Consider the following 56,074-nt stretch of genomic DNA (forward strand, 5'->3'; position numbering starts at 1 on the left):
GGGCCATCATATCGTTCTGGGCGGAAGCGACAAACTGCTGTTGCATGATGTCGATCACATCCATCGACGCCATGATGTTGGCGACGTCATTATGACGCTATTGATATGAAGCGATCCGGGAGGCCGCCAGCTGAAATGCGCTTTCGTCGTCCCGATTCAGTGGCAACGTCATTATGTTGAAATGTCCCTGCACCGCATCGTGCTCGGACTTGCCGGCGGTACTGCTCTGAGCCCAAAGCTTGGACCGCCGGGAGCTGGAGTTTTCCGGCTCCGATCACGATGACGGACTGGTTGCGCCACCTTGCACGCCCGTCGGATCGATATGCCCCAATCCACCAGCATCCCGTCGATCAGTTTTCGCTGGCGGACAGGCCTCAGAGCTTACGGCGGATAACATCCTGCAGCATCTCGCGGTCCAGCGTCAGATTTGCGACAATCTTCTTGAGCCTGGAGTTCTCGTCCTCCAGAGCTTTCAGACGGCGCATCTCATCGGGCAACAGGCCCGCATACTTCTTGCGCCAATTGAAATAGGCCGCCTGGCTGATACCCGCCTTCCGGCAGATCTCTGCCACTGGCACGCCATCATCGCCCTGCTTCAAAATAAACGCCTTCTGGGCGTCCGAAAACTTCGATGCCTTCATGCTTCCGCTCTTGTTCCCAGCCGGGAAATTACCACAGAAAACTCCAGTTAAGAGCGGTCCAGTTTTTTGGGGATCAGAACAGCTATCATGATGCACGGCTTCGTATCGTGGCCGCTGGGACGTGGGGCTTGATCGATATCCGCGCTTTCAGGTGCCGATAAAGCCGCTTCAAACAGTTCGGGGCGCAGGCCATCGCCACGCTGAGCGGCAATAGCATGCAAACCACGCAACAACGTCATCATGGATTTTCCTCCCTCGCATTTTCCCGATTCGATTGTCAAACCGCATTGATGTGCCTGAGTGCGGAGGAATGACCCCAGATGTGACCTGGGGCGGCTCCCCCTTCTGGTCGTAGAGAGGGTCTGTTTCCGGGAACAGACCTTGCGCCTGCAGCGCCTCTGTTATCCGCTCCGGCCTGAGCGCGCGTTCCAGCTCCTCCAGTTGGCCGGATGCCCATTCGATCATTCTCTGGAATTCCGGGGAGGTCGTGTCGCTATCCTGCCGGAGACAAGCGCTTATCCAGGTCTTCAATTCGAGCGCCTGCCTCTGCCTGTCGAGGAGCTGCCGAAGCACTGCTCGGCGCGCGACTTCGCGCTGGCGCCGAACATCGGCCATCTGCTGACGGCGGCCGAGCTCTTGTGGGTTGTAGATATCAGGGGCGTCCATGCGCAACTCCATCTGGATTTGAACGCCGACGATACGGTGACTATTCGGGAGGCCGCGCTCCGAATATTGCCTTCAAATCGAAAATAGCAGCAGGCACCCAAGGAGATCCGACGACCGATATTCGATTTGAAAGCAAGGTTCGGAGATCGGCGCGCCGCGGCCGCTTCTATGTTCATCCCGCAATGAGCCTGGAAGGTAAAAACGATGCGTGAGATTATTCGCTTTGCGTGGGGGATCAGCTCCCTTGGCGACTTTGTCGTCGCTATGTCCGAGAAGGGTCTTGTCGCCCTCGAATTCAGTTCAATGCACGCGGCGATGGAAGACGCATTGCGCATCCGTTTTCCGGAAGCTGAACTTGAGCGTAGCGAGGACGGGCTGGCTGCCGTGATGGAGGTTGTGGCCGGCGTCATCGACGATCCGGCCTCCGACTGCGGCCTGCCGCTTGATCTCCGCGGCACATCTTATGAGGTGCAGGTCTGGATGATGCTGCGGGAAATTCGGGCGGGGCAGACGACCAGCTATGGGGCTTTGGCCGCCAAACTGGGGTCACGCGATCCGCGAGAAGTGACCGCGGCGATCGCCAACAATCCGATCGCAGTGATCGTGCCGTGCCATCGCGTCATCAAGAAGGATGGCTCGATCTCCGGCTATCGCTGGGGTGTGCGCCGCAAGCGGGCGCTTTTGGCGCGTGAACAGCATGGGGTGGAACGCTAGATGTCGGATATGGACATGTTTTTGAAGGGTGCGCTGCGTGAGGAGCAGGCCGCGATCTCGCCGCTGGCGGGGCCGGGGAGTGATCTTCCCGAACCACTGGAGGTCATCCAGTTGTCGCTTGCATCCGTCGTCGCTGCCCGCGAGCGGTTTCCCGGCTATCGCCTGACGCGGCTGGTGGCCGCGCGGCTCGAACTGGACGAAGCCGATATCGGTCGCCTTTCTGGTATCCTCGATGCCGATCTTTTTCGGCCGACCCCCGGCGTGACGAGGCCCTTCGATTTCCATTTGCGGGACGTGATCGCGCGATACGATCTGGGCGCGCTTTTCCGTGACGACGGGCATGCACCCTATCATCATTCGATCAGGCCGACCGGCTACGACTTCCACCGCGACGAGGTGATTCCTGTCGGAATGGAGCAGTGGCGCGCCGATTATCGTCACATGCCGGACGAGCGGCAGATGATGGCCGCGTCCATCGTCTGGCTCTACAGGGCGGGGAAAGACAATGTCTGGCTGCGGCGGGTTCCATGCACATGGCATGCTGCCGACGTCATCGCCTGCTTAATCGCCGCTGGCGCTTTTGAGGACTGGACGCGCCTCTATGCACTCTATCCGGGCTGGTAGGTGCTGTGCCGTGAGGTCCGGACACAACCACCGGCAGGAAGCAGGCGAACGTCAGTGCAGCGCCTGTAGCCGATGGTCGACACGGACATCGCGGAGAAAGTCCAGCCAGGTGGCGATATCGTCATCGGTGGGCGTGAATCTGAAGGCCTTCTGCACCAGGACCAGAACGCCGTTGGGTATGGAAAGCTTGAACCAGGTATTTTCCGGCTGGCCCGCTTCCCTGTTGAGCGCGCAGATCTGCGACCAGATCAGCGTCGGCTGTAGACCCTCATGCCCTTGCTCGATGATTTGCACCGAGCCGCGAGAACACATCTCCATCCACCCCTCTTTCATGCCGGCATAGAAGCTGTCGAGCGTATAACCGTTGACGTTGCGCATCACTTGAACTGTCAGCATTTCGGTCCATGTATCGAGCGTCTCCTCTTCGGGGAGCATCTCGATCGTCACGCCGACGTCATTCTTGATGCGGAAGGCTACCTTGTAGCCGTATGGGGTCTTTGAAAGCATGACTCCACGTTGCGATCCGGCCTTTCGCCGGCACTCCGTTTCTTGCCTTCGAATTCGAAAAACTGAAAAACGAAGGCAGAAAATCGTTTCCGATTCAAAGGCATGAAACGGAGTTTGGCGCTCGGCAAGCTCCAATATCCCTCTCGCCAGGTCATCGAGCGGTTTCGATGGTCCCAGATTTGAAGAGAGGACTTTTCCATGAGCAAGGAAGAAGACAACAAGGCCGTCGTCGTGCGCTGGTTCACCGAATTCTGGGGCAAGGACGTCAACCTTGCCGTCATCGACGAGATCGCGCATCCCGACATGCTCCTCCACTATTCGCTGCATGAGCCGCGCCGCGGCCGTGCCGACATCAAGGCGTTCATGATCGACTTCCGCGCCGCGTTCCCCGACCTTAACTTCTGGGGCACCGCAGACCTGATCGCCGAGGGCGACTATGTGGTCGGCCAGTGGGAAGGCGGCGGCACGCAGACCGGCGCTGCCTGGAACGATGTCCTTCCGGGCTATGAGGGTCTTCCCGCCGCAACCGGCCGCAAGATGCACTTCACCGGCAAGACCGTGCTGAAGGTGGTCGAGGGCCTGATCGTCGAGGAGAACGGCCTGGACGACGGCCTGACGGCGATGATGCAGCTCGGGCTGATCAAGAAAGCCTGATCGAACCGGTATCCGCCCGCCCAAGGGCCGGTGCCTTTCGAAGGGAGGATTGAGGCTCGCGCCCCGGCGCGGGCCTCGATTGTTTTGGCGGCCTCTGAGTTCCCGGGAATTGTTGATTTCAGAACAGGATACGGAGCGCTCAAGGAAACGGACAGCGGTAAAACCAATGCATTGATCTTCATTGTTACGACGAGGAAGCACCGCCATGATACGCATCGGTTATGCGCCCGGAGCCTACGATCTTTTCCATATCGGCCATCTGAATCTGTTGCGTCGCGCCAGAGAGCAGTGTGATTACCTGATCGCCGGGGTGGTGTCGGACGAGATTCTGGCGAAACATAAGGGCGTCGTACCTGTTATTCCGCTCGAGGAGCGATTGGAGATCGTCGGAAACATCAGTTTTGTCGATGCTGCCCACCCGGCCATGACGAACGACAAGCTCGAAATCTGGCGGGATCTGCGCTTCAACGTGCTCTTCAAGGGGGACGATTGGCGTGGGACCGAGAAAGGTGACGAACTCGAACGCGAATTCGGAGCAGTCGGGGTAGATGTGATCTTCTTCCCCTATACGCACGCAACGTCGAGCAGCGCGCTCCGAAAAGCCATTCATACCAGGAGCGGGCTGGCAAACCATATCGCTACCGCCGAGAGTTTTTCGGGTGGCGTTCGCGCAATGCCATTTCCGCTGCAGTCGGAAGGGATGTTCCATGCCAGCGTCCGGTAACGCCCTTCTAGCAATTCTCGTGATCGTTCTGGCGATTTCGCTTTGCACCTGGAGCGGTCGCGGGACGTCCAACGGCGGCCCCAGGAAGCCACCAAGGCTCGGGTAACGCGGTCGCGGGTGATAGCGACGTGGTCTTCGGGCCATTTTCCTTTCCTTCTCCGAGGTTGTGCCCTCGGCACGGATGCAATGCGTTGCCGGCATCGGCCGGGCGCTTGATATTCGCTCGATATCGGGTGGTTGACTGTTCGATTTGAGAGCAAGGATCGGAGTGCGGCCGGCTTTGGTTCTGGAGCAAGCTGGCACCAGATCAAATGCGAGTGAAAGACAATGGAACAGGACATCCAGCCAATGAAGATATCTCGCAAGTCGGCTCTGCCTGTTGCCGACGACCCGCGCTGGGCGCGCATCGTTGCCCGCGACAAGACCGCCGACGGTGCGCTCTGGTATTCTGTTTCGACGACGGGTGTCTATTGCCGCCCCTCGTGCCCGTCCCGCACGGCAAACCCGAAAAACGTGATGTTGCATGACACGATCGAGAGCGCGCGGGCGACAGGGTATCGCCCCTGCAAACGGTGCAACCCCGAGGGCCTTTCGCTCGAATGCGAAAACGCCGCGCTGGTCGCGAAAGCCTGCCGCCTCATCGAGGAGCGCGAGGAGGAGCCATCGCTGGAAGAGCTGGCGGCTGCGGTCGACCGCAGTCCGAGCTATTTCCACCGCGTCTTCAAGGCTTCAACGGGCTTGACGCCAAAGGCCTATGCCTCGGCGAGCCGTGCGAAGAAAATCCGCGAGGGTCTGGAGACGGGCGCCAGCGTCACCGAGGCGATCTATGACGCCGGCTACAATTCAAGCGGCCGCTTCTACGAGAAGTCCACGGGTATGCTCGGAATGACCCCGACGCAATACCGGACCGGTGGCGCGAACGAGGAAATCAAGTTCGCGGTCGGCCAGTCCTGTCTTGGTGCGATTCTCGTCGCTTCCAGCACCAGGGGCGTGGCCTCGATCCTGCTCGGCGATGATCCGGATGCGTTGGTCCGTAATCTTCAGGACCGCTTTCCGAAGGCGCGGCTGATTGGCATGGACCGCGAATACGAGGCGCTGATCGCCCGCGTCTGCGGCTTCGTCGAGAATCCGGGCATCGGGCTCGATCTTCCGCTCGATGTCCGTGGCACGGCCTTCCAGCGTCGTGTCTGGCAAGCGCTCCAGGAAATCCCGGTCGGCGCGCGTGTGTCCTATGCGGAGGTCGCGCGGCGCATCGGGTCGCCGACCGCGGTGCGCGCGGTTGCCGGAGCGTGCGCCGCCAATAACATCGCGGTCGCCATTCCCTGCCATCGCGTGGTGCGCAATGACGGGGCGTTGTCGGGCTATGCATGGGGCGTCGATCGCAAGCGCCAGCTTCTCGATCGGGAGGCATCGCAGAATGCATAAGGATCGGAATATCGACGCTTTCGCGCCGCTTTCGGACTGCGGAGCGGCAAATCGAAATCAGCTCACCATTGCCGGGGCGGTATCTGAATGAACTTTCATACCCGCTACGATGAATCCGTCGCTTTCCTCGCGAGCCACGATGATGACTGGGCGAGGCTGATCGACCTGATCGGCCCTTGTCGGCACGACCCCAAGGCCGCCCGCGAACCCTATGAGGCGCTCGTGCGGGCAATCGCCTATCAGCAACTGACGGCCAAGGCCGGCGATGCGATCATTGGCCGTCTGAAGGGCCTTTTCGAGGGGCGTGATTTCCCAACCCCGGAAGACCTCATCGCAATGGAGTTCGATACGCTTCGAACTTCTGGCTTCTCTGTCAGCAAGATCGCCACCATCAAGGCGATTGCGCAGGGGACGATGGACGGCCTGATCCCGACTCGCGCCGTCGCCGCCACCATGGATGACGAAACGCTGATCGAGCGCATGGTCACCATAAAAGGCGTCGGCCGTTGGACCGTCGAGATGCTGCTGATGTACTCGCTGGAACGGATGGATGTCTTGCCCGTCGACGACTTTGGTGTTCGGGAAGGCTATCGCGTCCTGAAATCGTTGCCCGGGCAGCCGAAACCGAAGGAATTGCGCGAGATCTCAAAAGCATGGTCGCCGCATCGTACGGTCGCTGCCTGGTACCTTTGGCGCATCCCGCGCGAGCGCGGAAATGTGCTTGCCTAAAAGGGCCGGGAAGAGTGTCATGCCGCTTCAAAATCGCGTAACCCCTTTCGGCGACATCGTTGCCATCTCCCAGCGGGGCCTGTTCACCGGCAATCGCGGCATCATCCACGATCCCACCACGAAGACGCTGCTGCGAAAGCGCTGGGCGACACACGCCTGGCTTATCTGTTCGTGCGACTTCAAAGGGCGCCGTCGGAGCGTCATGGCCCTGCGAAGCTGGACGGAATTGTTCTTCCTTGACGAGGCTGTGGCGCTGGCCGCCGGTCATCGTCCCTGTTTCCTGTGTCGACGCGAAGCCGCGGAACGATTTCGCGCGTGCTGGGTCGCCGCGAGGAACGAGCCTCGGAGCCTGGCCGCGCGGATGGATTCCGTGCTGCATGCGGAGCGGTGGGAACGCGGCCGTCAGCGCATGCATCCAAATCCGTATCTGCTGACGGAGCTGCCTGACGGCGTTGTCGTCGCCACGGAGGGGGAGGCATATACGCTGCGCACCGGCCTTGCATATCGCTGGACCGTCGGGGGCTACGACCGGCCAGTGGTTCTCCATGATGCCAGTTGGCTGCTGACACCGCCATCGACGCTCCTGGCACTCTTTGAGGGCTACGAGCCCGTCCTTCATCCCTCGATCAATGCGACACCGGATAGGCCCTGATATGCCCGATCTATTTGACATGCTTGCCCCGACCGAACTCTCCGTCGAAAACATGGCCGAAGGCGCCATGCTGTTGCGCGGTGCAGCGCTTGCCTATGAGAAAGACCTGCTCGTGGCGCTCGGCGATATCACCGGCCAGTCTCCCTTCCGGCACATGGTCACGCCCGGCGGCTTCACCATGTCGGTGGCGATGACCAATTGCGGCGCGGCCGGCTGGGTCACGGATCGCACCGGTTATCGCTACGATCGCAACGACCCGGAGACAGGCCGTCCCTGGCCGGCCATGCCGGACTGCTTCCTCGATCTGGCAGTGGAGACAGCGACGCGGGCAGGTTACCCGGATTTTCGCCCCGACGCCTGCCTGATCAACCGCTATGAGTCCGGTGCTCGTCTCTCGCTGCATCAGGACAAGAATGAACGGGACTTTGCCAATCCGATCGTGTCGGTCTCCCTCGGCTTGCCGGCGACCTTCCAGTTCGGTGGTCTGAAGCGGAACGATCCCGTGAAGAAATATGCATTGCGGCATGGTGACGTGGCGGTCTGGGGCGGCCCGTCGCGGCTCTTCTATCACGGCGTACCCGAATTGAAGGAGGGCCTTCATGAGACCGTCGGGCGGATGCGGATCAATCTAACGTTCCGGGGAGCGCTGTAAGTTTCGAATATTCCTTCGGTTTGACGACAATAACCGGAGTGCCGCTGAAACAATCTTGGTGCCAGATGTGCTATCAATCGGAAAGTCGACCTGCGGATTTCTGGTCGTTCAGGATCGGACAGCCGCAACGACAAGGACAAGGATATCCAGGCTTATGTTCTCGCGCGGCGGATTCGATGCGAAGGCGAGCCGGCGCAGGCTACCCGGAACGGAAGCGGCTGCCGACGCCCTCGTTGCGCTTGCCCGGGACAATCCGGATAAGGCGCTCGTCATGAGATATATCGGCCAGCTCGTGGCTGATGGCTACGCGGAATGGGCCGCGCTCGCCAATGGAGAGATCGAGGTCTGTTTCACAACCGGTGAAACCTACTTGCTCACGGAAACCACGATCATCAGGCTCGCTTGACCGATTGCCCGCCGAAAGCGCCGTGCGTCTCCCGCGTGCGGCGAGGAGATGTTTTCTCGCGATGGCGGCCGGCCATCGCAGTTTGAAAGTATGAATCGGAGTGTGAGCGCGGGTCGAAAGTGCTCGATAGGGCAAGGCGTCACTCAGCGCCGCTCTCTCGCCGCTTATCCCGGAAGAACACGATCATGAAAATGCAACTGGACCACGATCGGCCCGATGTCCCGTTCGCGGGTTACATCGAGCGTATCGCGCGCTATCCATGGGACCGCATCGCGGGCGATCTCGATGCCTACGGCGCTGCCGTTCTCCCCGGCCTGCTGTCCGACGACGAGTGTGTCGCCGCCGCGGAATTCTTCAGCAGCTCCTGGCTGGTCCGTGTCCCTGCTGTGGAAGACCAGCGCGCCTGGGGCAATGGTAATTATCGCTACATGCGCTATCCGCTTCCGGCGCTCGTCACCAGCCTGCGGACGGCCATCTATCCGCGCCTGGCGCCGATCGCCAACGCATGGAACGAGAAAATGGAGATCGGCGAACGTTACCCGATCACCCATGAGGCTTATCTCGAGACCTGCCATCGTGTCGGCCAGACCATTCCAACGTCGATGATGCTGGAGCACGCCGCCGGGCAGCAAACACTGCTGCACCAGGACATTTACGGCGAGCGGGCGTTTCCGCTTCAGGTCGCGATCATGCTCTCGCAACGCGGGGCGGACTATGCCGGTGGCGAGTTCGTAATCACCGAGCAGCGCCCGCGCATGCAAACCCGTCCCGAGGTCGTCACTCTCGGAAAGGGCGACGCCGTCGTGTTTGCCGTCTCGAACCGCCCTGTAACGGGCACGCGAGGCACGTATCGCGTCAACTTGCGCCATGGCTTCAGCCAGGTTCGCGAGGGCCGGCAACATGTGCTCAGCATCATCTTCCACGACGCGGCCCTGTAGGCGACGGAGACCTGACGATGACAATTCTTCAAGCCGAGAACCTTTCCCCCGCCGAGCGCGTGGATCGGGTCGATTGGGACCGCATGGCGAAAGATCTCGCCGGCGGCGGTTCGGCTGTCGCCCGGCAGTTGCTGACGCCTGAGGAATGCGAGGCGCTCACGGCCCTTTATCCGCAGAACGATCTCTTCCGCAGCCGCGTCGTCATGGCGCGCTACGCATTCGGCAAGGGCGAATACCAGTATTTCAGCTATCCCCTCCCGGATCTCGTCGGCGAGTTGCGCACCGCATTCTACCGTCGTCTGGCGCCGATCGCCAATGGCTGGAACCAGCGGATGCGCATCGATACCAGCTATCCGGCCGAGCATGCCGATTATCTCGACCTTTGCCATCGCGCCGGCCAGAAGCGGCCGACGCCGTTGCTGCTCGAATATGGTGCGGGCGACTACTGCTGCATGCATCAGGATCTCTATGGCGATCTCGCATTTCCCATGCAGGTTGTGATCCTGCTGGCCGAGCCGGAGCAGGATTTCACCGGTGGGGAATTCCTGCTCGTCGAACAGAACCCGCGAGGCCTTTCCAAGGCGGAGGTCGTTCCGCTTCGGCAGGGCGATGCGGTAGCCTTCGCCGTCAACCACCGGCCGGCGAAAAGCGCGCGGGGAACCGCGCGCGTGAACCTTCGTCACGGTGTCAGCCGCCTGCACTCCGGGCATCGCCATACGCTCGGCATCATTTTCCACGACGCGAAATAGGCGATGGCCGATCGATAGGCCGGGCGCACAAACGCCCGCCATCATTCATTCTCGCAACAAGACTTCGATTTGAAAACAAGGATCGGAGTTCGAGGGCGCGGTGAAGGTCGTAGTTTCGATCATGAGGTTCGAACAAGGAGATACGACGATGAACCGCATGATCAATATCGATATGCTGCGGTCCGATCCGCAGGAAAATGCAATTCCGGTGACCGCTGACGTTCTCTCTTATGCGATCGCCAACTGCGAAATGGGCAAGGTGCTGGTCGCACGCAGCCCGAAGGGCGTTTGTTCGATCCTGCTGGGCGATGATGCAGAGGTGCTGGTGGAGGATATTGCCGGCCGCTTCCCGCAGTCGACGCTCGTTCCGAACGAGCGCGCTGTGAAGGACGATGTCGCCAGGGTCCTGCGCTATCTCGCGAAACCCTCCGACGGTTTGCAGTTGACGCTCGACATGCGCGGCACGCCGTTCCAGCGCCGCGTCTGGGAGAAGTTGCGGACCATACCCACCGGCCGGACGGTGAGCTACACCGAGCTTGCCCGCTGGGTGAGCCCGCTTTCCCATCCGCGCGCCGTCGCTACCGCCTGCGCCGCCAACCCGATCGCGTTGGCCATCCCCTGCCACCGCGTCCGGCGAAGTGACGGCGGCCTTGCCGGCTATCGCTGGGGGCTCGAGCGCAAGCGCATCCTCATCGAGAAGGAAGCCCGGGCATGAACGGGACTGCGAACACCATGGTTCCGGCCTCCGCGGATGTACCCGCGGAGGCTCGGATTGCCGCCTATGACTGGCAGGCGCTGGCCGGCGAGCTCGACAGCTATGGCTGCGCCGTCCTGCCCAACCTTCTCTCGGCGGAGGAGTGCCGCGGCCTCGCTGCGCTCTATCCCGATACGAGCCATTTCCGCAGCCATATCATCATGGCGCGGCATGGCTTCGGGAAGGGCGAATATCGCTACTTCAAGTATCCGCTTCCAGATATCATCGGCGGTATCCGCACGGCCCTCTATCCGCCCCTTGCCGGTGTCGCCAATCGCTGGAACGAGCGGATGGGGCTGGACCAGCGGTTCCCCGGCGAACACGCCGCTTTCCTGAAGCAGTGCCACGATGCCGGCCAGGTCCGGCCGACGCCGCTCCTGCTGCAGTACGTCTCCGGTGACTTCAACTGCCTGCATCAGGATCTCTATGGCGATCTCGCCTTCCCGATCCAGGTGGCGATCCTGCTGTCCGAGCCGGGCCGCGATTTCACGGGCGGCGAGTTCGCACTGACCGAACAGCGGCCGCGCATGCAGAGCCGCGTCGAAGTCGTGCCGCTGCGCCAGGGTGATGCCGTTGCTTTCGCAGTTCACAATCGCCCGGTCCAGGGGACGAAGGGAAACTATCGCGTGAACCTGCGCCATGGCGTCAGCCGCGTCCGCTCCGGCATGCGCCACACCGTCGGGATCATTTTCCACGACGCGCGGTGATCACGCGATGCCGGCGCCGCACTTGGCGCGGCGCCGGTTCATCAAGGAAACACGCCCTGTCGCTCGGGGACGGGTTTTCCAGGTGAGCCGGACTGTGTAATCGACAAGCGTGTATCTGCCTGCCGCATGGGAATGCGCGCCGTCGAACTCCAGATTTTGGAAGAAGTTTCCTCTGGGTGCGAGATTCATGATCTATATGTCTCTCTCGTCAGGGCGATAACGAGGCATGAGTCAGAACCGGCGCGATGCGAGTTGCATCTAAGCGTTGAGGAAACCTTCAACAGGATTGTCTCTCTGGTTCATATCTGGGGCACCCTTCTCAAAGTGAAAGCCCGCGCAGGGGCACATGGGAATCGCCGCACCGCGAAAATGGCGGTGCGGCGCTGTCATTTGATTTTTCGAAATCCGTTCGCCGAGGCTCATTCCCGATTTGCGGATAGCAAACGGAGTGCTGCGGGGCACCGCTTCGAGGAAAGTCGCGTAAAGGCCGCGGAGAAGCCGCCGCCAGCAACGAAGGCGCGACGTATCATGCATAAGGCTCAATTCACCAATCCGGCAATCTCAGTGGTGTCGCCAGGCGCGACGATCCTGACCCGCGAATTGTTGGTCAGGGGTGGTGCAGCGTCTCTCGTCCACAGGGATGCGGCGGACGTTCGACTGTTGTCGGACGAGCAGCGCCGCACGTCGCTTGACACATTCATGAAGAGCCGGCCAGCGGGTGATCTCTGGATTTTCGCTTACGGATCGTTGATCTGGAATCCGGCGTTGCGAATCTCGGAACGCCGAGTGGCAGAGATTCATGGCTGGCATCGGTCGTTCTGCCTATCGATGTCGGTCGGACGTGGTACGCCGGGTCAACCCGGACTGGTGCTGGGTCTTGACCGTGGCGGTGTTTGCAAGGGCGTTGCCTATCGGATCGACGAGCGCGACGTCTCGTCCGAGCTTCCCATCCTGTGGAGCCGTGAAATGCTGGTTGGTGGCTACAACCCGATCTGGACTGACTTGATCGGGGATGGCGGTGAAAAGTTCGGTGCTGCGATCATCTTCACGATCGACCAAGGACACGACAACTATGCCGGAGGCATATCGCTGCAAGAGAAGGTCAGGCGCCTGGCCATTGCGGAGGGAAGCTGGGGATCTTCGGCAGACTACCTGTTTCGCACGATCGGCAGCCTTCGCGAGCACGGGATCCACGACGTCGAAATCGAACATCTTGGAGTTATGGTCGCCTCTGCTGCATTCGAAGCATTCGGTGAGGCTGCTTGACCCAACACCGCGCTTGACCTCTGACCCCATCCTGGGCGGGCGCGCGATGTCTCATGTCATGTATTTTATTCTAAATTAGTGAATATGATTTCAGGGGCGCTAGGCCGTCCGGATATGCTCCAGAGTCTATTGCCCAACCGATAGGACTGGAGGGTTCTTACCGGAATAGGCCGACGGCCCCTTCAAGAGCACTTGCCAATGCCGGCATCCGCGGAAGCGCTGTGCAGCAGGTTTACGGCCTTGCCGCGATCTCGTAGCTTTCGTCGATCCGGCTGCACAGTTCTTCGGCGGTCACCGAACCGTCGAGTCGTGCCGTCACCCAGTGTTTCTTGTTCATGTGGTATCCGGGGAAATAGCTGTCGCCATCGATGATGTTGCTCAGGTATTCCGGTTTCACCCTGAAGTCGATGATCTCGATCTCGTCGTCTCCGCCAAGCCCGATCTTGTTTGCTTTGACGACCAGGAGCGCGGCGTACCATTTTCCGTTGTCCTGTCGCCGGAAAACCGCGTTGTAGGGAAATTTCGCCCAAAGGAACTGCAACTCATCCCGGTAGGTATCGCGAACATGCTGGATAAGGCGCTTTGCGATCTCGCTCCTGAATATCTCATGGTCGAAACAGGCTTCGGCGATCCGGGAGAGGACACCTTCGTATTCCCGGATGAGTTCGAGGTCGTCTTCGCCTGTGCCTTCCGGGGCTTTGTGGAGCGAGTGAGGTTCCTTCGTATGTGCATCGATCAAGTGCACGGTCACCCCGCCCGCTGGCGTAATGGTGATCGTCATTTCATACCGGCCACCGGAGACGTGCGTGGAATAGGCGTATTTTCCGCGGCTCCTGACGAAGCCGAAGGGGATGAGGCGGCTGGTGTCGACCCTCTTGTTTCGGAAAATAGCTTCCATGCCGGTCATAGGATTCTCCAATCGGATACGCACGCGATTTGCGCATCATGCCACGCTGGCGCGATAATTCGTCCGATGTGCACAAACCCTTTGCCATCGAGCGCCACCTCGCGAATTGCTAAACGGTCCTCGGCCGGCAGGGGGTGCCGAGGGCGCATTCGAGCGCTTCGCGATCCCATTTGCCGAGATCGGCCGCCGCCTCATAGGTGCTCTGCAGGAACGCCATCAGTGTCGCTTCCGGGTCGGGGGCCATGCGCACGGCATCATAGGGCAGCAGGAACTCGCCGAAGTCCTGCGAGAAGAACGCCTCGCGTGGTTGGACGGATGCGGCGGAAAAGCCTTCCGGCCCTGGATAGGCATAGGAATAGAAGGCCGGGTAGTCGATCACCCCGCCGCCCGGCCAGAAGCCGGCGCTGCTCACCTCATGCGAATAGGCTTCGCGGGTCACTGTATCGGACAGGCGCGGAATGCCGCCTGGATGCAGCGGCGCGTGCCGGCCGGAAAAGCGCGTCATGGCGAGATCGAAGCCGCCCCAGAAGAAATGCACCGGGCTGACCTTGCCGAGGAAACCGGTGCGGAATCGCGAAAACACCGCCTGCGTCGACAAAAGGATGCGCCAGAAACGGTTGGCATACAGGGGATCGTAGGCGGTATGGACATTGTCCCGGTCGAAAACGATGCCGTCGGGTATCTCGCAGGGCAGCGTATCGATCGGCGTGCCGAGCCCGAGTTCGATCAATGCTTCCATCACCTCGCCGTAGAATTCCGCCACCGGCTTCGGCGCGAGCATCACCTGGCGCATATGGTCGTCGCTGGTTCTGATCCAAAGCACATGGTCGATGAAATCGAAATCGATCTGAAAGGCCCGCGCGCCGGCCGGCATGGGCGAGGTGGTCAGGCCGCGCGCCGTCACATAGAGCGCGACCTGCCAGGAATGGTTCAGCCAGGGCTCGCGCATGAGCCTGATCTTGCCGACGATCTGCGTCCACAGATGCAGCGTCTCATAGGTCGGCCTCCATGCCGCATAGGGCAGTTCGGGCCAGCGTTCCGTTTGCAGGGCAGAAGACATTCCTTTCTCCCGTTGCTTTCGAATTCGGAAGACCGGCTGGATGGCTGCCGGCCGATCACTGCCGACGTCTTTGGACTGTTGGCGGTATATAGGGGACCGTCTGCAATATGAAAGCGAAGCTGCCAGACGATCAAGCCGGTCTTGAAACCCTTAAGGGAAACACTGCCATGCTCTGCAAATTACAGATCCTGAACCTGGTGGACGCCTGTCATGTGCTTGGCCTTGCTTACTGAACGCGGGTACCCAGGCCGTCATCCGAGGCCAGTATGGCTTTCACGTAATCCGGCCTGAGCGGAATCCGGCGCGCGGGTTTGCCCGTCGCATCCAGGAAAGCCCCAGCGATGGCAGGTGCAGCCAGGGCGTTGGCGGTTTCGGAGCCCGTGCCGAACACGCCGAGTTCCGGCCGTGATACGATAACCACTTTAACCTCGGGTATTTCCGACATGGTCAAGATGGGATAGCCGCTCCAATCCTCCGAAGTGATGCCGCTTTCATCAAAGGTGACTTCCTCATGAAGGGCGATGCTTGTTCCCATTAAACCGCCCGCCTGCACTTGGCGTTTAAGCTGAAGCGGATTCACGACAACGCCGGGTTCGACAATGATTGTCAGTCGCTCGACCCGTACTTCACCCGTGTCCGGCCTAACCGCGATATGTGCTGCGCAGGCCCAATATCCCTGCTCGCGGACAATCATGGATACACCTTGGCCGCGCAGCAGTCCGTCACCGTCTGCCTTTTGTGAGGACGATGCCGCTCGGGTGACCCACCCGCTTTCCTCCCGCAATCTGGTCAACACCCCCTTGAAGCGGTCATCGCCTACGTGATCAAGCCGGAACTGGAGAGGATCGGCACCTGCCAGCGCGGCGGCTTCCGTCACGGCGACCTCGCGCGGGAAGTTTTGCTGGAACTGGATAGGTGTCCGCATACTATGGTCGCGCAGCCCGAGGTTGATCGGAGATTCCCGCTGTCCGATCTGGAAGGCGCCGTGGCCTGTTACCGCCACGTTTGGCACGGTGTCATAGGCCCAGGGGTCCGACATGATCATCTTGTTGTTGGAAATCGGGACCGGGTTTGTCGGGCTTGGCGGATCTATGACCGGCAGCCCAGCCAGAATCGCACTTATCAGGCGGTCATCCTGCATCGGCGGACCTTTGTGGTCGGCCCGATAGGACGCCATCCGACCATGGTCGTCCAACCCGATTGAAACGTCAGTATACATGGGTGAAGACTGGGTCGACCATTTCATGTCGTCATCTCGCATCCACTGCAAGCGCACAGGGCGACCAAGTTCCTGAGAAAGCAAGACGGCCCCGTCCTCCGAACCGGCGTTGCCGCCGTTGGATCGGCCGAAATGGCTGGGTCCCGGATAGGTGCGGATCACCACCGCCTCTTCGGGCCTGCTCAGCATCCTGGCAATGGAGTACCGCAAGAAACCCGGATTCTGGCTGTGTGTGTGAAGTGTCACCGAACCGTCTGGCCGAACGTCCGCCAGGGAAACTGTCGGCCCGATGGGAGCATGCTTGAGGAAAGGCGTGAAATAGGTACCTGAATGGGTCTTGGCGACGGCGATGGCAACATCGCCCTTGTTCTCTTTTCCCGCCGTTCCGGATACTTCGTCCCACTTCACCTCCTGGCGCAGATGATCAAGCAGTTGTCCGGAAGGCGGCAATCCCTTCCATTCGCTCCACTGGGTATCGTCGGCGATCTGTACGGCCGCTTGCACGGCCTCCCACTCGCTTTCCGAAACGACCGCGACGAAGTTGCCAATGACGACGACCTGCGCCTTGGGGAACTGGCTTCTGTCGACTTTACCCACGGCAACCAGCGTCGAGCCAAGCGTTGCAGGATGGACGGCGCGGGCGTGCAGCATTCCCGGTAGCTTGACATCTCCCACCCACACGGTCTCGCCCGCAATCTTGGGTCGGATCGAGGGGTTCTTATAGGGCTTCCCCACGACCCTATAGGCGCCGATGGGTTTGAGGGGCGGGTCGCCGAGGACCTCAACGCCGCCAAAATCGGTTTGATTTCCCTTCACGGGAATTGTGAGCCGAAGATCCTGGCCAGCCACCAGTTCTCCGTAGGTCGCCGACGTGCCTGCACCCGAGATCACCCCATCGGCGACCGAAATCTGGTTGCGCGGGACGCCGAACTTCTGGCTAGCCAGCTCAAACACGGCCTCACGGGTGTACGCCGCAGCCTTGCGCAGGTTCGACAGCCCCATGCTCATCAGGGCGAACGTTCCGCCGCCGTCGGGTGTGACATCAGTGTCGCCGGAGACCACCGTGGTGATCGCCTCGAATGCTATCCCCAGTTCGTCAGCCACAACCTGGGGATACGCGGTATAGATCGTGCTCTGTCCAAGATCGCTCTTTCCGGTACGGATCAGCACGGTGTTGTCCGCGTGTATCTCGATCCAGGAGGTGGACCGGGCGGGATCCAATGCCGCGGCCCTGCCGCCGGGCGCTGCCCATGCAGGAACGCTGAAGGAAACGACCAGCGCGCCGCCTGCTGCGAGAAAACCGCGCCGACTCAACGCTGCCTTGCCTATCGTCATTTCCCCGGGCCTAGTCATGGCGTGCTCCCTCGGACATGAGCTGAGCGGCACGATGCACCCCGTCCAGAATTGCAGCATAGCTGGCGCAGCGGCAGAGGTGGGGTGACGGGCCGGACTCCGTCAGGGCCGCCTTGATCTCCGCATCGGTTGGCTTCGGGTTTTGATCAAGCAACTCCGTGACTTTGATCATCATGCCGAACTGACAGATCCCGCACTGCGGCACCTGCTCTTCAATCCAGGCTTCTTGAACCGGGTGCAATGTCCGGGCCGCCTGGTCGGAGGAGAGGTTACGCTGCTTCGCCCAACGGGCCGCCAAACCTTCTACGGTCGTGACTTCCCTGTCTGCGACCGCATCGACAGGCGTTACGCATGAACGGATCTCCTCGCCATCCAACAGCACCGAGCACGCACCGCATTGCGCCAGCCCGCAGCCGAACTTGGGCGACATCACATTCAGTTCGTTACGCAGAACGTACAAAAGGGGCGTGTCGGGCGGTGATTGAACCGTCCGCATCTCACCATTGACCATGATACGGATCACCGCTTCCTCCACGTCGATATGAAATTTACATCGCTTCCCACCGTTCGACCGATCGCCGGTGCCGCCCGGATGACGAAGGAAGATCCATCCCGGTAAAACGGTGTCGCCTCGCGCTATGCGCGCACACCCGGGTTATTCCCGCCCTCGGCGCGAATTGCCGCAATGCGGGATGGTTTCCTTAGTCTGCTGGACTGCTAGCCCGGAACTCGCCGGCCTGTCGGCGTACCGTTCGAAATGCTTCCGATCAAAGTTACGGCTTCTATATTTATAAAAAAAGCCATACAAAATTGAATATTCTATTCAGGAGAATTGAAATGCGGTCACCCGGAATTCCAAGCCTGGACCAGCTTCTGGTCCTGTTGGCCGTGGTCGAGGCTGGAAGTTTGACTGGCGCGGCAAAGCATCTTCAGCGGGCTACCTCGGCTATCAGCTACGCTGTCGATACGCTGGAGAAGCAACTGGGTATTTCCCTATTTGACCGCGGAACGACGCGAAGGCCGAGACTTACGCGGGAAGGAGAGGCCGTCGTTGCCGAGGCCAAAGCCGTTATACACCGGGTCGATACCTTGCGCTCCCGTGTGCGGGGCCTCCTCGACGGCCTCGAATCCGAGGTATTGCTCGTGGTCGACTGCATGTATCCGAGCGATCAGTTGCTGGCGGTGCTGCACGACTTCCATGCGGCATTCCCAACCGTCCCTCTGCGGCTCTCGGTGCAAGCACCCGACGGTGTCGAACGGGTCGTCCGCAACGGCGATCCGTGGATTGGCGTTGGAGGCGTGCTCCATATCGACATGACCGGCCTGAAGCGGGTTCAGATCGGCGCAGTGCAGATTATTCCCGTCGCCGCTCCGGATCACCCCCTGGCGCTGGCTGACAACAAGTCGCCTTCCTCCGCTTCGGACCATGTTCAGCTTGTTCTTTCCGATCAGCCCACACCCGGACCACGTGACGTCGGCGTTGTCAGCCTGACGAATTGGCGCGTTGGTGACATGACATTGAAGCATAAGCTTCTCGTCGCCGGACTGGGCTGGGGCGGAATGCCGGAGCCGGCCGTTCGCGCCGATCTGCAGGCGGGAAGGTTGGTGCGACTGGACCTGCACGATTGGCGCGGCGGAGCCTACGAGATGCAGGTGGCGTACAAGACCGAAACGCCGCCTGGTCCTGCCGGCCGGTGGCTGATCGAGCGTCTGGTGCTTTCGTCGCCGGCGTACGACAGTCGATCTTAGCGCAATCCGGCCAAGGTCAGAGACACAGCACGACTGCGTCAATGCTCGATCCGTTCAGCCGCGGGGAGGGTGCGAGGATAATGCCCTGCGAGCGAAAGCGCGGCAATGCCTGCCCGAGCGAAAGCCTCTAGGTATGAATCATCGCTATGACGTGAATAGGCACCCACATTGGTTTCGATCCAGCGCCCTTCGTCTCCCGACCACATCACGATAGGGAAGTCATGCACCGGGTCTGCACCTGCCATCTGCCGAATGATCTCGCGAGTTGCGATGGGCGTTGCCGCCGGCGTCAAAGATACTGCGGTAGAAGAGATTTCCATGGTGGATTCCTCCTGATTAGCGCATGGAATGGCCGTACGGGTCGATCAATCCGCGTGGGTGAGGTCCTCACCCACGCCAGGACTGGATCGCGTGACGGTAAGAGAGATGATCGGTTCACTCTGTCTTGATCTTGACTGCCGCGCGCTCCGCCCAGCGGCCATGGAAAACGACGGAACTGCGAGTGGCCAAGGTGAGGGCGATGAGACCGCCAGCGAGACCAACGTTCTTCAAAAGTGCAATCGGGTCGCCCAAATGGGACACCAAGCCCGTTGCGATGCACCACAAGGCGAAAAGCGTGGCGACAATTCCGGTCCGGTACCCGGCCAGCAAGGCGGCCCCGCCGGCAATCTCGCCCGCGCCGATGAGATAGACCATCAAATGCGGGGCCGGCAGACCCAGTTGTGCGAAAAATCCTGCCGTCTGCGCGGCAAATATGAATTTCATGGCGCCGCTGACCAGAAACAGAAGTGACATCAGCGTACGCGACAAGAGTAACGGGATGTTTTGCATGATACGAATTCCTTCTTGCTTGAAGTGAGTTACCTTCCGCAGTTCCTTCGAACACTCTGAGGCGAGATGCAGGTCTTCCGACATGCGATCTTGCCCGAGTGGTGCGGAATTGCGGCAGTCTAAGCGGCGGCCAGGTGCGATAGCGCCATGTCCCTCAGGACGGCATTTTCCATGTTCGTCTCATCGAGGCGCGCGGCCACGATGTCGCCGATTGAAAGCACGCCCACGAGATTCCGGCCGTCGACGACGGGGACATGACGCATCCGCGACAGGGTCATCATCGTCATGACATTGTGGATCTTCTCGTCAGGCCGCACCTGGGGAAGATCCGTGATCATGATGTCCCGGCTGAAGAGCTGCATCGCTGCCGATCCATGCTTGTTCAGCGCGGCGACGATTTCGCGCTCGGAAATGATCCCGGCGACGCTCCCGTCGATCCGGACAATGACGACGGCGCCGATATTTTCAGCGCGCATCAGGTTGACGATTTCGCTGACCGGGGTCGTGGGAGGACGGCTGATGATCCGCCCGGCCTTGCGGCGAAGTATCTGGTCCAGGGACATTGCTGCTACTCCTTCGTTTTCTTGGGTTTCAAGTTCTGTTGAAGGATGTACGCCATTTCCTATTACTTGATTAGATGGGGAAGATGGATGTCACTTGCTCATAAATGGAAAGATCGGGTTTCGAAGATGTAGCTGGACGAGACCGGCCTCTTCATCGCGTTGACGCGATATGGAGGCTTTTTCGAAGCGGGCGACGGCACGGCATTTCTCCCGACATGGCCAGCAGGCGTATCGAACCGGCATCAGGCGTCCGGCCATGCAATGATCGACACGCCGTCCGACGCTGACCGGTGCGGGACACGATCTGCTCGACCGCTGCGCGAGTGCCGTGGAGACGATCTGGTAGGCCAATCGGGCATCCGCTTTCGCATCGACGGAGATCCCGCGCCGATCGCCTGACCGCGATCCGGTTTGCCGGCAATGCGAGCGCGCGACCGCTTTCCTATCTTGTTGCCAATACAATGTATCGATTGCAGCCGAATACCGGCCGGATCAATTTGCCCCATCGATCATCGAAGCGTCTCGGCGCTTGCGGAACACAGACGGCGGAGACACCGGCATGGAATTGACGTTTGCGACGGTCCTCGTCGCCTTTGCCGGCGTATTCCTGATCAGCTTCATGCGTGGCGCCTTTGGCGGCGGCTTTGCCATCGTCGGCATTCCGCTGCTGTCGACCGTGATGGACCCGGTCGTCGCCGGCGGCCTGCTGGCGCCCCTTTTCATCGCGATGGATCTCTATGCCTTGCGCTACTGGAAGCCTTCGACCTGGTCGAAACCGGATCTCGTGCTGCTCGTGCCCGCGCTGGTGATCGGCATCGGGGTCGGCTATCTGGTGTTCCGCGTCCTCGATCACCGGGCCATCGCGATCCTGATGGCCGCGATCACGCTCGCCTTCGTCTGTCTCTGGCTCCTTCGCGGGGCCGAAGTGACGCATCGCCCCCGTTCCACGCCAAAGGCGGTCGCGGCCGGCTTCACCTCCGGCATCACGACCATGGTGGCGCATTCTGGCGGCCCGCCGCTTGCGATGTATCTGCTGCCGCTCGGCCTCGGCAAGGAACTCTATGCAGGAACCACCAGCCTGTTCTTCACCGTCGGCAATGCGACCAAGCTGGTCCCGTGGCTGCTGCTGGCGCAGCCGGCGACCGAGACCTGGAAACTGATGGGGATTTGCCTGTTCGCGATCCCGTTCGGCGTGTGGTCGGGCTGGCGCCTCCATGGCGTGCTGGACCAGCGCCAGGTTTATCGCGCCTGTTACGGGTTGCTGGTCGTGACGGCGCTGAAACTGTTGTGGGACGGTATGTCCGGCTGCCTGGTGTGATACTGTCTAAGGTCTGCAACGGCATCCACGGGTAGCCGCCAGCCTGACCGGCGACGGTCGTGAGCCGGGCTCATGGGCCATGCAGGGCAAACGCCTGTTCGAACTTGCGCATGACGGAGGTGACGAAGGCCTTCACGGCGGGGGAGACCTGCCGGTGACTGGGATAGACGACACACAGGCTCTGATTGCCGCGGCTGTATTGCGGCAGGACGGGCACCAGCGCGCCGCGGGCGATATCGGCCACCGTGACCACGCTCGGCAGCAGCGCGATGCCGAGGCCGGCGAGGGCTGCCTGATGCAGCGCCCGCGTATTGCCGGCCGCGAAGGGGCCGGCGACTTCGACCTGTTCCTCGACGCCGTCCGAACCTTGCAGGCGCCATAGGGCGCGGCTCGACGGGTGCGGCATCGTCAGGCAGCGGTGCCGCGTCAATTCCGCCAGCGTCCGGGGTATGCCGTGCTTGCCGACATAGTCGGGGCTTGCGAACAGCGCGATGGGCGGAACCGGCATCCGGTGGGCGATGTAGCCCGTTTCGCTGTCGGCACCACCCCGGAAGGCCACATCGATGCGATCGGCGATCAGGTCGACCATCGCGTCGTCGAGCAGGAATTCCAGCCGGACCTGCGGATATTCCTCGAGGAAGGCCGCGGCGGCCGCGGGCGTGTAGAAGTCGAGAAAGTTCGCGGTCGAGGCCACACGGACAAGGCCGCTCGGTACCTTCCGCCCGGCGGTCAGGTCCTGGCTGGCCTGCTGCAGGCTGTCCACGGCTTCGGTACAACGATCGTAAAATCCCTGGCCGGCGTCGGTCAGCGTCAGCTTGCGGGTCGAACGCTGCATCAGGCGCGACCCGAGCTGGTCCTCGAGCCCCTGAATGCGCCGGCTGACGGTATTGGGCGGCATGCCGAGTCGCCGGCCGGCCTCCGAGAAGCTGCCGTAGCGCACGACCTGCACGAACAGCGCGATATCGTTGAAATCGAACATGGCAGGATATTACTTCAATTTCTGGCTAGATTAAATCCAATCATTCCGTCTAATCGATGGATCGGATCGGCGCTATCTCTTTCTGGCAACCAGCTGAAGGGATTGTGCCATGACCAGTATGTTTCTCCTTCTCGCCACCTTGTCGCTCGGTGCGTTCGCGCTCGTCCAGCCCCTTCCGAAGCGGGCCGGTCTGGCCGTGGCAATCAGATTGCCGGTCTCGAACGACAACAGTTGAGCAGCCCCGCACCGGTGGCCCGGCAACGGGTCGCCTGCATCCACGTCCAAAACAAATTGGAGTTCTCCATGAGCCCGCATTCAACGCCCCGCATCGGCATCATCATCGGCTCCACCCGGGAAGGGCGCTTCGGTGACAAGCCGGCCCGGTGGATCAGCGGCATCGCCGCCAAGCGCACCGACATGCAATTCGAACTGATCGACCTCAGGGACTATCCGCTGCCGTTCTTCGAGGAACAGATGTCTCCCGTCTATGCGCCGCCGCAACACCCGGTCGCGCAGCGCTGGGCCGCCAGGCTGGCGACCCTGGACGGCTTCATCGTGGTGACGCCGGAATACAACCATAGCGCCAGCGCCGTGCTGAAGAACGCACTCGACTATGCCTACAAGGAGTTCAACCGCAAACCGATCGCCTTCGTCGGTTATGGCGGTGTGGGCGCGGCGCGCTCGGTCGAGCACCTGCGGATGGTCGCGGTCGAGCTCCAGATGGCCCCGATCCGCTTCGCCGTCCATATCGGCATGATCGAGTTTCTCGGCGTCTGGCAACAGGGCAAGAGCTTCGACGACTTCCCGCATCTCGGCCAGGCGGCCACGGCCATGTTCGAGGATATGGCCTGGTGGACGCAGGCGCTGAAGGCAGCGCGGGAAACGCAGGACTGACGTGACCGCTGCGCTGCGCGACTGTTTCGCCGCGCAGCACAATCGACCTCCCTCATATCCGGAAAGGAAAACACGATGCCTCGCAATCAATCTACCGCCTATGCCGTCCCGGCTCCGGCCGCCCGGAAAATCTTCAGCCGGACCGGCGGCACGCCGCGCGGCCCCATCACCCGCCTGATGAGCCCGTCCGACCTCGGCCAGTATCTCAAGCCGTTCGTCTTCCTCGACATGGTCGACGCGCCGTCCTCGATCACGGCCAGCGACAATCTCCATCCGCATTCCGGTATCGCCACGGTGACGGTGTTGACGGAAGGCAATCTCCGCTTCGACATGGGCAAATGGGGCGCCGGACGGCTCGACCATGGCGGCGTCGAATGGATGCGCGCCGGCAGCGGTATCTGGCATGGCGGCGAATACCGTCCCGATACTGCACCCCACTTCAAGGGCTTCCAGCTCTGGGTGGCCTTGCCCGCCGCGCTCGAAGCCAGCGAACCGGAATGGCAGTTCATCGAATCGAAAGACATGCCCGCGGTCGGCTCGGCGCGCCTGATCGTCGGCAGCTACCAGGGCAAGATGAGCCCCGTGCGCGCCTTCGACGGCCTCAACTACCTGCTGGTGACGCTCGCGCCCGGCGAGGCCTGGACCTACGAGACGCCCGCAGGCCACGATGTCGGCTGGCTCAGCCTGTCGCATGGCAGCCTGCTGGGCGACGGCCGCTACGACGCCGGCGAGCTGCTCGCCTTCGACCGAAGCGATGCCGCGATCCCGCTGCTCGCCGGCCCGGAAGGCGCGACCTTCGTGCTCGGTTCGGCCGTGCCGCATCCGCACGACCTCGTCCTCGGCTATTATTCGATCCATACTTCCGAAGAGGCGCTGAAGGCCGGAGAGGCGCGCATCGCCGAAGTGCGCCACCTCTACATGTAAGCACCGATTGCCATAAAGGGAGACAATCATCATGCCAGCCCCCACGCCCCTCGATATCGTCAACGCCTTCTCCCTGCGCACCGTCACGGCCGCGGATACCGCGGAAATCGCCGAACTGGTCAGCGACGATGTCGACTGGTTCGTCGTCGGCGATCGGGCGGTCGTGCCCTGGGCCGGCCGCTGGACCGGCAAGGCGGGGGTCGCGCAATTCTACGCGACCTTGCGGGCCGAAACCGTTTCCGAGCGTTTTGACGTGACGACGGTGCTCGCCCAGGGAAACCGCGTCGCCGTGATCGGCGAACTGGCGACGCGCGTAAAACGCACCGGCAAGCGCATCGAATGCGAATTCGTATTCGATTTCGTCGTGGAGAACGGCCTCATCACCCGTTTCCGCCCCTTCGAAGACAGCCTCGCCGTCGCGCTGGCCTGCCTATGACACGATGTCGTGACGATGGAAAACAACCCATGACAGCCTTTCGTTTTCGCCATGTGTCGTGGGTTGCATCGTTCCTCACGACCTACCGGCCGCGGCCGCGTCTGCCCTATTCGGCCATGCACGCGGCGCGGCCGAGCATTCTCGATCTGTCGGGACTTCGGTACTTCGCAGACGACCCCGGGGACAGTTTCAGGAAGTTTCAGCCTCCGGTCGCCGTCAACGGCGAGATCGCCTATCTCGCGCTTTCGGGCGGAGGCGCGGATGGCGCCTTCGGTGCCGGGGCGCTTGCCGGCCTGTCCGATGCCGGTTCGCGTCCCACATTCTCGGTCATATCCGGTGTCAGCACCGGGGCGCTGATCGCCCCTTTCGCGTTTCTCGGGTCCCGCTACGATCCGACGCTTGCCGAACTCTATACAAGCGGCATCGCCGCCAGCCTGGTCGATGGGGCCGCCCCGCTCAGCATCCTCGCCACCTCGGGCCCGCTCGCCAACAACCGGTTGCGGGCACTGATCGACCGCTATGTGGACGAGGCGCTGCTCTCGGCCATCGCCGCCGAAAGCGCCGGCGGGCGCATCCTGCTCGTCATCACGACCAATCTCGATACCCAGAGGGCAAGCGTCTGGAATCTCGGCAAGATCGCGGAGATCGGCACGCCGGAGGCGCTCGCCCTGTTTCGGCAGGTTCTCACGGCCTCGGCCAGCGTGCCGATCATATATCCGCCGGTCCTCATCGAGGCAGAGGCGGACGGTCACCGTTTCGAGGAAATGCATGTCGACGGCAGCGTGACGTTTCCGATCCACACCCTGCCCGAGACCTTCCTCTTCAGGGGGCGGAACCTGCCCGGGCCGAAGCTCAACCTCTACGTTCTCATCAACAACAAGCTCCGCCACGATTTCCGCATCGTCCCGGTGGAAGCGCGCAAGATCGCGGCGCGCAGCGCCAGCACGCTGGTCAAGATGCAGACGCGCGCCATGATCTTCGAAACCTACAATTTCACGCGCCGGAACGGCTCGGGCTTCAACCTCGCCTATATGGACGACGACATCTCGACCGAGGGCGCGGACGATTTCGACACGGACTACATGCGGTCTCTCTTCGACCATGGCTATGCGCGGTCGGGGTCGGGAGACCTCTGGAATACGGAACTGCCGCCGGAAGCGGCGTTCTGATCTGGTGACCTCCTTCGTCGTCGAGGAAGGCGGCAGGGTGTTCGAGGGCATTCACGCTGTCAGGGAAGCATAGTGCTACGCATCGCAACGCGAACGAATTCGTTGACGATCGCGTCCAAGTCTCTGTGTCCTCAGGCCCCGCAACCAGCCTTGTCGAATAAAACCCGTTGCTTGCGCAGCGGGTTTTTGTTGCCCACGCCAGACCCCAGCCGAACACAGCCTCGATATCGGCGCTGTGCCTTCTATGGTTAGCATAACGTTACCTTGCATTTTCCAAATTGAATTAAGTTGCATTTCGAAATACATCGCGCGTTCACCGTGTATTTTAGCGGGATATACAATTCGGCCGGATAGATTTGCCCTCAACCTTGGAGGGTTATCCGATGGCAAGAAGACAGGCATCCCCGGCAGGACGGCATTATCTGACAGTGATGAGTGGCATCCTGTTGGGCGGGTTCCTGTTTGCGAATGGCATCACGAATGGTGAGGCGGATGCGGACCGGGCATTCCGGCAGGGGCCGGCCGTCATCGCGGCAGATGATCTCGGTCTTGACATGACGATGACCGGCACTGTGTCCTCGGGCCTTTTCGGCTCGGTGGCCTTTCCCTTCAAGCCCGGCGCCCTGGTGCGCTGGAAGGAGATCGAAGCCGCCGCGGCTGGCCTTTCGCCGGAGGATTGCGGCGAGCAGGCGACGTGCCGGACCCGCCTGAAGATGCTGCGCGAAACGATCGACGCCGCGGCCGATCAGCCGCTTCTGCGCAAGATCGAGGCGCTCAATGTCTCTGTCAACCGGCTTGTCCGCTATACCAAGGACGTCGATGCGCACGGCGAACTCGACTATTGGGCGACGCCGGCCGAAATCCTCGCTCTGGGCAAGGGTGACTGCGAGGACTATGCGATCCTCAAGCTTGCCGCCTTGCGCCAGGCGGGCATCGAGGCCGAAAGCATGACGCTGGTCGTCCTGCGGGAAACGCGGCGCAACTTCTACCACGCCGTCCTGACGGTCGCGATCGACGGCAAGAACTACGTGCTCGACAACATGCGCGACGTGGTTCTGACGGATCGGCAACTGCCGGACTATCAGGCGCTCTATTCGCTCGGAACCGAGCGTGCCTATGTCCATGGCTACAAGCGCGGCTCGGAATTCGCCATGCAGAAACGCCCTGCCTCGCTCGACGCGGTGCAGCCGGGCGAAGGTATTCCGGCGTTTTGACGATGAAAGGCTGCCGCCCGGTCAGGGCAGCACGTAGCAGAGCATGATGCTCTGCCCTGCGGCCGGCGCCAGCAGGGCGTTGAGTACACCGCGCAGACGACGCCCCCCGAGCCCGACGGTAAAGCCCGCTTCAAGCGGCCGATTGCCATTCGCCTTCAGATTGGCGGCGAGGACGGCAAGCTGCACGTCGAGCGCAAGGCGAAGATCGCGGTTGACCGGTTCCGTTTCCCCGTGGGAAAAACGGGCCTGTATATAGTTCAGGAAAGACTGGTTATAGGCGATGAGCCGCTTGTCCAGCCCGAGGGCGAATGCCGGGGCGGGCGACGCGCGCACCAGATTGCCGATGCCGGACGGATCGGTGACTTCCCGCTCGGCAGCGAGCATATCGAGCGCCGAGCGCAGGCAGTAGACCCGCAGGAACGCCGTCGTGTTGGCCTCTTCGGGCGCCTCCGCGAGGATGGCGCCGACCAGCGCGCCGATCTTCTTCTGCCTGAGCTCCGCGATTTCCCGCAGTACCCGCCAATAGATCGCCTCCAGGCGAATGCCGCGACGAATACCGCCGTCCTCCACGACGCGGAAGACAAGCTCGCTATCCCGTGTCTGCGGGCGGTCATCCACCTTGTCGGAAGGTTGCGCCATGATTACCGTTCCTGCATGGCCTCGGTACGCGCCTTGTTGATGGGCTTCAGCAGATATTGCAGGATGGTCTTGCGGCCCGTCATGATGTCCACGGAGGCGACCATGCCGGGAATGATCGCATGGGACTTGCCGTTGCGGACGATCTCGGATTTGTCCGTCTTCACCTGCGCCAGATAGTAGGTTTCGTTGGACTTCTCGTCGAACATGGAGTCGGCGGAAACGTTGGACACCTCGCCGTGCAGGCCGCCATAGATGGAGAAGTCGAAAGCGGTGATCTTCACCAGCGCCGGCTGGCCGGCCCGGATGAAGGCGATGTCGTTGGGCGATATGTGAGCTTCCACGAGCAGCGTGTCCGACGTGGGCACGACCTCGGCGACGATCGTGCCGGGCTGCACATACCCGCCGATGGTGGTGATCTCCAGCCGGTTGACCACGCCGTCCACCGGCGAGCGCAGGTCCGTACGCTGCACCCGGTCCGATGCGCCGCGTACCGTTTCTGTCACGACGGAAAGATCGGCAAGGGCCTTTGTCTTTTCCGCCAGCGCCTCCTGCTGGAAGGCGAGCATGATCTCGTCCACCTGGAGCGAGGCTTCCTTGATGGCGGCGCGGATGCGCTCGAGCGATTCCTTGAGCAGCTTGAGCTGGCCGGTCGAGTCGGTCAGTTCCTTCTGCACGCGCAGGAGATCGGTCTGGGGCGCCAGCTTGCGCTTGACCAGCGGCTCCAGAAGATCGGCTTCCTTGTCGGAGACCGCGATGTTCTTCTCGAGGCGGTCGATATTCACCAGCGCCTCGTCAAGCTCCTTGCGCCGCTGCAGATGGCGCTCCTGCAGGACCGAGAGCTTGTTCTGGAAGGCATCGCGCCTGGCCTTCAGGAGCTGGGCCTCGTTGGCGCAGATTTCCGGGCTCGATTTGGCGACCTCCGGCGGGCAGGTCATCGGCGAGAGCATGTCGCCGGCCTGCTCCATCTCGAGGCGGGCGATCTGCACGCGCAAGGCCCGGGCGCGCGCTTCGAGTTCGCCGAGCGTCGAGGTCGTGGCCGTATCGTCGAGCCGGACGATGAGATCGCCCTTCTTGACGATCTGGCCGAGCTTCACGGCGATTTCCTGCACCACGCTTGCTTCCGTCGCCTGGATGAGCTGCGTGCGGGAGACCGGAACGACCTTGCCCTGTCCGCGGGCGATCTCGTCCACTTCGGTGATCGCCGCCCAGACGACGAAGAATACGATCAGGAGGCCAACGGAGACGAGGCTCATCCGCGCCCAGAAAGGAGGGGAATCCGTCATGAAGGCCGTCCCGCTTTCTTCTGCAGCTCCTCGATGACCGCGCCCTTCGGCCCGTCGGCGATGACGCGGCCGGCCTCGAGGACGATCAGCCGGTCGACCAGCTCGAGCATGCTGTAGCGATGGGTGGAGATGACGATGGTCGTTTCCGGACCGAAGGCGGTGGACAGGTTGGTGATCAGCCGGCGCTCAGAGGCAAGGTCCATCGCGCCCGAAGGCTCGTCGAGGAAGATGATCTTCGGCTGGGCGAGCAGCAGGCGGGCGATGGCCACCGCTTGCCGCTGGCCGCCGGAGAGATTGCCGCCGCGCTCGCCGACCGGCATGTCGTAGCCGCGGGGATGGCGGGAGACGAACTCATCGACGCCCGTGCGGCGCGCGACCTCGATGATATCGGCGTCGCTCGCCTCCGGATTGGCCATCAGGAGGTTTTCCTTCACCGAGCCGGAGAACAGGTCCGCCGACTGCGAGGCGACCGCGACCGCCGTGCGCACCACCGCCGGGTGATACTGGCGGATGTCGATCCCGTCGATCATCAGGCTGCCGCCGGTCGGGGGATACAGCGCGCCGAGCAGGCGGCCGATGGTCGTCTTGCCCGAGCCGATGCGGCCGATTACGCCGACGCGCTCGCCCGGCCGGACAGTGAAGGTGAGGCCATTCAGCACCTTCTGGTCGGATCCCGGATAGGAGAATTCCACCTGGTTGAAGGCAAAGCCGCCCTTGGCGATATCGCGGTTCACGAAGCCGGTGGCGCCCGGCAGGTCCTCGGGCATCTCCATGATCGAATTGAGGATACGCAGCGACAGCAGCGCCTGGCGCAGGCGCGCGAGCGTCATGGCGATCTGCCCCATGGGCGCGACGGCCCGGCCGGACAGCATGACCGCCGCGATGATGGCGCCCGACGACATCTTGCCCTGCGAGAACTGGTAGGCCCCGGCGAGGATGATGACCACCGAGACGAGCTGCGAGACGAACTGTGTCCAGTTGGCCGCCGAGGAGGAGAGCTGCTTGATCTCCTCCGAGGTCAGCGCCGCCTTCTTGGAGAGCTCGTGCCATTTGCGCAGCAGGTTGCGCTCCGCCTTCAGCGACTTGACGGTCTCGATGGTCGAGATCGTCTCGACGAGCAGCGATTGCTTCATCGAGGATTCGTTCGTGGCGGCCGCGACCCGCCGGCCGATCCGGTGCTGCGCGATGAGGCCGATCGCCAGCGCCAGGAGGAAGGCGCCGGCCGGAACGATGACGATCCAGCCCGACACCAGATAGATGACGATCAGGAAGACGAAGACGAAGACCGTATCGATGAGCACGCTGATCGTGTTGGAGGTGAAGAATTCGCGGACGAATTCGTATTGCGTGATGCGGCTTGCATATTCGCCGGTCTGCATGGGCCGTGCCGACATGCTGGCGTTGAGCACCTTCTCGAAGAGCAGATAGGAAAGCTTGAGGTCGGCGCGGCGGCCGGCATAGTCGATCAGCGCGGACCGGGCGGTCTTCAGCACGAGGTCGAAGAGGATCGCGCCCGAGACGCCGAGCGCCAGCACCCAGAGCGTCGCCTTGGCGTCGTTCGGCAGGATGCGGTCGTAGACGTTCATCGTGAAGAGCGGCGAGGTGAGCGCCAGCAGATTGATGAACAGGGCGGCGACAGCGACCTGCGCATAGGAGCGCCAGAACGGAACGAGCGCGCTTACCAGCCAGTGCTGGCGCACGATTGTGCCGTCTCTGCCTTCGATGGCGGATTTCATCGTATCCGCGCTGACCGTGCTGAACGCCAGCACTGCCCGGATGCTTTCCCTGGCGGGCAGGTGGCCTTGCAACTGGCTGCGCATGGCCTCGACATAAGACGTATTGCCCGCCCCGTGGATTTCCAGCAGCGAGACTGCGGATCCGTCGTTGAAAAGGATGATGGCGGGCAGGTCGAAATTGCCGGCGGCGAGATCGCGCCAGCCGAAGGCGCGTACATCGAGGCCGACACGGTCGCTCAGACGCTGGACGTCTTCCAGCGACGGCATGGCCTCGTCGAAGGGCACGCCCGAAAAGAGGACGACTTCAGACCCCGGCCGGCCGAGAAAGACGGCGACCCGCTGAAAGGCTGTCCTGAAGGTTTCTCCGCCGATCGAGGCCGGCTCAGGAGCGGGATGTACAATGCCGGCCGTTTCGGCGGCCAGCGTCACGGCCATCGCCCGCGAAAGGACGACGGCGTCGTGCCTGTCGCGAAGAGCGAGATATCGCTCCCGCTCAAGCCAATCGGTCCGCGACAGAGCATGCGTATTGCTTTCCGCTCGTTACTTCATGTTGGCCAGCAGGTCCATCGGCAGGTCGTTCACTTGCCGTGAGGGCATGCGGCGGTAGGTTTCCGTCGGCGCCGTTTCCGGTACATGGAATTCCGCGCGGGCATAGGCATCCGACTGCTTCGCCGGCGTCAGGTTCATGCTGCTGAGCAGCATGCCGCTGGCCGCGAGGATGCGGTATTCGGCAAAACGGGCGGCATAAACGGCCGTGCGCGACAGGACGTTGACGGTATAGCGCGAGTTCTGCGCGCCGAGCACGTCGAGCAGCGAGCGCCGGCCGACCGCGAGCTGCTCGCGATAGGATTCCACGAGGTTGCCGTTGACGCCCGCCTGCTGCTTCAAGGTGGCGGCAAGTTCCGTCTGGCGGATGCGGCGATCCCAGGAGACGCGGACGGCTTCTTCCACTTCGCGGTAGCTCTGGTGCAGCACGAGGCGCTGCTCGCTGGCGCGGCGAATCTGTTCCTGCTCGTTGGCGATGTCGATGCCGCCGCGATAGAGGTTCCATCTCGCCACGACGCGCGCCTGAAGGCTGGTGCTGCGGCCGTCGTTTCCATCGATGTCCATGCCCGTGCGGGCGCGGCCTTCGAGCGAGACCGTCGGGAACATGTCGGAGCGGGCGCCCTTCACCATGGCGTCCGCCGCGTCGATATCGGAGTTGGCGACCTTGATGCGCGCATTGTTGGTGCGGGCAAGGCCGATCGCCTCGTCGAGCGACTTGGGCAGGGCCGCAGCCATGGAGCCCGGCATGGTGGGATTGGAGAACGGCTTGCCGACGAGACGCTGGAAGCGAATCTTCGCCGATTCCAGCTCTTCTTCGGCTTCCTTCTGGCGGGCCTTGGCGGCAAGCAGCCGTTCCTGTGCCTGCTGGCGGTCGGCATCCGTCAACGTGCCGCCGGAGATCAGCGAACTGATGTCGCCGAGCATCTGCTGATGGACGGCCGCGTTGCGGCGCGATTCCTGGACGATCTCGCCCTGGAGCATGATCTCGAGATATTCGCGCACGACCTGCAGCGCGATCGTCTCGGAACGCTCCAGCACACGGAACGAGGCGCTATCCACGCGGGCGGCCTGACGCTCCAGCTCCGCCCGGCGACCGCCGCCGTCAAAGAGCTTCTGCGTGACGGAGAGGCCGACATCGGCGGGGTAGAGCGGATCATCCTCGATGCTGGTGAGGCGTCGGGAATTATTGTCGAGCCTCTCGATGCCGGCACCCGCTTCCAGATCGACACTCGGCAGGTAGAGGCCGCGCGCCTGGCGAAGCTCGAACTCGATGGCTTCCCGGTTTTCCAGCGCCTGACCGATCTCAGGGTTGGATTCCAGCGTAACCGCCATCGCTTCCTTCAGGGTCAGCGCATGCGCATTGACCGGCACAAAGGCCGCCCCTACCAACAGAGCAGCCGAAATGGCGCCTAGAAACGACCTGTGCATTATTGCCCCCGACCCCATATGAACCGCGCCGACGCCCAATCGGCAGCGCAGGTTCACTTCCTTCACTCATTCTTAGGCACGTCGCGAGGCGTGCAGCAATCGGACGATTCGCAAACATCCTTAACAAGCAATATTATATGCAACCATGTGGCGATTCCGCCACATTTTCCCTTGGGCTTACCGGACGACGACGAGGCTTCCGACGCTGACCCTGTCGAAAAGCTCGACGACATCGTCATTGGCCATGCGGATGCAGCCGGAAGAGACGGCCTTGCCCAGGGTCCAGGGCTCATTGGTTCCGTGGATGCGATAGAGCGTATCGCCGAGATAGAGCGCGCGTGCGCCGAGCGGGTTTTCAGGTCCGCCTTCCATCGTTGCCGGCAGAATCCTTCCCTTCCGGGCTTCGCGGCTCACCATTTCCGCCGGGGGCGTCCAGCTCGGCCATTCCGCCTTGCGGCTGATCTTCTGCTTGCCCTTCCACGCGAAGCCCTCGCGGCCGACGCCGATCGCATATTGGCGGGCAGTGCCGTCTCCATTGATATAGAGCAGCCGCCGCTTTCCCGTATCCACGATGATCGTGCCGCGCTTGAATTCGCCGGCATAGGCGACGGTCTGCGCGGGGATCGGGGAGGCGCTCAGCCGTCCCGAAAGCTTGCGGGTATCGATCCGCTTCACGGTCCATGTGCCGGTTCTGGCGTCGAACTGGCGGACCGCCTGCTCGGCAAGGGCCGGGGAGGCGGCGAACAGGGCGGAGAGAATGGAAAACGCCGCGATGCGGCTGCGCGAAACGATGGGCCGAACTACCCGCATGAAAAGGCTCCCGGTAGGTATGACCGATTTATATCGCCTATTGGTAGAATCTGACAGATGTCGGAAACGGCGATTTTACACGCCTGCTTTATAAGCCTCGTCATACCGGAACTCGGCAGACATGAGGACGATGGGCATGCGGGACACCTTTTTCCTTCGCGGGACGACGAGCGGCTGGCTGGCGGGGGGCGGTGCTGCCGCGCTCGGGCTGGGGCTGGCGGCCGCGGCCGTCACGAATGCCGTTTCCTCGACCGTATCGGCAGCGGGCAGCGCCGTGCTTGCCGGCGGGGTGGCGCTCGCCGTATCCCTTCCGCTTCTCTACACCTGCAGCCGCATGGCGAAACGGATCGCCGCCTTGCGCAGGGAGGTCCAGCATCTCGGGCAGCGTGACGGGCTGACGGCCTGTCTCAACGAGCCCACATTCTCGGCGCTCGTCGATACCTATGCGGACCGCCGCGCGGCCCCGGACGGCTCCAGCCGCGGAACCGTCCTGCTCATTCATGTCGATGACCTCCCGATCGTCAACGATCGCTTCGGTTATAGCTGGGGCAACGAAGCTCTCGTCCGGATCGCCGCCGCCATTCGCGGGACCGTCCGGCAGGGCGATATCGTGGGCCGTATCTCCGGCAACCAGTTTGGCGTCTTCCTTCCCGGTGCGGACGAGACGAATGCGAAGGGCGTCGCCGACCGCATCCACGAAAGCGTCACCGGCCTCGATTTCCTGCCCGCCGGCGTCCGTTATCCGCTCTCGATCCGGGCAGGCGCGGTCATCCTCGCCGACCGGGCGAAATTCGACGACCTGCTGAAGGCGGCTGTCGGCACCCTGGAAATGACCAGGGAGCAGGGGGAGGACTGGATCCGCTACACGTCGCTGGGCGGATGGCCACAGGACGGCGCGGCGAGACTCCAGTAACGCCACCCTTGGATGGGAAGCGCGATCCGACGGCGGGAAAGCCTGTCGCCTGTGGACCGCGACAGTCCGTAAGTTAACCAATCGTAAAAAAGGAACCAGGCCGATATAGCCCGATATATGGCACCCGATGCCCCGCTATTGATCGGCCAAAAATTCCGTGGCTTGACTAGCGCAATTGTAGAAGGGGTTCGGCTATGACTACCGAGGGCTTTATCGAAAATCTGTCTGTTTCCGACGCTTCGCACGGCGCCGGCGAGCGCCCGGCGGCGTTCCCCGCCGAAGCCGGCGGGCTGGCGCACGAGGCGCAGCAGATCGCGCAGGCGGAGACGCAGCAGGGCGCAGCAGCCGTCCCGCAGTCGGGCGAGCAGATCGTTGCCGCCGTGGATAACGTCGTCAAGCTCCCCGCAGGCACGTCCATCGAAAAGGTCGAGATCGACGGCGACAACCTCATCCTCGTCCAGCCTGACGGCAGCCGCATCGTCATCGAGCACGCCGCCCTGCACGTTCCGACCTTCGTTATCGACGATGTCGAGATTCCGCAGGAAGCCCTGGTCGCCGCGCTCGAAGCAAGCAACATCAACGTGGCGGCCGGCCCCGACGGCACGCTGACGGCAGCGGCTGCCGGCAGCGAAAGCGCCGGCGGCAACTTCAGCGAAGCCATTCCCGGCATCGGCGACGCGGGCCCGGCAATCGACCTCCTGCCTCCGACGGCACTGCAGTTCGGCGCGCCCGAGGATCGGCAGCTTCTTGCCGCGTTCGATGCGCCCAATCGCGGCCCGGGGATAGAGTTTCCGGAAAATCCCTCGACCGGAGAAGGTGAACCCGACCTGCATCTCCGCGTTGAGACGGTCTACGAAAAATATATGAAAGACGGGACAGAGGGGAACGGAGAGGACAACGACGGTACCATCGTTAAAGGTACATTCACCATATCCGACCCTGACGGCCGCGGTGACATAGCCTCGCTGACGATCCAAGGCCTTGAGCCTCTTCCGGCCGGTGTAAGTTCCACGCATCCGATTGGCGAGCTTGTGGGGTGGACTATCTATGGTGCGCATGGCGTCCTGAAGATCACCGCTTACGATCCCCTCTCAGGCAAGGTGAGCTACGAATACACGCTGACTAGCAAGGTCAATCACCCGGTCGCGGGACAGGCCGATATTGCAGACGATGCAGATCATTTCACCATCCAGGTCACCGACAAGGGCGGCCTCGGCGCGTCGGCGACGCTGAAAATCGATATCGTCGATGACGTGCCCAAGCTCGACATCCAAGGAAATGCCGTTCAGGTCGTTCACGATGAAAGCTTCGGCCCTCAGGGCCAAGGCGCGAACGATATCAGCAAGACCATCCCCAATCTACAAGCGCTGGCGCTGTTTGCACCAATCGCATCCAAGGGCAAGGACCCGCAGTCTCCACTCGGTCTGCCGCTCGGGTTCGCCCATAGCAAAGGAGCGATCGTAGACGTCACGGTCAATCATGGAGCGGACGGGCAAGGCAAGCCGCTGTCCTATTCGCTTGCGACGGAGGCGGGAACGGATTCCGGCCTGTCGACAACGGAAGGCGGCAGGATCTTTCTCTACGCCGAAACCTATAACGGCATCACCTATATCGTCGGTCGCCTTGGCGAGGGCGATACCGCAAATCCGGAAGGCAAGGCCGCATTCGCGCTGCACAGCGACGGAAACGGCGAGGTCACGGTGGCGCAGTGGCTTTCCATCCATAACACCCAGGCAGGCGGTAGCGCGGCCGACTACAACGAAGTGGACCATCTCGCCGCGGGCGCGGTGTTTGTCGTGGTGACTGCTGAGGATGGAGATGGCGACAAGGTCAGCAAGACCGTCGATATTTCCGGACAAATAGGCTTCCGCGACGACGGACCGGATGCCCGGGACGCGAAGGGGCTCTGGACGCTCGACGATGAAAGCTTCCACGACGGCATCAAGGGCGGGCCGGGCGACACTTCTCCTGACTTGGTTCCCAAGCTCGCCGGTGTTCTGCCCTTGAATGGCGGCATGGACGGGGTGAAGCAGGTTTCCGTCTCGGAGGCCGTCAATGTTGTTAATGACAAAGGCGATTCGTCGGCAGTCCTGAAGGCGATCTTTGTCGATGGTCAGGGCGTTGGGCACGCTTGCGATGTGACGGTCGGATGGACCGAGAACGGCAGCGGCGGAGGCACGCTCAAAGGTACGGCAGAATACGGCGGGACTTCCTTTGATGTGTTTACACTCAAGGTGAATGCCGATGGAACTTATACGCTCCAGATGCATGCCCCCCTCGATCACCCGCTGACGAGTGAAAGCGGAAGCGATATTGCGACCTCCTGGGAAGACAATCTCAAAATCGAGTTCAGCTACACGGTGACCGACGGTGACGGCGATACCGCTTCCGCTAAGCTTTCCGTGACCGTGAATGACGACTCGCCGGAGTTCGCTTCCAGCGGGAGCCGCGACAGCACGGTCCAGGACGATCACGGGACGTGGACGGCGAGTGGCGACGTCCACATAAAATTTGGCTCGGACGGTCAGCATGCGAACGCGGCGGGAGAGGCTGACGGCCTGAAAATCACCGACTACAACCATCACCTGGCTGGGGTTACGGAAACCTTGTCAGATGATGGAAGGACGGTGACTGCAAAAATCGACGGAACAGACAAGCTTCTCTATACGCTGACCTTGAACAATGACGGCAGCTATACCTTCGTACAGCACAACGAGTTGCCGGGTGGCGTTGGAAGTCTGCCGATGGTCTCGACCGGCGGCGGCTTCGGACCGACATATGATCCGAAGAGCTTCGCCGGCTTCACGCTTGCCGGTGTGAGTGGACCGCTGAGCGGTTCCAACGGTGTCGGCGTGAGCGACGGCAACATGGATGCCGGCGACAGTTTCAAGATTTCGTTCGACCACGCGATGGTGTCGGCCGATCTCGGCATCAAGGCGCAGGGGCAGGGCACGCTTTTGCTGCACTGGACTGCCTATGACGCAGATGGCAATCAGGTTGCGGACGGGTATACCAACGCCTTTGGCAAAGATGCTTCGAGCGTGGCGATCACACCGCCGGCGGGCGTCGTGTTCCAGTCCCTCAGTGTCGAGGTTGCTTTGGGGAGTGCCCCCAGCCCGCATGCGCCAAACTTCAAACTGACGGGCGTCGGCGGCGAGACGCAGACGACGGTTCCCCTCGACAAATTGACCTTTGGCGTCTCCGCAACGGATGGTGACGGCGACACCGTCTCCGCCGATTTCACCGTCGGGATGCATGCTTCCGGGCCGACCATCGCCATCCCTGCCGCAGGTAAGGCTGACGCCGGCACCTTGGTTGATGAAGCGGGCCTTTCGGTGCGTATCATCGACGGACATGAGGAGGCAGCCGGTTCGAAAGCCGGTACGGGTGTGGACACCGCAAAAGGAACGGTCGCCTTCACCTCGCAGGGCGCTCCCGCCGAAGTCACACTGGAAGGCAAGGCCCTGTCTTCCGACAAGGACAACCCCACGACCGTCAAGGACGACGCCGCCGGCGCGCTGAAAGCCTGGTACGTCTACGACACGACGACGGGTAAGGGTGAAATCCACTACGTCTACACATTAAAGGACAATACGTCCGGTGACGGTCGCTCGGTCGCGTTCGACGTGGCTGTGAAGGATGCGGGCGGCGCCGATATATCCGGCAAACTGGTCATCGACATCCTCGATGATGGCCCGACCGCCCGCACCGACGATGGAAATGTCGTCAAGGGCGCGACGCTCACGGTATCGGCGGACGATGGCGTGTTGCATAACGATTCCGCCGGCGCGGACGGGTATGCATCGGAAGGGGGTGTCGTCGGTGTCCGTGCCGTTCTCAACGGCAACGATATCACGACTGCCGTGCAGGTCGGCATCAACACCGCGATTGTGGGATTGTATGGCACGCTGACGCTACAGGCGAACGGCTCTTATGAATACAAGGTCACCGCCAGCCACATCCCTCCGGATGCGCAGGACAAGTTCGTCTATTCCATCATGGATGGGGATGGGGATCTCTCGACGACGACGCTGACGATCAATGTCGCGAACGTCGTCCTCACTCCCGACAATCAGGTCGGGGTCGTCCATGAGGCCGCGCTTGATCTGGTGAAAGATCCGGCTGACCTTGCCATCGGAACGGTAAAGGGCTCGAACCCTGCGAGCCCGTTGGAAACTGTTACGGGGCAACTCCACGTGTCCGGCAGCCAAGGTATTGTCTACGAGGCCTTTACCAAGACCACAGCGCACGGGGTCTTCGAGCTGAAGACAGACGGTTCCTGGACATATACGCTGACGTCACCTTATGACAGCGGCGCTGTCCAGGGCGACAATACAGTGTCGGGCGATCAGTTCGCCTATACGGCCAAGGATGCTTTCGGCAATCTTGTCCAGGGGACGGTGCAGGTTAATGTCGTCGACGACGTTCCGGCCTTCACCCTTGTCAACGACGGCAACCGCAATGGGGTCGTGGAGCTGTCGGCGTCCAACCCGGGGGCGAATGTTACCTATACCGGCCAGTTCGCGGAGTGGCATTATGGGGCGGATGGATACAAAAGTATCACGATGCCGACGCTGCAAACCGGCAATCTGAAGGTGGAGACGGTCTCCTCGGGTCCGGACAAGATTGTGCTCGACCTGAAGGAGAACGGCACCGTCGTCGCCAAGCTGACGCTGAATGCCAACGGCACCGATTCACTGGAGGTGATGCACCGGGAAGGCAAGGTCGACTTTACCCCCTTCCCGACGAATAACGGTGGCGGTGGAAAGCCGGTCGACTTCAAGGTCATAGACTTGGCAGACTTCGATGTTGTCGCATCCGCCACCAAGAACGGCTCCAAGGATCAGGTGAATTCCAACAATGGGTGGGGTGTCGACAACGGCAACATCAACAAGAACGAAGCTATCCTGTTCAAGTTTGTCGACAATCTCAGCGACCCCTCGAATCCCGCTGCAGTGAACGCCGCCGCTGGCCATCGTGCTTATGATTTCCAATTCACGACAACAAGTCTCAACGGATTCCCTGGTCCCAAGGACGACGCGGTGGCCTCCGTCATCGTCAGGGTCTACCTTGACGCCGGGATGACGAAATACGATGAGGTCACGGTTTCTGCAAAGCAGGGAGACAGTTTCCAGATCAGCCATCTCGACTGGTCGGCGGCTGCCGGCAATGGAAGTTACCATTCGGGCGATCCGATATTCGGCGTACGGGTTCTCAACGCGACAAATAAGGGTACTTTCCGCCTGGATGACATCGCGGTTGGCGCCGACCATGTCACTCCGCCGGCCGATCTCGACTTCAAGGGCATCGAAATAAAGATCACGGATGGCGATGGCGATACCGCCACGCAGAAATTCGACGTTCATATCGGCGGAGCGTCCGGCGATCATTTGACGGTGGAAGCCGTTGCCGGAACATCGGATAACGACACGCTGCACGGAGCCGCCGGTAGCGATACCCTGATCGGCGGGCTTGGTGATGACATCCTCTACGGGGGGGACGGTAATGACATTCTCATTGGCGGGCTGGGCCATAACACGCTGTATGGCGGCGGAGGCAACGACACGTTCGTAATTGACGCGTCGAAGGCACTGTCGGGGGCGCTGTCGGACATGATCATGGACTATCACAACGGCCAGAGTGGAGAGCATGATGTGGTCGACCTGAGCGAATTGCTGCATGGCATCACCGTGACGGAGGCGAACCCCATCGGCAACTATGTGAAGGTCATCGACCATGGCGCGGACGGGGCCGCCGCGGATGAATTGCAGGTCAGCACGACCGGCAATGCCAGCGACTTCCACACAGTCGCGGTTCTGAATACGGATGCAGGCGTCAAGATTCTCTATAATACGGACCATACGGAAACGACTATTCCGCATCCTTGAGGATACGATTGCGCCCGGCAGTCCTCTCTAGGCTGGCGGGCGTTGAAACGAGTGTAAAATTAGAATAAGCGAAAATGAGGCTTTTCAGTCTTCCGGGGGATTTCATGTTTTCGATGCGAAAGGCTCTTGCCGCGGCGCTTCTGCTGGCAGGAAGCGTGACGGCTCAGGCTGCGGATATCGGTGAAGGGTATGCGCAGTGCGCGCTGGCGACGGGCTCGACCCTTGCCGGCCAGCAGAACAATGCAACGCTTTCCGACGAGGTGGTGCGGTTGATGAACGAGGCCGTGGGGGTCGCCGACGATCCCCGCTGGATCAATTCGCGCCAGCCGGCCTTTACCTGGGCTTCAGAGGCGAAGGCCGCCTGCGGCAAGGCCTATGGTTATCTCAAGGCGAGCTATCGCGACGAGGATTGGCTCAACAAGTGCGAATGTTTCCATTCGCGCATGCTTCAATACATGAACTGATCCATGCGCGTTCTTCTTCGCGGTTGCCGCGTTTTCAGCGCCTGCTCGCTTGCGCTTGCACTATTGGCCGCCTGTCAGTCGGGCTCGGCGCCTGAGGCATTGGACAGCGCCGCGCACGAAAGCCATGCGGCGGCCGACGTTTCCACGCGTGTCGGATCGGGCAGCGCCCATGTCGATCTCTTCATCGATCGCAGCATGCCGGGCACCGCCGACGACTATCGGGACGGCGCGGCACTGGCGGCCAAGAAACTTGGAGCCGGCAAGCTGGCGCTTTCCGTGCACGATCTGCGTTCGGGCACGGGGGATCTCGCAGGCGAGGTCCGCAAGGCGGCTGCCGGCGGCTCGAAGTTCTTCATCGGACCGCCGTCCCTTTCGGGAGCCGCTGCTGCGGCGGCAAGCGGATCCGCTGTCGTGCTTCTGGCCAGCGAGCCGGTGGCAGGTGGCGGCGCCATCATTTCCGATGAGGTCGATGGCCTCATCGAGGTGGCGGCCTATGCCGCGGGTGCCGGGCGGAAAGACATCATGGCGGTCGCTTCGCGGCACCTGAGCGATGTGGAGGCGCAGCGCCTGCGTAGCGGCCTGAAGAAGGCTGGTGCCAACCTTCTCGACATCGTCACGGATCCGAGTTCGCCAGCCGGCAAGAAGAGCCTCGCCAAGCTCGCCAGCGTGCAGGCGGTGCTGCTGATCGGCGAGGATGCGCCGAAGGTAATTGCACCCATCCTTCGCCAGGGCGGCGCACTGCCGGCGGACGTTCCGTTCCTCGGCACGGCGACCTGGCCGGCCAGTAGCTATGCCGAGCCGGCGCTGGAAGGCGCGATGCTGGCCTTGGTGGATCAGACCGCGCTGAAACGCATCTCCAAGCCCTTCCAGGAGGCCTATGGCCGGCCCCTGTCCCTTGATGCCGCCTACGCATTCGATGCGGTCGCCGTTGCGGCAGGCATCGTGCATTCAAAGGGAGATCAGGCGCTGACGGCCGACGCCCTTCATGCTTCATCGGGCTTTGCAGGCGCCACTGGCGTCTTTCGCTTCGACGCACAAGGTCGCGTAGAGCGCCGTTTCGCCGTTTACCGTCTGGCACATGGCAAACCGAGCCTGCTGGACGCCGCGCCCATGGGGTTTTGATACCGGGATAGACCCATAGGGGCGCGAGCGGCGAGATGCGATCGTGCGAGCTGTCAACTGGAAGCAGGGGATTGGTGGCCGGAGCTTGGCGGTGGCGTTTCGTATTTTCGTGCTGGCGCCGCCGGCCCGGCGAAACGGCACCAGCGGAAGAACGCTGATCTCCGTTACTCTGCCGCACGTGTCTCGGCGCCGGCGTCTCGGTCCTTCAGGAGATCGAGCAGCACGAGGCGGATGTGATCGACGTGCTCGCGCATGAGCGCCGCACCTTGTTCGAACCTGCCTTCGCGGCAGAGCTTCAAGATCGACTTGTGCTCTTCGACCGCCCGGTTTCGATCCGGAGTGATATTTGTCAATTGGATGCGGGTATGCCGGTCGCATTCCGCAAGAAGATTTTGCACCGTCGCCAGGATACGGGGGCTGCGCGCGTGCCGGTACAGCGTCACGTGAAAGTCGGTGTTCAGGTCGTTCCAGCTGTCGACATCGACCGCTTCCATCGCAGCCGTATACCGTTCCAGATTTTCGGCAAGATGCTGGAAGTCGTCGGCCGTGAGCTTCGGGGCGGAGCGGAGGAACAGGAACGGCTCCAGCAGCAGCCGCATGTTGAAGAGCTCTTCGATCTCGTCGACCGACAGTTCGACGACGACGGCTCCGCGGTGGGGCATCATCGTGAGGATGCCTTCCCGCTCGAGAACCAGCAGGGCTTCTCGAATCGGAATCCGGCTCATGCCGAACTCTTCCGCCAGTGCGTCCTGACGCAACCGCATTCCCGGTGGATAGGCGCCGCCGAGGATGCGTTCGCGGATGGCGGACGCAGCGGCCTCGGCCATGGTTTTGTGCATCAACCCTTTGCCGACCGTTGCCATGCCGTGTCGCCCGTCTCTCATGAAATCGATTTGTTGATTTATATGATGCTGAAAGAGGCCTGTCCAATCCGGCAGGGATGGTGCGGGCAGTCGTGGGCGTGAGAACGAAACTCGGGGAGCCAGCGGGCGCGCGCCCGTTCAGGCGTCGTGGCCGAGCATCTCGATCTTTTGCAGGAGCGCCGAAGAGACTTCCACCCCGTCGGCCTCGCTTCTCTTCCTTGTTTCGTATCGCCGCTGCGACGGCAGCCGGACGCCCGGCTGAGACAAGGCTTCGGCAAAGAAGCCTTCCCCGGCCTTGCGGGCGTCAACTCCGAACACGCCCGGATCGATGACCACAAAAAGCTCGCCGCCCGGCGGAGGTCCCCCATCCGAAATGTCAAGGCGGGCGACCTGGCCGCTTGTGCGTTCACCGATGAGCGGGCCGGCGATCAACTCGACCATCATCGACAAGGCCGAACCCTTGTGACCGCCGAACGGCAAAAGCGCGCCGCCCAAGGCGCTTCCGGCATGCACGGTCGGGTTTCCTTCGCTATCGATGGCCCATCCCTCGGGGAGCCGTTCGCCCGCCTGGTTCCGCAGTTCGACCTCACCGCGCGCGGCGGCGCTTGTCGCAAAATCGAAGATGAAGGCACCCCCTTCGGGCCGCGGCCAGCCGAAGGCCACCGGATTCGTGCCCAGCAGGCGCCGCACGCCGCCGTGGGGCGCGACGGCGCATTGCCCGACGACATAGCACCATGCCACCAGATCGGCTGCAATCAGCGGTTCGAGGTCCGCCCACAGGGCGGAGAAGTGATGCGTGTTTCCGCAGGCCAGCGCCGCGATACCGTTTTGCCGCGCGGCGGAGACGAGTGCGGTCCTTGCGGCTTCGAAGGCGGCCGGCGCGAAACCCCTGTCGCCGTCGACATATATGACGCCGGGAGCCCGCATGTTCACCCGAGGTTCCGCGGCCCCGTTGGCTCGTCCCGAGCGCACGGCCGCGACATAGCCTGGCACACGGTACAGTCCATGGGATTGGCAACCGTCCGCTTCCGCCCGGGTGACGACATCCGCAACGGCGCGCGCCTGCTTGTCCGAAAATCCGTTGCGAGTGAGCGCCAGCATCGTAATCGACCGGATTCGATCGAGCGAAAGGTTTATTGACGTCATTGCCATTTCCTTGCCGGGGCGGCTTGCCAGTCGATTGTCCATTGCCGAACTAGATTTGCATAAAATATACAAAATGAACAGGGCTCTTTACGTGGAATGCATGAGAGGCGCGCGAAACGTGCCGCCAGCCTCCGGAAGGGGCGGCCCCGACCTCTGCCGGTATCGGACCGCCTGGGATGGCTGGAGGGAGCAGGAGTGGCTAAGGCCCGGAAAGAGCGTCCCTTTTCTCGACGAGGAAATCGACCAGCGCGCGGAGCTTCGCCGGCATCTGCTCGCGAGACGGCAGATAGAGATCGAAGCCGTCGAAAGGCGGACACCAGGCATCGAGCACGCGCAGCAGTGCCCCGCCGGCTATATGCTCGCGCAGGGCGATTTCCATATGCATGACGAGCCCTGCGCCCTGCAGCGCCGCGCGTATCATCATCTCGTCGCTGTTGGTGACGAGGCTTCCACGCGGGGCGATCTCGAACTGTCGTCCGGTCGCCGGGTCCGTGAAATCCCAGCGATAGAGGCCGCCGCCTCTGCTGGGCCGAAAGCCCACGCAGTCGAACCGCTCAAGCTCGGACGGCACCTGCGGCGGGGGCTTTCCCGCGAAGAAGGCGGGGGAACCGACCACCGCCATCGCCATGGGCGGGCTGATCGGAATGGCGATCATGCTGTCGTTGACGCTCTCGCGCAGGCGAATGCCCGCGTCGCATCCCTCGCCGATGATGTCGCCGAGGCCGTCGTCGATGATGATTTCCAGATGGACGAGCGGATAACGCCGTCTGAATTCGCCGAGATGCGGCTCCAGGAAATAGCGGGCGGCAAAGCCCGAGGTGTTGATGCGCAGTTCGCCCGTCGGGCGCCTCGCCGAGGCGCCGAGGTTGCCCACCGCATCCGTGATCATCGCGAGGCCCGGATTCATCTCGGCCAGAAGCCTGCGGCCATCCTCGGTGACGGACACCGACCGGGTCGAACGGTTCAGCAGACGGACATCAAGCCGTTTTTCCAGCGTGCGGATGATCTGCGAAAGCGCGGAAGGCGAAATGCGCATCTGGGCGGCCGCGCGAGTAAAGCTTCCCGCGCGTGCCACTTCCGCAAATGCCGCGAGCGCGGGAAGCAGATTACGGTCCATGGGTTCCTGATTGTGAAGATAGGCTTCAAACTCATTGAAGAATGCCCGGATTTTTCGAAGCCGTCCAGGGGATTATCTTTGTTGAGGAATGGTAAGCGGCAGGCGCCCGCTTCCCGGGAAATCTGCAAGGAGATGACCGTGACGAAGATATCGATCCTCGGTGCGAGCGGCCAGATCGCCCGCCATGTCGTGAACATGCTGGCGGGACGGGAGGGCGTCGCGATGACCTTGTTCCTGCGCGATGCGAAGAGGCTCGGCCGGGACATTCCGGGCAATGCCCGCGTGATCGCGGCCGACGTGCTCGACGGTGCCATGCTGAAGGCGGCGGTGGCCGGGCAGGACATCGTCTATGCAAACCTTGCAGGCGATATCGATCTGCAGGCAGCTGCGATCATCGCCGCCATGAAGGAGACCGGTACGGAAAAGCTGGTCTTCTGCACGACGCTGGGCATCTACGACGAGGTGCCCGGCAAGTTCGGCGAGTGGAACAACCGCGAAATCGGCGATTATCTTCCGCCCTATCGCAAGGCCGCCGACCTGATCGAGGCCTCCGGGCTGGATTATGCGATCCTGCGCCCGGCATGGCTGACCGATGCGGAAGAGGTGGATTTCGAACTCACCGAGCGCAACGAACCGTTCAAGGGAACGGAAGTGTCGCGCAGGAGCGTCGCGGCCGTGGTCGTCCAGCTTGCCGAGGCGTCCGGCCCTCTCGGCAATCGCAATATCGGCATCAACAAGCCCGGAACGGATGGCGGCAAGCCCGCCTTCATGTGACCTCGCCCGAAGCGATCCGGCCACCAATCAATCGGAATTGACGAAAGAGGAGACTGCATCATGGAAACCGTGAAAATCCGCAACCGCGACATGTCCTGGGACATCGCCGCCGATATCCATTTTCCGCCGGACTTCGACAGGTCGAAGACCTATCCGGCCATCATCAGCGCCCATCCGATCGGGAGCTGCAAGGACCAGACCTCGGGCAATGTCTATGGCGTTGCACTGGCAAGGGAAGGCTTCGTCGTCATCGCCTTCGATGCCAGCTTCCAGGGGTCGAGCGGGGGCGAGCCACGCTTCATCGAGGACCCGACCCTGCGCGTCGAGGATTTTCGCCACGTCACCGACTATCTGGTGACGCTGCCCTATGTCGATGAGAACCGCATCGGCGTGCTCGGTATCTGCGGCGGTGGCGGCTATTCGATCAATGCCGCGATGACCGAACGGCGCATCAAGGCCGTCGGCACCGTCACAGGCGCAAACTACGGCCGGCTGATGCGTGAAGGCTTCACCGGCTACGATCCGATTGGTGCGCTGGAAGCGATGGCCAGGCAGCGCACGGCCGAGGCCCGCGGCGCGGAGTTCAAGGTCGACGACCTGTTGCCGCCGTCGCCGGCAGAGGCCCGACGCCTCGGCGTCACGGATCGAGATCCCCTGGAGGCGACCGAATACTATCGCACGCCGCGCGGCCGGCAGCCGAACGGCCTCAATCGCTCGATGCCCTCGCATCAGGCCGCGGCCATTGGCTGGGATGCCTTCCACCTGGCCGAAGTCCTCCTGACCCAGCCGCTCTGCGTCGTTGTCGGCGATCAGGTCGGCGCCTTTGGCGCCTATCGCGACGGCTGCGAGATCATCGGCCGTGCCGCCTCGAAGAAGAAGGAACTGGTCGTGATCGAGGGCTGGTCGCATTACGACCTCTATGACAAGCCCGAGCCGGTCGGGCAGGCGCTCGCAAAACTCATCCCCTTCTATAGGGAAAACCTCTGATCGGGATCGCCTGGGTCTGCGGCCTTATTCTTATCGCAGGCTCGACAGGCTCAGGCCCCCCTCTCGCGAAGAGCGTCCGCGATAACCGAGAACGCCGGCAGGTTCTGCCGGCGGCTCGGATAATAGAGGTAGTAGCCTTGAAATTTCGGCGTCCAGTCCTCGAGGACGAGTGTCAGGCGTCCTTCCCTGACATGCGCCTCGACATAGCTCTCGGGCACAAAGGCAATGCCGTATCCCTGCAATGCGGCATTCACCATCTCGTTGTCGGTGTTGAAGGTGAACCGGCCCTCCACCCGCACCCGCACCTCTTCCTCGTTCTTCTCGAATTCCCAGGCGTAGAGGCCGCCCACGCGGTCCAGCCGCCGATTGATGCAATCGTGGCGCATCAGTTCCTGCGGCGTGGTCGGTACGGGATGCGCCGTGAAATAGCCCGGCGAGCCGACGGCGACCAGCCGCCAGTCTGGCCCGATCCGGACGGCGATCATGTCCTTCTCGAGGCTCTCGCCAAGGCGCACGCCCGCGTCGAAACCGTCCTGGACGATATCGCGGAACGAGTTGTCGACGCTGAGCTCCAGCTTGATGTCGGGATATTCCCCGAGGATCGGCGCGAGCTTGGGCCAGACCACACTCTCCATTGCGTGGTTCGACAGGGTGATCTTGACCGTGCCCGCAGGCTTGTCACGGTAGGCCATCAGCGCTTCGATGTCGGCCTCGATCTCCGAGATGCGCGGTCCGAGCGATTGCTTGAGACGCTCCCCGGCCTCGGTGGTCGACACACTGCGCGTCGTCCGCGTCAGCAGCCGCAGCCCCATCCGGGCTTCCAGCTCCTTGACCGCATAGCTCAGGGTGGATTGCGCAACGCCGAGTTTGGCGGCCGCCCTGGTGAAGCTCCGCTCCTCGGCGACCGCGAGGAAAAGCAGCAGTTCGTTGAAATTTCCGCGGGCCATGCCGGATTCCCTGGTTGGCGGGCTTTCTCCATTAATAGCCGAACTCGATAAGTCCATGCAAATTGCGGCAGCTAATCCGCATTATCGAACGGTGCTACTTGTCTCCCGACGAAGCGAGGCAGGCGCTGCGCCCCGATAGGGGCCGGCCATCGTCGGACATGGCGTCCCGGCGCACGGGAATGCCCCAACGGCAACACGCGGCCCTCGCCGGATTCCATGAACAGCCCCTTTTGAAGCGAAACATCGATATGGACACCGCATACGACATGAAAATCGAAACCCGGACGACGCCGTGGAGCGCCGTCATCTGCATGATGCTGACCTCCTTCACGCTCGTCGCCTCCGAGTTCATGCCTGTCAGCCTTCTCACGCCGATCGCGGATGAACTGGCGATCACCGCCGGCCAGGCGGGGCAGGCGATATCGATTTCCGGCTTCTTCGCGGTCTTCACGGCTCTGTTCAGCAACGTCGTGCTCGGCCGTTTCGACCGTCGTCTGGTCGTCCTCGGCTACACCATTGTGCTCGTCGCCTCCGGTCTGATCGTGACGCTCGCACCGAACTACCTCGTGTTCATGATCGGCCGCGCGCTCATCGGCATATCGATCGGCGGCTACTGGTCGCTGTCGACGGCGATCATCGCCCGCATCGCCTCCACGTCCGACGTGCCGAAGGCGCTTGCCATGCTTCAGGGCGGTAGTGCACTCGCGGCCGTAATCGCGGCCCCGCTCGGCAGCTTCCTCGGCGGCCTGATCGGCTGGCGCGGCGCGTTCTTCATCGTGGTGCCGATCGGCGCCGCCGCCTTCCTCTGGCAACTTGCCGTCCTTCCCCGGATGCCGGGCGCCCGGCATGGATCGCTCGGCCGGACGTTCGCCCTCATGGCGAACCGCACCTTCGCACTCGGCATGACCGCGATGATCCTGTTCTTCATGGGGCAGTTCGCACTATCGACCTATCTGCGGCCGTTTCTCGAAGACATCACGCTCCTCGACGTCAACGCGCTCTCGCTCGTCCTTCTCGGGGTCGGTCTTGCGGGTCTCGGCGGCACCTGGTTGATTCCCGGCATTCTGCGCTCCCATATGGGGCACGTCCTGATCGGCTTTCCCGCGTTTCTGGTGATTGTCGCGCTCGCCCTCGTCGGCCTCGGTTCGTTCGCCTTCGTGACGGCGGGCCTGCTGCTTCTCTGGGGATTGTTCACGACTCCTGTTCCGGCGGCATGGACGACATGGATGACCCGGACGATTCCCGATCGTCTTGAGGAAGGCGGAGCGTGGTTCGTCGCACTCATCCAGTTCGCCATCACGTCGGGCGCATTTGCCGGCGGCCTGCTGTTCGATCACGTCGGCTGGTGGAGCCCCTTTGTCCTGACCGCCGTGACGATGGCAGCTTCCGCCCTTGTCGCGTTGGCGGTAGCGCGCCCGTGGGCGCGTCGCGCGATGTTCGCCTAGGAGCGGCATGGCGGCTCCCCACTGAAAGCGGGCGTGTCACGGCTGCGTGCTTCGCGTGAACTCCCGCACTTCCCGCAGGATCCAGTCCCGGAAAATGCGGACCTTCGGGTGGTCCTGATTGCCGATCCTGTAGATCAGGTCGTAGCCCCATTCGACTTCAAGCGTCGCCTGCGGGAAGAGCGATATCAGGCGGCCGGCGGCAAGGTCCTCCGCGACGAGGACGCTCCGGCCGAGCGCGACACCCGCCCCGCGCACGGCAGCGTCGATGGACATGCTGCCGTGGCTGTATCCGGGTCCGCGCCTGCCCGGATAGGGCAGCGCCATCATCGCGAACCACCGTTCCCATGTCGTGTTCATCCCGATCTCGTGGATGAGCTGACATTTCGCTAGATCGTCCATCGCATGGAACCCGCCCATCCTGTCGCGATAGTCAGGGGAGCAGACCGGCGAGACCGTTTCGTTCATGATGCGCTCGGATGCCGCGAAGGCATACTCGCCGTCGCCATAGCGCAGCGCCACGTCGACATGGCCTGCCGCGAAATCCACCGGTGCATCGGTTACTTCCAGATGGATATCGAGATCGGGAGAAGTCGCCATCAGGCGATGAAGGCGCTGCGTCAGCCACTTGCTGGCAAAGGAGACGCTGCAATTCACGACCAGACGGGACGTGTCGTTCTTCCGGCGCAGTTCCTCCGCCTCACGTGCCAGTTCCGACAGGAGCCGCGTTACCGTGCTGAAGAAAGCCTGCCCCGCATCGGTCAGCTCGATCCTGCGGGTGAGGCGGCGAAAGAGCGGCACGCCCAGATGATCCTCCAGCGCCTTGATCTGGCGGCTCACGGCGCCGTGGGTCAGGTGGAGCTCCTGCGCCGCGAGCGTCATGCTCAGGCGCCGTCCCGTCGCCTCGAATGCCCGGAGTGTCTGAAGCGGGGGAAGCTGGTCGGCCATGGTCATATGCGTGATCTGGTATCACGCGTCCTGTGAGAACAAATGGTTTGTCGGGCGGGTAAATCCCGGCCTACACATGACACAGTCGCAAGCGAGTGCCAATCCGCAAGGCCCCCTGGAAGTGTCTCAGAATTCCCCTGACGTAACCGTCGCGCCGCAATCGCTCACCTCGATAGGTTCCCTCTCGATGAAGAGCTTCGGAGCCATGTTCCTGCTGGCGCTGATGTGGGGACTTTCGATCCCGATCACCAAGCTTGGCCTCGGCAGCATCCCGCCCATGACCCTGACGGCGCTCCGCTTCATGGTCGCCGTGCCGCTGATGATGTTCCTGGCTCGGCGGGAACTGCGGGTTCCCGCAAAGGCGGTTCTTCCCATCATCGGCCTCGGCGTCATGGGCATCACGCTCGGCAACGTCGCGCAGTCCTTCGGCGTGCAGGGCACGTCGGCCTCCGTTGCGACCATCCTTTCGGCAACCATCCCGCTGTTCATCGTCATTCTGGCCGCCATCCGCTTCAGGCAGTCGGTGACGCCGCTGCAATGGAGCGGCCTCCTTGCCGCTTTCCTTGGGATCGCCCTCGTCGCCGTCGGCAGTGGACCGGGCGTCGACGACATGTCGAGAACGACGGTCTCCGGGGTGGCCCTGATGCTGATCTCGTCCGCCGGCATCGCGGCCTATTACATCTGGAGCGCCGAACTGGCGGAGAAGTACGGCCTGCTGCCCGTTGCTGCATGGAACATGCTCGTCGGGCTCCTGACGGTCCTGCCGCTCGCGGGCTGGGAAATGTCCCGCCAGCCTGTCGGCATCACCGCACAGGCTCTGGCAGCCATCGTCTATCTCGGCGTCGTGGTCACCGTGATCGGGCTGATCCTGTGGCTCTATCTTCTGAAGGCTGTTCCCGCCCGCATCGCTGCGAGCGTGCAATATCTGCAACCCGTATTCGGTATTGGCGCCAGTGCGTTTCTGTTCGGCGACAGGCTCGGCCTGCTGTTCGCCGCGGGTGTGGCGCTTGTTCTCGGCGGCCTCGCACTCGCGGCTTGGGGTAAGCGTGCCAGCGCCCACACATGAAGTTTCATTTCCCCCGCTCGGTTTTTACTCCCCGAGCGACTTGGCCCGCCCCGGTGGCGGGCCTTTTTTCATGAGCCGGTGAGGTGGCCGGAGCATGGTGCCGCCCCTGCGGGCGCCATCCGGTGGCCATTCGCCGGCCGCCGCGCGGGTGTCAGGGCCTTTCGCCCCTTGCCATGCGCGCCTCGATCTCCTCGATGATCGGCGGCAGGTCGGCGACTGTGTCGATGATGTAGTGGGGGCGGTGGCGACCGAGGGCGGCGCTCGCCTTTTCGCGCAAGGCCTGGCGCTCCCCGTCGGAGAGGGCGGCGAGTTCGTCCGCGGTGACGCCGGCCTCGTTGCCGGAGAGCGCGAGGCCCACCGTCCAGGTGCCGGCTTCCCGGCCCTCGTCGATGCCGACGCCGGTATCGTCCACCTTCACGACGGCAGAGGCCGGCCAGACGTCGAGGTCGAGAAAGCACCTGTACATGTTCATCGGCGTCGGGCGGCCATGCGGCAGGTCGCCGGCGCAGACGAGGTTGTCGGGGGCGTAGCCCTGCCTTTCGGCGAGCGGCAGCACGCGGGCCATGATCGAGCGCGTATAGCCGGTGGTGGAGCCGATCTTCAGGCCCCGCCCGCGCAGCGCCGCGACGGTCTCGACCGTGCCGGGCACGAGGTCGCAATAGTCGCTGACGACCTGCTCGTTGAGCGGCACGAAGACGTCGTAGACCGCCTGGATGTCCTCGGTCGCCGGCGCGCGGCCGTGCTTTTCCGTCCAGGCGGCGCGGATGCGCGGCTGGGCGAGCATGGCCTCGATATGGTCCCATTTCGGCCGGCCCATCGGCTCGCGGGCCTCCGCGATGGAAACCTCGATGCCGAAGCGGCGGAAGGCCTCGACGAAAACGCCCATCGGCGCGAAGGAACCGAAGTCGATGACCGTGCCGGCCCAATCGAAGACGACAGCCTTGAGATGGCTCATGATGTTCTCCTAAGCATAGATATCGGAAATGACCTCCTCGCCGAGCGCGAAGCCCGTCGAGGCGCCGGTGCCGCCCGTGACCATGACGAGGCGGATATTGTCGGCGGGCCTGTCGACGAGGACGGTTCGGTCGCTGGCCGAGGCATAGGTGCCGACCCAGCGCGCCGTGACGCGCCGGCCCGGCATGTCGAAGATCTCGTCGAAGCCCTTGAGGATCAGGTCGTCGATGCGCTCCTCGGCGAAGGGCTGCGGGGCGTTGCCGTAGACATGGCTGTCGCCGACGACCAGTGAGCCGTCCGAGGACTGCACGGCGATGACATGGATGCCGGCGGCGCGCATCTCGGCGCAGTCGGCGTCGAGCCGGGCGGCGAGCGCGCGGCCTTCCGGCAGGTCGGCGAAGCCCTCGTAGCGGCCGAAACTGAGGTCCGACATGACGGCCGCGCCGAAGCGCACGGGCGCCGCAGGGGCGATGCGCAGCATCTGCAGCGTGCAGACCTTCAGGCCGTAGGGCGCAATGCGCCCGGGATAGAGCGTCGAGAAATCGTCGCCAGGGCAGACGGCGACCGCCCCGGCATTCAGTACGCCGCGGCTCGTCTCGATGCGCTCGCCGTCGATGCCGGTGACGGCGGTGCTCCAGTGGAAGGAAACGCCGTGCTTCTCTTCCAGCCAGACTGCGAGCTTCGGGATGGCGTCCTTCGATTCCACCCGCAATTCGTGCGGGCTGTAGAGGGCGCTGCGCATGCCGTTTTCGCGAAGCGCCGGCACGTAGTCCAGCGCCTTGCCCGATGTGATGCTGTGGCAGTCGGCGCCCATCGGGGTTTCGAGGAAGGCGTCGAGCACGTCCGCGGCCTCCCTGCGATAGGCCGGCATGACGAGGCCGCGATGCACCACCTCGATGCCGGCCTGCCCGACGATCTCCGCCCAGACGTCGCGGGCGCGGCGGGCCCTTGCCCAATGCTCGCCGGCCTTCTGGCCGGAAACGGTGACGAAGCCGAAATTGCGGATGGAGGCGCCGACGGCCCTGGCGTTGCGCTCGACGACGGCGACCCTCTTGCCCTTGCGGGCGGCGGCGAGCGCCGTGCCGAGGCCGACGATGCCGGCGCCGACGACGACGAGATCGAATCCCTGATTGCTGCGCATGGTGGTTTCCCGGTTCAGCGCGTGCGCCAGGTCTGGAGGCGGCGCACCACGGCATCCGCGCCCCAGCCGTGCAGCACCCGGACGACGACATTGGTGTAGAAGATCATCATGCCCATGGCGGCGGCCGGCGCGATGTCGCCGGCATCGTCCATGTTGAGCACGGCGATGGAGGAGAGGGTGGTGGTGGAGGAATAGATGAAGACCACCGCCGAGACCGTCGTCATGGCATTGACGAAGAGGTAGATCCACACCTCCGCCATGGCGGGGAAGCAGACCGGTATGCTGACGCGGCCGAGCGTGCGCCAGAAGGGCTGCTTCAGCGACATGGAGACCGCCTCGAACTCGCCGTCGAGCTGCTTCAGCGCCGTCGCCGCCGTCAGGTGCGGCACGATATAGAGATGGCTGATCGTGCAGACGACGAGGATCGCCATCGTGCCGTAGATGAAGTTCAGCGGATTGGAAGGGTTGTTGAAGAAGAAGATATAGGCAAGGCCGAGCACCATGCCGGGCACCGCCATGGGGATCATGGCGAGCATCTGCATGATGAGCCGCGGCGTCTCGAAATTGCGCGTCTTCTCGACCAGATAGGCCCCGAGGAAGACGATGCCCGCGCCGATGGTCGCGACCAGCACGGCGAGTTGCAGCGAATTGGCATAGGAGCGCCAGCCGCCGCCGTCCATGCGGTTGAAGTCGTAGTGCTGCAGGCCGGGCGTCAGGTCGTAGGGCCAGAACCTGGCGAGCGCGGCGAGCTGGCACATGCCGATGATCGAGAGCAGGAACAGCGAGACGGCCGCGCAGAAGGCGAAGAAGACGCGGTCGCGGCGCTTGTCCTCCTTCGGCGTATAGGGCATGGCGCGCGCCGTCATCTGCGCCACCTGGCGGCGGCTGACCATGCGGTCGACGACGAAGGCGACGATGGCGGGCAGCAGCAGGACGAGCGAGACGACCGCGCCCATCTGGAAGTTCTGCTGGCCGATCACCTGCTTGTAGATGTCGAGCGCCAGCATCGGGAAATCGCCGCCGATCACCTTCGGCACGCCGAAATCGGTGACGACGAGCGTGAAGACCACGAAGAAGGCGGAGATCAGGCCGTAGCGCGCGCCGGGCAGCGTCACGGTGCGGAAGATGCGGAAGGGGGAGGCGCGCAGCACCTCGGCCGCCTCGTAGAGCCGCTGGTCGCTGGCCGAGAGCGCCACGGTCATGATGACGAGCGCATGCGGCAGGGTGAAGAAGACCGAGGCGAGCACGATGCCGAGCGGGCCGTAGATCGGCACGCCGAGGAGGATCGGTGTCAGCACGCCCTGCTTGCCGAAGAGATAGACGAGGCCGATGGCCGGCAGCAGCGAGGGCACGAGCACCGGAATGGAGGCGATGAGGCGGAAGACGCCCTTGCCGCGCATATGGGTGCGCATCAGCCCGTAGGCGAAGGCAAAGGAGAGCGGCGTGACGATGCCGGCGACGAGCATGGCGACGATCAGCGAGTTGAAGATCGACTGGCGAAGGCTCGCCGTGCGGAAGTAGAAGGCGAAATTGTCGAGCCCGTAGGCCATGGCCGGCTTCATCTGCACCGCGCCGAAATCGGCCTTCGCCACCTCCACGGTCTTGCCGAGCGTCGGCTTGCCGCCGATGACGATGAGGCCCCCTGCCGGCGAGGTGTCGCTGAGGCGCACGGCCTCGATGTCGCGGCGCTCGCGCTTGGGAATGATGGCGGCGGGCTCGATGCGGCTGCGCTCGCTCGGCATAAGGTCGGGGTTCTGCACGAAGCCGGATTTCAGCGCCCAGTCGGCCAGCGTGCCCTGCGGCGTCCAGGCGCCGTCCTTGCGGAACTCGACGCTCACCTGCTGCAGCGGGAAATGGAAGGTCTGCAGGGCCTTCATGCCGACCAGCGACAGCGGCAGCACCAGCGCGACGACGAGATAGAGCATGACAAGGCCGAGGAGGCCCCGCTGGATCAGCTCGTCGCCGGCGAGCTTCGGCCGGATGCGGGTGCGGCGATAGGCGGGGGGAATGACGATGCCGCGGGCGGCTGCGATATCCGGCATGGTTTTCTCTCTGTTCTGGCGCAGTTCCGGACGGAAAACCGCTTCGCACTTTTCCTGGAGCTGCTAGACCGCCTGCGCATAGACACGGATGCGCTCGCGCGGGATCGCGACGGGCATTTCCTCGCCGGGGCGGAGCTTCAGGTTGCGGATGTCGTGCATGGCGACGTCGGCGCGCAGGCTGTTCTCGCCGAGGTCGCCGCCGCCGAAGCGGGCGCGGAAGAAGGAACCGAGGAACTCGCCCTCCTCGATGCGGGCGCGAAAACTGTTCGGCCGCCCGTCGGCGGTGCTGACGACGACATCCTCCGGGCGCACGGCCGCAAGGACCGAACGCTCGCGCTGGCCGGACGTGTCGGCGTCGAATTCGATGCGGCCGATGCGCACGCGGTTGTCGGCG

General features: G+C 62.6%; 55 protein-coding genes and 1 pseudogene (1 of these 56 cut by a window edge). 31 read left to right on the forward strand and 25 right to left on the reverse strand.

All coding sequences use genetic code 11. From position 1 onward, the window contains the following. Positions 1-303: 303 nt before the first annotated feature. Both DSD28_RS19100 and DSD28_RS25990 read right to left on the reverse strand, forming a co-directional pair. A pseudogene (locus DSD28_RS19100) lies at positions 304-641 on the reverse strand (transposase); the annotation flags it as partial. Positions 642-688: 47 nt separating this feature from the next. Further along, positions 689-883 carry a hypothetical protein gene (locus DSD28_RS25990; RefSeq protein ID WP_162911466.1) on the reverse strand — a complete coding sequence of 65 codons (195 nt, stop codon included), beginning with the start codon at positions 881-883 and terminating at the stop codon, positions 689-691. 139 nt (positions 884-1,022) lie between these two features. Between DSD28_RS25990 and DSD28_RS25995 the strand changes: the two genes are divergently transcribed. The 3 genes from DSD28_RS25995 to DSD28_RS19115 all read left to right on the forward strand — a co-directional run bounded on the left by DSD28_RS25995 (position 1,023) and on the right by DSD28_RS19115 (position 2,645). Then, positions 1,023-1,394: a hypothetical protein gene (locus tag DSD28_RS25995; protein ID WP_162911467.1), complete on the forward strand. Its 372-nt coding sequence runs from the start codon at positions 1,023-1,025 to the stop codon at positions 1,392-1,394. 117 nt (positions 1,395-1,511) lie between these two features. After that, positions 1,512-2,021 carry a methylated-DNA--[protein]-cysteine S-methyltransferase gene (locus tag DSD28_RS19110; protein WP_119258030.1) on the forward strand — a complete coding sequence of 170 codons (510 nt, stop codon included), beginning with the start codon at positions 1,512-1,514 and terminating at the stop codon, positions 2,019-2,021. After that, positions 2,022-2,645, forward strand: a complete 624-nt coding sequence (locus DSD28_RS19115; RefSeq protein WP_119258031.1) for a hypothetical protein — start codon at positions 2,022-2,024, stop codon at positions 2,643-2,645. Between the two features lie 51 nt (positions 2,646-2,696). Here DSD28_RS19115 and DSD28_RS19120 read toward each other — a convergent pair whose 3' ends face one another. Further along, on the reverse strand, positions 2,697-3,152 hold the full coding sequence (locus DSD28_RS19120; RefSeq protein WP_119258032.1) for a hypothetical protein: 456 nt from the start codon (positions 3,150-3,152) through the stop codon (positions 2,697-2,699). Between the two features lie 198 nt (positions 3,153-3,350). On the opposite strand from DSD28_RS19120, the gene DSD28_RS19125 reads away from it, so the two are divergent. The 12 genes from DSD28_RS19125 (at position 3,351) to DSD28_RS19180 (ending at position 12,808) form a co-directional block, all read left to right on the forward strand. Continuing rightward, on the forward strand, positions 3,351-3,806 hold the full coding sequence (locus DSD28_RS19125; RefSeq protein WP_119258033.1) for an ester cyclase: 456 nt from the start codon (positions 3,351-3,353) through the stop codon (positions 3,804-3,806). 205 nt (positions 3,807-4,011) lie between these two features. Next, positions 4,012-4,530, forward strand: a complete 519-nt coding sequence (locus DSD28_RS19130; protein ID WP_119258034.1) for an adenylyltransferase/cytidyltransferase family protein — start codon at positions 4,012-4,014, stop codon at positions 4,528-4,530. Positions 4,531-4,857: 327 nt separating this feature from the next. Beyond that, positions 4,858-5,955, forward strand: coding sequence for a bifunctional DNA-binding transcriptional regulator/O6-methylguanine-DNA methyltransferase Ada (ada, locus tag DSD28_RS19135; protein WP_119258035.1), 1,098 nt, complete (start codon positions 4,858-4,860; stop codon positions 5,953-5,955). A gap of 87 nt (positions 5,956-6,042) precedes the next feature. Then, the gene (locus DSD28_RS19140; protein WP_119258036.1) at positions 6,043-6,684 is read left to right on the forward strand and encodes a DNA-3-methyladenine glycosylase family protein; all 642 of its coding nucleotides are present in this window, start codon (positions 6,043-6,045) and stop codon (positions 6,682-6,684) included. A gap of 19 nt (positions 6,685-6,703) precedes the next feature. Next, positions 6,704-7,336, forward strand: a complete 633-nt coding sequence (locus DSD28_RS19145; RefSeq protein ID WP_119258037.1) for a hypothetical protein — start codon at positions 6,704-6,706, stop codon at positions 7,334-7,336. A gap of 1 nt (position 7,337) precedes the next feature. Then, a complete protein-coding gene (gene alkB / locus DSD28_RS19150) occupies positions 7,338-7,988 on the forward strand; it encodes a DNA oxidative demethylase AlkB (RefSeq protein WP_119258038.1) in 651 nt (216 codons plus the stop codon). Between the two features lie 154 nt (positions 7,989-8,142). Next, the gene (locus DSD28_RS19155) at positions 8,143-8,394 is read left to right on the forward strand and encodes a hypothetical protein (protein ID WP_119258039.1); all 252 of its coding nucleotides are present in this window, start codon (positions 8,143-8,145) and stop codon (positions 8,392-8,394) included. Positions 8,395-8,585: 191 nt separating this feature from the next. After that, positions 8,586-9,332, forward strand: a complete 747-nt coding sequence (locus DSD28_RS19160) for a 2OG-Fe(II) oxygenase (protein WP_205536222.1) — start codon at positions 8,586-8,588, stop codon at positions 9,330-9,332. A 17-nt stretch (positions 9,333-9,349) separates the two neighbouring features. Further along, complete coding sequence (locus DSD28_RS19165; protein WP_119258041.1) at positions 9,350-10,081, forward strand: 2OG-Fe(II) oxygenase; 732 nt, start codon at positions 9,350-9,352, stop codon at positions 10,079-10,081. Between the two features lie 148 nt (positions 10,082-10,229). Further along, positions 10,230-10,796: a methylated-DNA--[protein]-cysteine S-methyltransferase gene (locus DSD28_RS19170; RefSeq protein ID WP_119258042.1), complete on the forward strand. Its 567-nt coding sequence runs from the start codon at positions 10,230-10,232 to the stop codon at positions 10,794-10,796. Beyond that, complete coding sequence (locus tag DSD28_RS19175) at positions 10,793-11,542, forward strand: 2OG-Fe(II) oxygenase (RefSeq protein WP_119258043.1); 750 nt, start codon at positions 10,793-10,795, stop codon at positions 11,540-11,542. The genes DSD28_RS19170 and DSD28_RS19175 overlap by 4 nt, the downstream gene beginning before the upstream one ends. 132 nt (positions 11,543-11,674) lie before the next feature. Further along, positions 11,675-12,808: a gamma-glutamylcyclotransferase gene (locus DSD28_RS19180; protein ID WP_205536218.1), complete on the forward strand. Its 1,134-nt coding sequence runs from the start codon at positions 11,675-11,677 to the stop codon at positions 12,806-12,808. A 232-nt stretch (positions 12,809-13,040) separates the two neighbouring features. Here DSD28_RS19180 and DSD28_RS19185 read toward each other — a convergent pair whose 3' ends face one another. The 4 genes from DSD28_RS19185 to DSD28_RS19200 form a co-directional block, all read right to left on the reverse strand. Continuing rightward, complete coding sequence (locus tag DSD28_RS19185; protein ID WP_119258045.1) at positions 13,041-13,715, reverse strand: MmcQ/YjbR family DNA-binding protein; 675 nt, start codon at positions 13,713-13,715, stop codon at positions 13,041-13,043. 109 nt (positions 13,716-13,824) lie between these two features. Further along, a complete protein-coding gene (locus tag DSD28_RS19190; protein ID WP_119258046.1) occupies positions 13,825-14,775 on the reverse strand; it encodes a DUF5996 family protein in 951 nt (316 codons plus the stop codon). Positions 14,776-15,001: 226 nt separating this feature from the next. Then, positions 15,002-17,329: a xanthine dehydrogenase family protein molybdopterin-binding subunit gene (locus tag DSD28_RS19195; RefSeq protein ID WP_205536219.1), complete on the reverse strand. Its 2,328-nt coding sequence runs from the start codon at positions 17,327-17,329 to the stop codon at positions 15,002-15,004. Between the two features lie 10 nt (positions 17,330-17,339). Continuing rightward, the gene (locus DSD28_RS19200) at positions 17,340-17,870 is read right to left on the reverse strand and encodes a (2Fe-2S)-binding protein (RefSeq protein ID WP_119258048.1); all 531 of its coding nucleotides are present in this window, start codon (positions 17,868-17,870) and stop codon (positions 17,340-17,342) included. A 314-nt stretch (positions 17,871-18,184) separates the two neighbouring features. On the opposite strand from DSD28_RS19200, the gene DSD28_RS19205 reads away from it, so the two are divergent. After that, positions 18,185-19,096 carry a LysR family transcriptional regulator gene (locus DSD28_RS19205; protein ID WP_119258049.1) on the forward strand — a complete coding sequence of 304 codons (912 nt, stop codon included), beginning with the start codon at positions 18,185-18,187 and terminating at the stop codon, positions 19,094-19,096. A gap of 38 nt (positions 19,097-19,134) precedes the next feature. Here DSD28_RS19205 and DSD28_RS26000 read toward each other — a convergent pair whose 3' ends face one another. From DSD28_RS26000 to DSD28_RS19215, 3 genes are all read right to left on the reverse strand, one after another. Then, positions 19,135-19,416: a hypothetical protein gene (locus DSD28_RS26000; protein WP_162911468.1), complete on the reverse strand. Its 282-nt coding sequence runs from the start codon at positions 19,414-19,416 to the stop codon at positions 19,135-19,137. 115 nt (positions 19,417-19,531) lie between these two features. Continuing rightward, complete coding sequence (locus DSD28_RS19210) at positions 19,532-20,011, reverse strand: DoxX family protein (protein WP_119258050.1); 480 nt, start codon at positions 20,009-20,011, stop codon at positions 19,532-19,534. A 35-nt stretch (positions 20,012-20,046) separates the two neighbouring features. Further along, entirely contained in the window at positions 20,047-20,490 is a 444-nt protein-coding gene (locus tag DSD28_RS19215) for a CBS domain-containing protein (protein WP_119258051.1), read from the reverse strand. 559 nt (positions 20,491-21,049) lie between these two features. On the opposite strand from DSD28_RS19215, the gene DSD28_RS19220 reads away from it, so the two are divergent. Continuing rightward, positions 21,050-21,808 (forward strand): sulfite exporter TauE/SafE family protein, encoded by a 759-nt coding sequence (locus DSD28_RS19220; RefSeq protein WP_119258052.1) that lies wholly within the window; start codon positions 21,050-21,052, stop codon positions 21,806-21,808. A gap of 70 nt (positions 21,809-21,878) precedes the next feature. Here the strand turns inward: DSD28_RS19220 and DSD28_RS19225 are convergent, their stop codons facing one another. Continuing rightward, positions 21,879-22,787, reverse strand: a complete 909-nt coding sequence (locus DSD28_RS19225; protein WP_119258053.1) for a LysR family transcriptional regulator — start codon at positions 22,785-22,787, stop codon at positions 21,879-21,881. 109 nt (positions 22,788-22,896) lie between these two features. Here DSD28_RS19225 and DSD28_RS26400 point away from each other — a divergent pair, with 109 nt between their 5' ends. The 6 genes from DSD28_RS26400 to DSD28_RS19250 all read left to right on the forward strand — a co-directional run bounded on the left by DSD28_RS26400 (position 22,897) and on the right by DSD28_RS19250 (position 27,424). Beyond that, positions 22,897-23,022: a hypothetical protein gene (locus DSD28_RS26400; protein ID WP_281048107.1), complete on the forward strand. Its 126-nt coding sequence runs from the start codon at positions 22,897-22,899 to the stop codon at positions 23,020-23,022. Between the two features lie 68 nt (positions 23,023-23,090). After that, positions 23,091-23,681 carry an NADPH-dependent FMN reductase gene (locus DSD28_RS19230; RefSeq protein WP_119258218.1) on the forward strand — a complete coding sequence of 197 codons (591 nt, stop codon included), beginning with the start codon at positions 23,091-23,093 and terminating at the stop codon, positions 23,679-23,681. A gap of 75 nt (positions 23,682-23,756) precedes the next feature. After that, positions 23,757-24,605: a pirin family protein gene (locus DSD28_RS19235; protein WP_119258054.1), complete on the forward strand. Its 849-nt coding sequence runs from the start codon at positions 23,757-23,759 to the stop codon at positions 24,603-24,605. 31 nt (positions 24,606-24,636) lie between these two features. Continuing rightward, complete coding sequence (locus DSD28_RS19240) at positions 24,637-25,041, forward strand: nuclear transport factor 2 family protein (RefSeq protein ID WP_119258055.1); 405 nt, start codon at positions 24,637-24,639, stop codon at positions 25,039-25,041. A gap of 29 nt (positions 25,042-25,070) precedes the next feature. Next, positions 25,071-26,210, forward strand: coding sequence for a patatin-like phospholipase family protein (locus DSD28_RS19245; RefSeq protein ID WP_119258056.1), 1,140 nt, complete (start codon positions 25,071-25,073; stop codon positions 26,208-26,210). Between the two features lie 383 nt (positions 26,211-26,593). Then, positions 26,594-27,424, forward strand: coding sequence for a transglutaminase-like cysteine peptidase (locus tag DSD28_RS19250; RefSeq protein WP_119258057.1), 831 nt, complete (start codon positions 26,594-26,596; stop codon positions 27,422-27,424). Positions 27,425-27,445: 21 nt separating this feature from the next. On the opposite strand, the gene DSD28_RS19255 is transcribed toward DSD28_RS19250, so the two are convergent. The 5 genes from DSD28_RS19255 to DSD28_RS19275 all read right to left on the reverse strand — a co-directional run bounded on the left by DSD28_RS19255 (position 27,446) and on the right by DSD28_RS19275 (position 33,866). Continuing rightward, on the reverse strand, positions 27,446-28,063 hold the full coding sequence (locus tag DSD28_RS19255; RefSeq protein WP_119258058.1) for a ribbon-helix-helix domain-containing protein: 618 nt from the start codon (positions 28,061-28,063) through the stop codon (positions 27,446-27,448). A 2-nt stretch (positions 28,064-28,065) separates the two neighbouring features. Next, the gene (locus DSD28_RS19260; protein ID WP_119258059.1) at positions 28,066-29,346 is read right to left on the reverse strand and encodes an HlyD family type I secretion periplasmic adaptor subunit; all 1,281 of its coding nucleotides are present in this window, start codon (positions 29,344-29,346) and stop codon (positions 28,066-28,068) included. Further along, complete coding sequence (locus DSD28_RS19265) at positions 29,343-31,505, reverse strand: type I secretion system permease/ATPase (protein WP_245424888.1); 2,163 nt, start codon at positions 31,503-31,505, stop codon at positions 29,343-29,345. Before DSD28_RS19265 ends, DSD28_RS19260 begins: the two co-directional genes overlap by 4 nt. A 117-nt stretch (positions 31,506-31,622) precedes the next feature. Beyond that, entirely contained in the window at positions 31,623-33,056 is a 1,434-nt protein-coding gene (locus tag DSD28_RS19270) for a TolC family outer membrane protein (protein ID WP_119258061.1), read from the reverse strand. A gap of 177 nt (positions 33,057-33,233) precedes the next feature. Beyond that, entirely contained in the window at positions 33,234-33,866 is a 633-nt protein-coding gene (locus DSD28_RS19275) for a L,D-transpeptidase (RefSeq protein ID WP_119258062.1), read from the reverse strand. A 136-nt stretch (positions 33,867-34,002) separates the two neighbouring features. On the opposite strand from DSD28_RS19275, the gene DSD28_RS19280 reads away from it, so the two are divergent. The 4 genes from DSD28_RS19280 (at position 34,003) to DSD28_RS19295 (ending at position 42,253) form a co-directional block, all read left to right on the forward strand. After that, a complete protein-coding gene (locus tag DSD28_RS19280; protein ID WP_162911470.1) occupies positions 34,003-34,779 on the forward strand; it encodes a GGDEF domain-containing protein in 777 nt (258 codons plus the stop codon). Between the two features lie 194 nt (positions 34,780-34,973). Further along, on the forward strand, positions 34,974-40,667 hold the full coding sequence (locus DSD28_RS19285) for a DUF5801 repeats-in-toxin domain-containing protein (protein WP_119258064.1): 5,694 nt from the start codon (positions 34,974-34,976) through the stop codon (positions 40,665-40,667). 113 nt (positions 40,668-40,780) lie between these two features. After that, the gene (locus tag DSD28_RS19290) at positions 40,781-41,131 is read left to right on the forward strand and encodes a hypothetical protein (protein WP_119258219.1); all 351 of its coding nucleotides are present in this window, start codon (positions 40,781-40,783) and stop codon (positions 41,129-41,131) included. 99 nt (positions 41,132-41,230) lie between these two features. Then, on the forward strand, positions 41,231-42,253 hold the full coding sequence (locus tag DSD28_RS19295) for a hypothetical protein (protein ID WP_119258065.1): 1,023 nt from the start codon (positions 41,231-41,233) through the stop codon (positions 42,251-42,253). Between the two features lie 164 nt (positions 42,254-42,417). Here the strand turns inward: DSD28_RS19295 and DSD28_RS19300 are convergent, their stop codons facing one another. The 3 genes from DSD28_RS19300 to DSD28_RS19310 all read right to left on the reverse strand — a co-directional run bounded on the left by DSD28_RS19300 (position 42,418) and on the right by DSD28_RS19310 (position 45,379). Next, positions 42,418-43,116: a GntR family transcriptional regulator gene (locus DSD28_RS19300; RefSeq protein ID WP_119258066.1), complete on the reverse strand. Its 699-nt coding sequence runs from the start codon at positions 43,114-43,116 to the stop codon at positions 42,418-42,420. 138 nt (positions 43,117-43,254) lie between these two features. Next, entirely contained in the window at positions 43,255-44,262 is a 1,008-nt protein-coding gene (locus DSD28_RS19305; RefSeq protein ID WP_119258067.1) for an Ldh family oxidoreductase, read from the reverse strand. 199 nt (positions 44,263-44,461) lie between these two features. Next, positions 44,462-45,379 carry a LysR family transcriptional regulator gene (locus DSD28_RS19310; protein ID WP_119258068.1) on the reverse strand — a complete coding sequence of 306 codons (918 nt, stop codon included), beginning with the start codon at positions 45,377-45,379 and terminating at the stop codon, positions 44,462-44,464. A 132-nt stretch (positions 45,380-45,511) separates the two neighbouring features. On the opposite strand from DSD28_RS19310, the gene DSD28_RS19315 reads away from it, so the two are divergent. Beyond that, complete coding sequence (locus DSD28_RS19315) at positions 45,512-46,153, forward strand: SDR family oxidoreductase (protein WP_245424880.1); 642 nt, start codon at positions 45,512-45,514, stop codon at positions 46,151-46,153. A 60-nt stretch (positions 46,154-46,213) separates the two neighbouring features. Then, positions 46,214-47,140 carry an alpha/beta hydrolase gene (locus DSD28_RS19320; RefSeq protein WP_119258069.1) on the forward strand — a complete coding sequence of 309 codons (927 nt, stop codon included), beginning with the start codon at positions 46,214-46,216 and terminating at the stop codon, positions 47,138-47,140. Between the two features lie 50 nt (positions 47,141-47,190). On the opposite strand, the gene DSD28_RS19325 is transcribed toward DSD28_RS19320, so the two are convergent. Then, positions 47,191-48,087, reverse strand: coding sequence for a LysR family transcriptional regulator (locus DSD28_RS19325; protein ID WP_119258070.1), 897 nt, complete (start codon positions 48,085-48,087; stop codon positions 47,191-47,193). A 248-nt stretch (positions 48,088-48,335) separates the two neighbouring features. Between DSD28_RS19325 and DSD28_RS19330 the strand changes: the two genes are divergently transcribed. Next, a complete protein-coding gene (locus DSD28_RS19330; RefSeq protein WP_119258071.1) occupies positions 48,336-49,532 on the forward strand; it encodes an MFS transporter in 1,197 nt (398 codons plus the stop codon). Between the two features lie 36 nt (positions 49,533-49,568). Here DSD28_RS19330 and gcvA read toward each other — a convergent pair whose 3' ends face one another. After that, positions 49,569-50,477 carry a transcriptional regulator GcvA gene (gene gcvA / locus DSD28_RS19335; protein WP_119258221.1) on the reverse strand — a complete coding sequence of 303 codons (909 nt, stop codon included), beginning with the start codon at positions 50,475-50,477 and terminating at the stop codon, positions 49,569-49,571. Between the two features lie 187 nt (positions 50,478-50,664). On the opposite strand from gcvA, the gene DSD28_RS19340 reads away from it, so the two are divergent. Beyond that, on the forward strand, positions 50,665-51,543 hold the full coding sequence (locus tag DSD28_RS19340; RefSeq protein WP_245424881.1) for a DMT family transporter: 879 nt from the start codon (positions 50,665-50,667) through the stop codon (positions 51,541-51,543). 151 nt (positions 51,544-51,694) lie between these two features. Here DSD28_RS19340 and phnX read toward each other — a convergent pair whose 3' ends face one another. The 4 genes from phnX to DSD28_RS19360 form a co-directional block, all read right to left on the reverse strand. Next, positions 51,695-52,498 carry a phosphonoacetaldehyde hydrolase gene (gene phnX, locus DSD28_RS19345; protein ID WP_119258073.1) on the reverse strand — a complete coding sequence of 268 codons (804 nt, stop codon included), beginning with the start codon at positions 52,496-52,498 and terminating at the stop codon, positions 51,695-51,697. Positions 52,499-52,507: 9 nt separating this feature from the next. Then, the gene (locus DSD28_RS19350) at positions 52,508-53,638 is read right to left on the reverse strand and encodes a TIGR03364 family FAD-dependent oxidoreductase (protein WP_119258074.1); all 1,131 of its coding nucleotides are present in this window, start codon (positions 53,636-53,638) and stop codon (positions 52,508-52,510) included. A 14-nt stretch (positions 53,639-53,652) separates the two neighbouring features. Then, on the reverse strand, positions 53,653-55,680 hold the full coding sequence (locus DSD28_RS19355; protein ID WP_119258075.1) for a putative 2-aminoethylphosphonate ABC transporter permease subunit: 2,028 nt from the start codon (positions 55,678-55,680) through the stop codon (positions 53,653-53,655). Positions 55,681-55,743: 63 nt separating this feature from the next. Further along, a protein-coding gene (locus DSD28_RS19360; protein ID WP_119258076.1) for a putative 2-aminoethylphosphonate ABC transporter ATP-binding protein crosses the window boundary here: on the reverse strand, positions 55,744-56,074 show its 3' portion. 758 nt of this gene lie beyond the right edge of the window; 331 of the gene's 1,089 nt are visible here — the last part of the coding sequence; its start codon lies off the right edge, out of view; it ends in the stop codon at positions 55,744-55,746.

The sequence above is a fragment of the Shinella zoogloeoides genome (assembly GCF_003574625.1).
GTDB lineage: Bacteria > Pseudomonadota > Alphaproteobacteria > Rhizobiales > Rhizobiaceae > Shinella > Shinella zoogloeoides_A.

Excerpts from the sequence above, each read along its gene's own strand:
- DSD28_RS25990 (WP_162911466.1), bottom strand. The coding sequence starts at position 883 with ATGATGACGTTGTTGCGTGGTTTGCATGCTATTGCCGCTCAGCGTGGC.
- DSD28_RS19110 (WP_119258030.1), top strand. The coding sequence starts at position 1,512 with ATGCGTGAGATTATTCGCTTTGCGTGGGGGATCAGCTCCCTTGGCGAC.
- DSD28_RS19115 (WP_119258031.1), top strand. The coding sequence starts at position 2,022 with ATGTCGGATATGGACATGTTTTTGAAGGGTGCGCTGCGTGAGGAGCAG.
- DSD28_RS19120 (WP_119258032.1), bottom strand. The coding sequence starts at position 3,152 with ATGCTTTCAAAGACCCCATACGGCTACAAGGTAGCCTTCCGCATCAAG.
- DSD28_RS19125 (WP_119258033.1), top strand. The coding sequence starts at position 3,351 with ATGAGCAAGGAAGAAGACAACAAGGCCGTCGTCGTGCGCTGGTTCACC.
- DSD28_RS19130 (WP_119258034.1), top strand. The coding sequence starts at position 4,012 with ATGATACGCATCGGTTATGCGCCCGGAGCCTACGATCTTTTCCATATC.
- ada (WP_119258035.1), top strand. The coding sequence starts at position 4,858 with ATGGAACAGGACATCCAGCCAATGAAGATATCTCGCAAGTCGGCTCTG.
- DSD28_RS19140 (WP_119258036.1), top strand. The coding sequence starts at position 6,043 with ATGAACTTTCATACCCGCTACGATGAATCCGTCGCTTTCCTCGCGAGC.
- DSD28_RS19145 (WP_119258037.1), top strand. The coding sequence starts at position 6,704 with ATGCCGCTTCAAAATCGCGTAACCCCTTTCGGCGACATCGTTGCCATC.
- alkB (WP_119258038.1), top strand. The coding sequence starts at position 7,338 with ATGCCCGATCTATTTGACATGCTTGCCCCGACCGAACTCTCCGTCGAA.
- DSD28_RS19155 (WP_119258039.1), top strand. The coding sequence starts at position 8,143 with ATGTTCTCGCGCGGCGGATTCGATGCGAAGGCGAGCCGGCGCAGGCTA.
- DSD28_RS19160 (WP_205536222.1), top strand. The coding sequence starts at position 8,586 with ATGCAACTGGACCACGATCGGCCCGATGTCCCGTTCGCGGGTTACATC.
- DSD28_RS19165 (WP_119258041.1), top strand. The coding sequence starts at position 9,350 with ATGACAATTCTTCAAGCCGAGAACCTTTCCCCCGCCGAGCGCGTGGAT.
- DSD28_RS19170 (WP_119258042.1), top strand. The coding sequence starts at position 10,230 with ATGAACCGCATGATCAATATCGATATGCTGCGGTCCGATCCGCAGGAA.
- DSD28_RS19175 (WP_119258043.1), top strand. The coding sequence starts at position 10,793 with ATGAACGGGACTGCGAACACCATGGTTCCGGCCTCCGCGGATGTACCC.
- DSD28_RS19180 (WP_205536218.1), top strand. The coding sequence starts at position 11,675 with ATGCGCGCCGTCGAACTCCAGATTTTGGAAGAAGTTTCCTCTGGGTGC.
- DSD28_RS19185 (WP_119258045.1), bottom strand. The coding sequence starts at position 13,715 with ATGACCGGCATGGAAGCTATTTTCCGAAACAAGAGGGTCGACACCAGC.
- DSD28_RS19190 (WP_119258046.1), bottom strand. The coding sequence starts at position 14,775 with ATGTCTTCTGCCCTGCAAACGGAACGCTGGCCCGAACTGCCCTATGCG.
- DSD28_RS19195 (WP_205536219.1), bottom strand. The coding sequence starts at position 17,329 with ATGACGATAGGCAAGGCAGCGTTGAGTCGGCGCGGTTTTCTCGCAGCA.
- DSD28_RS19205 (WP_119258049.1), top strand. The coding sequence starts at position 18,185 with ATGCGGTCACCCGGAATTCCAAGCCTGGACCAGCTTCTGGTCCTGTTG.
- DSD28_RS26000 (WP_162911468.1), bottom strand. The coding sequence starts at position 19,416 with ATGGAAATCTCTTCTACCGCAGTATCTTTGACGCCGGCGGCAACGCCC.
- DSD28_RS19210 (WP_119258050.1), bottom strand. The coding sequence starts at position 20,011 with ATGTCGGAAGACCTGCATCTCGCCTCAGAGTGTTCGAAGGAACTGCGG.
- DSD28_RS19215 (WP_119258051.1), bottom strand. The coding sequence starts at position 20,490 with ATGTCCCTGGACCAGATACTTCGCCGCAAGGCCGGGCGGATCATCAGC.
- DSD28_RS19220 (WP_119258052.1), top strand. The coding sequence starts at position 21,050 with ATGGAATTGACGTTTGCGACGGTCCTCGTCGCCTTTGCCGGCGTATTC.
- DSD28_RS19225 (WP_119258053.1), bottom strand. The coding sequence starts at position 22,787 with ATGTTCGATTTCAACGATATCGCGCTGTTCGTGCAGGTCGTGCGCTAC.
- DSD28_RS26400 (WP_281048107.1), top strand. The coding sequence starts at position 22,897 with ATGACCAGTATGTTTCTCCTTCTCGCCACCTTGTCGCTCGGTGCGTTC.
- DSD28_RS19230 (WP_119258218.1), top strand. The coding sequence starts at position 23,091 with ATGAGCCCGCATTCAACGCCCCGCATCGGCATCATCATCGGCTCCACC.
- DSD28_RS19235 (WP_119258054.1), top strand. The coding sequence starts at position 23,757 with ATGCCTCGCAATCAATCTACCGCCTATGCCGTCCCGGCTCCGGCCGCC.
- DSD28_RS19240 (WP_119258055.1), top strand. The coding sequence starts at position 24,637 with ATGCCAGCCCCCACGCCCCTCGATATCGTCAACGCCTTCTCCCTGCGC.
- DSD28_RS19245 (WP_119258056.1), top strand. The coding sequence starts at position 25,071 with ATGACAGCCTTTCGTTTTCGCCATGTGTCGTGGGTTGCATCGTTCCTC.
- DSD28_RS19250 (WP_119258057.1), top strand. The coding sequence starts at position 26,594 with ATGGCAAGAAGACAGGCATCCCCGGCAGGACGGCATTATCTGACAGTG.
- DSD28_RS19255 (WP_119258058.1), bottom strand. The coding sequence starts at position 28,063 with ATGGCGCAACCTTCCGACAAGGTGGATGACCGCCCGCAGACACGGGAT.
- DSD28_RS19260 (WP_119258059.1), bottom strand. The coding sequence starts at position 29,346 with ATGACGGATTCCCCTCCTTTCTGGGCGCGGATGAGCCTCGTCTCCGTT.
- DSD28_RS19270 (WP_119258061.1), bottom strand. The coding sequence starts at position 33,056 with ATGCACAGGTCGTTTCTAGGCGCCATTTCGGCTGCTCTGTTGGTAGGG.
- DSD28_RS19275 (WP_119258062.1), bottom strand. The coding sequence starts at position 33,866 with ATGCGGGTAGTTCGGCCCATCGTTTCGCGCAGCCGCATCGCGGCGTTT.
- DSD28_RS19280 (WP_162911470.1), top strand. The coding sequence starts at position 34,003 with ATGCGGGACACCTTTTTCCTTCGCGGGACGACGAGCGGCTGGCTGGCG.
- DSD28_RS19285 (WP_119258064.1), top strand. The coding sequence starts at position 34,974 with ATGACTACCGAGGGCTTTATCGAAAATCTGTCTGTTTCCGACGCTTCG.
- DSD28_RS19290 (WP_119258219.1), top strand. The coding sequence starts at position 40,781 with ATGCGAAAGGCTCTTGCCGCGGCGCTTCTGCTGGCAGGAAGCGTGACG.
- DSD28_RS19300 (WP_119258066.1), bottom strand. The coding sequence starts at position 43,116 with ATGGCAACGGTCGGCAAAGGGTTGATGCACAAAACCATGGCCGAGGCC.
- DSD28_RS19305 (WP_119258067.1), bottom strand. The coding sequence starts at position 44,262 with ATGACGTCAATAAACCTTTCGCTCGATCGAATCCGGTCGATTACGATG.
- DSD28_RS19310 (WP_119258068.1), bottom strand. The coding sequence starts at position 45,379 with ATGGACCGTAATCTGCTTCCCGCGCTCGCGGCATTTGCGGAAGTGGCA.
- DSD28_RS19315 (WP_245424880.1), top strand. The coding sequence starts at position 45,512 with ATGACCGTGACGAAGATATCGATCCTCGGTGCGAGCGGCCAGATCGCC.
- DSD28_RS19320 (WP_119258069.1), top strand. The coding sequence starts at position 46,214 with ATGGAAACCGTGAAAATCCGCAACCGCGACATGTCCTGGGACATCGCC.
- DSD28_RS19325 (WP_119258070.1), bottom strand. The coding sequence starts at position 48,087 with ATGGCCCGCGGAAATTTCAACGAACTGCTGCTTTTCCTCGCGGTCGCC.
- DSD28_RS19330 (WP_119258071.1), top strand. The coding sequence starts at position 48,336 with ATGGACACCGCATACGACATGAAAATCGAAACCCGGACGACGCCGTGG.
- gcvA (WP_119258221.1), bottom strand. The coding sequence starts at position 50,477 with ATGGCCGACCAGCTTCCCCCGCTTCAGACACTCCGGGCATTCGAGGCG.
- DSD28_RS19340 (WP_245424881.1), top strand. The coding sequence starts at position 50,665 with ATGAAGAGCTTCGGAGCCATGTTCCTGCTGGCGCTGATGTGGGGACTT.
- phnX (WP_119258073.1), bottom strand. The coding sequence starts at position 52,498 with ATGAGCCATCTCAAGGCTGTCGTCTTCGATTGGGCCGGCACGGTCATC.
- DSD28_RS19350 (WP_119258074.1), bottom strand. The coding sequence starts at position 53,638 with ATGCGCAGCAATCAGGGATTCGATCTCGTCGTCGTCGGCGCCGGCATC.
- DSD28_RS19355 (WP_119258075.1), bottom strand. The coding sequence starts at position 55,680 with ATGCCGGATATCGCAGCCGCCCGCGGCATCGTCATTCCCCCCGCCTAT.